This is a genomic window from Jeotgalibacillus sp. R-1-5s-1 (assembly GCF_004405105.1).
GTDB lineage: Bacteria > Bacillota > Bacilli > Bacillales > Jeotgalibacillaceae > Jeotgalibacillus.
Genome location: NZ_SORW01000044.1, coordinates 1 through 57671, shown reverse-complemented (window position 1 = coordinate 57671; position 57671 = coordinate 1). Strand labels below are relative to the sequence as shown.

Annotated in this window: 56 protein-coding genes, 8 tRNA genes, 1 rRNA gene and 1 pseudogene (1 of these 66 running past the window's edge); 28 read left to right on the top strand and 38 right to left on the bottom strand. The window is 39.6% G+C overall.

What is annotated here, in order from left to right:
- The 4 genes from E2491_RS12985 to E2491_RS12970 all read left to right on the top strand — a co-directional run.
- Nucleotides 1-106, top strand: the 3' end of a protein-coding gene (locus E2491_RS12985; RefSeq protein WP_134376049.1) for an RNA polymerase sigma factor. It extends 431 nt beyond the left edge of the window; 106 of the gene's 537 nt are visible here — the last part of the coding sequence; its start codon lies off the left edge, out of view; its stop codon occupies nt 104-106.
- Nucleotides 90-683 (top strand): hypothetical protein, encoded by a 594-nt coding sequence (locus E2491_RS12980; RefSeq protein ID WP_134376048.1) that lies wholly within the window; start codon nt 90-92, stop codon nt 681-683. Before E2491_RS12985 ends, E2491_RS12980 begins: the two co-directional genes overlap by 17 nt.
- A gap of 303 nt (nt 684-986) precedes the next feature.
- On the top strand, nt 987-1385 hold the full coding sequence (locus E2491_RS12975) for an HIT family protein (RefSeq protein WP_134376047.1): 399 nt from the start codon (nt 987-989) through the stop codon (nt 1383-1385).
- A 144-nt stretch (nt 1386-1529) separates the two neighbouring features.
- Complete coding sequence (locus E2491_RS12970) at nt 1530-2489, top strand: DUF4885 family protein (RefSeq protein ID WP_134376046.1); 960 nt, start codon at nt 1530-1532, stop codon at nt 2487-2489.
- A gap of 74 nt (nt 2490-2563) precedes the next feature.
- Here the strand turns inward: E2491_RS12970 and E2491_RS12965 are convergent, their stop codons facing one another.
- The 3 genes from E2491_RS12965 to E2491_RS12955 form a co-directional block, all read right to left on the bottom strand.
- Complete coding sequence (locus E2491_RS12965; protein ID WP_134376045.1) at nt 2564-3130, bottom strand: DUF2812 domain-containing protein; 567 nt, start codon at nt 3128-3130, stop codon at nt 2564-2566.
- A gap of 1 nt (nt 3131) precedes the next feature.
- Entirely contained in the window at nt 3132-3434 is a 303-nt protein-coding gene (locus tag E2491_RS12960) for a PadR family transcriptional regulator (protein ID WP_134376044.1), read from the bottom strand.
- A 137-nt stretch (nt 3435-3571) separates the two neighbouring features.
- Nucleotides 3572-4432: a helix-turn-helix domain-containing protein gene (locus E2491_RS12955; RefSeq protein WP_134376043.1), complete on the bottom strand. Its 861-nt coding sequence runs from the start codon at nt 4430-4432 to the stop codon at nt 3572-3574.
- Nucleotides 4433-4806: 374 nt separating this feature from the next.
- On the opposite strand from E2491_RS12955, the gene E2491_RS17530 reads away from it, so the two are divergent.
- From E2491_RS17530 to E2491_RS12910, 10 genes are all read left to right on the top strand, one after another.
- The gene (locus E2491_RS17530) at nt 4807-5061 is read left to right on the top strand and encodes a hypothetical protein (RefSeq protein WP_166805881.1); all 255 of its coding nucleotides are present in this window, start codon (nt 4807-4809) and stop codon (nt 5059-5061) included.
- Complete coding sequence (locus tag E2491_RS17845) at nt 4958-5362, top strand: DUF1878 family protein (protein ID WP_134376042.1); 405 nt, start codon at nt 4958-4960, stop codon at nt 5360-5362. The genes E2491_RS17530 and E2491_RS17845 overlap by 104 nt, the downstream gene beginning before the upstream one ends.
- Before the next feature lie 950 nt (nt 5363-6312).
- Nucleotides 6313-6897 carry a hypothetical protein gene (locus E2491_RS17620; RefSeq protein WP_208528074.1) on the top strand — a complete coding sequence of 195 codons (585 nt, stop codon included), beginning with the start codon at nt 6313-6315 and terminating at the stop codon, nt 6895-6897.
- A gap of 10 nt (nt 6898-6907) precedes the next feature.
- Nucleotides 6908-7126, top strand: a complete 219-nt coding sequence (locus E2491_RS12940; RefSeq protein WP_134376041.1) for a hypothetical protein — start codon at nt 6908-6910, stop codon at nt 7124-7126.
- 334 nt (nt 7127-7460) lie between these two features.
- Entirely contained in the window at nt 7461-8759 is a 1299-nt protein-coding gene (locus E2491_RS12935; protein ID WP_134376040.1) for a phosphotransferase, read from the top strand.
- Nucleotides 8749-9450 (top strand): class I SAM-dependent methyltransferase, encoded by a 702-nt coding sequence (locus tag E2491_RS12930; protein ID WP_134376039.1) that lies wholly within the window; start codon nt 8749-8751, stop codon nt 9448-9450. Before E2491_RS12935 ends, E2491_RS12930 begins: the two co-directional genes overlap by 11 nt.
- A 39-nt stretch (nt 9451-9489) precedes the next feature.
- Nucleotides 9490-10011: a helicase gene (locus tag E2491_RS12925; protein WP_134376038.1), complete on the top strand. Its 522-nt coding sequence runs from the start codon at nt 9490-9492 to the stop codon at nt 10009-10011.
- Between the two features lie 93 nt (nt 10012-10104).
- Nucleotides 10105-10536 carry a GNAT family N-acetyltransferase gene (locus E2491_RS12920; protein ID WP_244093955.1) on the top strand — a complete coding sequence of 144 codons (432 nt, stop codon included), beginning with the start codon at nt 10105-10107 and terminating at the stop codon, nt 10534-10536.
- A 134-nt stretch (nt 10537-10670) separates the two neighbouring features.
- Entirely contained in the window at nt 10671-11123 is a 453-nt protein-coding gene (locus tag E2491_RS12915; RefSeq protein WP_134376037.1) for an NUDIX hydrolase, read from the top strand.
- Between the two features lie 91 nt (nt 11124-11214).
- A complete protein-coding gene (locus E2491_RS12910; protein WP_244093954.1) occupies nt 11215-11733 on the top strand; it encodes a hypothetical protein in 519 nt (172 codons plus the stop codon).
- 78 nt (nt 11734-11811) lie between these two features.
- Here E2491_RS12910 and E2491_RS12905 read toward each other — a convergent pair whose 3' ends face one another.
- Nucleotides 11812-13020 carry a YibE/F family protein gene (locus tag E2491_RS12905; RefSeq protein ID WP_134376036.1) on the bottom strand — a complete coding sequence of 403 codons (1209 nt, stop codon included), beginning with the start codon at nt 13018-13020 and terminating at the stop codon, nt 11812-11814.
- 292 nt (nt 13021-13312) lie between these two features.
- On the opposite strand from E2491_RS12905, the gene E2491_RS12900 reads away from it, so the two are divergent.
- Together E2491_RS12900 and E2491_RS12895 are read left to right on the top strand one after the other, a co-directional pair.
- Nucleotides 13313-13762, top strand: a complete 450-nt coding sequence (locus E2491_RS12900; RefSeq protein WP_134376035.1) for a hypothetical protein — start codon at nt 13313-13315, stop codon at nt 13760-13762.
- 64 nt (nt 13763-13826) lie between these two features.
- The gene (locus tag E2491_RS12895) at nt 13827-14756 is read left to right on the top strand and encodes an alpha/beta hydrolase (RefSeq protein ID WP_134376034.1); all 930 of its coding nucleotides are present in this window, start codon (nt 13827-13829) and stop codon (nt 14754-14756) included.
- A gap of 978 nt (nt 14757-15734) precedes the next feature.
- On the opposite strand, the gene E2491_RS17840 is transcribed toward E2491_RS12895, so the two are convergent.
- Complete coding sequence (locus tag E2491_RS17840; RefSeq protein WP_371414482.1) at nt 15735-15821, bottom strand: DUF5412 family protein; 87 nt, start codon at nt 15819-15821, stop codon at nt 15735-15737.
- Nucleotides 15817-16110 (bottom strand): DUF5412 family protein, encoded by a 294-nt coding sequence (locus E2491_RS12890; protein WP_134376033.1) that lies wholly within the window; start codon nt 16108-16110, stop codon nt 15817-15819. Before E2491_RS12890 ends, E2491_RS17840 begins: the two co-directional genes overlap by 5 nt.
- Nucleotides 16111-16242: 132 nt before the next feature.
- On the opposite strand from E2491_RS12890, the pseudogene E2491_RS12885 reads away from it, so the two are divergent.
- Together E2491_RS12885 and E2491_RS12880 are read left to right on the top strand one after the other, a co-directional pair.
- Nucleotides 16243-16395 (top strand): annotated as a pseudogene (locus E2491_RS12885) (Lrp/AsnC ligand binding domain-containing protein); the annotation flags it as partial.
- Nucleotides 16396-16508: 113 nt separating this feature from the next.
- On the top strand, nt 16509-17108 hold the full coding sequence (locus E2491_RS12880; RefSeq protein ID WP_134376032.1) for a hypothetical protein: 600 nt from the start codon (nt 16509-16511) through the stop codon (nt 17106-17108).
- A gap of 82 nt (nt 17109-17190) precedes the next feature.
- Here E2491_RS12880 and E2491_RS12875 read toward each other — a convergent pair whose 3' ends face one another.
- The 5 genes from E2491_RS12875 to E2491_RS12855 all read right to left on the bottom strand — a co-directional run bounded on the left by E2491_RS12875 (nt 17191) and on the right by E2491_RS12855 (nt 20590).
- Nucleotides 17191-17475 carry a hypothetical protein gene (locus tag E2491_RS12875; protein WP_134376031.1) on the bottom strand — a complete coding sequence of 95 codons (285 nt, stop codon included), beginning with the start codon at nt 17473-17475 and terminating at the stop codon, nt 17191-17193.
- 100 nt (nt 17476-17575) lie between these two features.
- Nucleotides 17576-17959, bottom strand: coding sequence for a VOC family protein (locus E2491_RS12870; protein WP_134376030.1), 384 nt, complete (start codon nt 17957-17959; stop codon nt 17576-17578).
- A 179-nt stretch (nt 17960-18138) separates the two neighbouring features.
- Nucleotides 18139-18741, bottom strand: a complete 603-nt coding sequence (locus E2491_RS12865) for a class I SAM-dependent methyltransferase (RefSeq protein ID WP_134376029.1) — start codon at nt 18739-18741, stop codon at nt 18139-18141.
- 185 nt (nt 18742-18926) lie between these two features.
- On the bottom strand, nt 18927-19553 hold the full coding sequence (locus E2491_RS12860) for a type 1 glutamine amidotransferase family protein (protein ID WP_134376028.1): 627 nt from the start codon (nt 19551-19553) through the stop codon (nt 18927-18929).
- 74 nt (nt 19554-19627) lie between these two features.
- Complete coding sequence (locus E2491_RS12855; protein WP_134376027.1) at nt 19628-20590, bottom strand: helix-turn-helix transcriptional regulator; 963 nt, start codon at nt 20588-20590, stop codon at nt 19628-19630.
- Nucleotides 20591-20820: 230 nt separating this feature from the next.
- Between E2491_RS12855 and E2491_RS12850 the strand changes: the two genes are divergently transcribed.
- Nucleotides 20821-21759, top strand: a complete 939-nt coding sequence (locus E2491_RS12850) for a sigma-70 family RNA polymerase sigma factor (RefSeq protein ID WP_134376026.1) — start codon at nt 20821-20823, stop codon at nt 21757-21759.
- A gap of 74 nt (nt 21760-21833) precedes the next feature.
- On the opposite strand, the gene E2491_RS12845 is transcribed toward E2491_RS12850, so the two are convergent.
- On the bottom strand, nt 21834-22028 hold the full coding sequence (locus E2491_RS12845; RefSeq protein WP_134376025.1) for a hypothetical protein: 195 nt from the start codon (nt 22026-22028) through the stop codon (nt 21834-21836).
- 115 nt (nt 22029-22143) lie between these two features.
- Nucleotides 22144-23205 (bottom strand): serine hydrolase domain-containing protein, encoded by a 1062-nt coding sequence (locus tag E2491_RS12840; protein ID WP_134376024.1) that lies wholly within the window; start codon nt 23203-23205, stop codon nt 22144-22146.
- A 498-nt stretch (nt 23206-23703) separates the two neighbouring features.
- On the opposite strand from E2491_RS12840, the gene E2491_RS12835 reads away from it, so the two are divergent.
- Nucleotides 23704-24309 (top strand): hypothetical protein, encoded by a 606-nt coding sequence (locus tag E2491_RS12835; protein ID WP_134376023.1) that lies wholly within the window; start codon nt 23704-23706, stop codon nt 24307-24309.
- A 65-nt stretch (nt 24310-24374) separates the two neighbouring features.
- Here E2491_RS12835 and lepB read toward each other — a convergent pair whose 3' ends face one another.
- Entirely contained in the window at nt 24375-25019 is a 645-nt protein-coding gene (gene lepB / locus E2491_RS12830) for a signal peptidase I (RefSeq protein WP_134376022.1), read from the bottom strand.
- A 177-nt stretch (nt 25020-25196) separates the two neighbouring features.
- Nucleotides 25197-26072 carry a phosphotransferase family protein gene (locus tag E2491_RS12825; protein ID WP_134376021.1) on the bottom strand — a complete coding sequence of 292 codons (876 nt, stop codon included), beginning with the start codon at nt 26070-26072 and terminating at the stop codon, nt 25197-25199.
- Between the two features lie 357 nt (nt 26073-26429).
- Here E2491_RS12825 and E2491_RS12820 point away from each other — a divergent pair, with 357 nt between their 5' ends.
- Together E2491_RS12820 and E2491_RS12815 are read left to right on the top strand one after the other, a co-directional pair.
- Nucleotides 26430-29702 carry a RecQ family ATP-dependent DNA helicase gene (locus E2491_RS12820; protein ID WP_134376020.1) on the top strand — a complete coding sequence of 1091 codons (3273 nt, stop codon included), beginning with the start codon at nt 26430-26432 and terminating at the stop codon, nt 29700-29702.
- The gene (locus tag E2491_RS12815) at nt 29690-30292 is read left to right on the top strand and encodes a hypothetical protein (RefSeq protein WP_134376019.1); all 603 of its coding nucleotides are present in this window, start codon (nt 29690-29692) and stop codon (nt 30290-30292) included. The genes E2491_RS12820 and E2491_RS12815 overlap by 13 nt, the downstream gene beginning before the upstream one ends.
- 125 nt (nt 30293-30417) lie before the next feature.
- Here E2491_RS12815 and E2491_RS12810 read toward each other — a convergent pair whose 3' ends face one another.
- Both E2491_RS12810 and E2491_RS12805 read right to left on the bottom strand, forming a co-directional pair.
- Nucleotides 30418-32139, bottom strand: a complete 1722-nt coding sequence (locus E2491_RS12810) for a sensor histidine kinase (protein ID WP_134376018.1) — start codon at nt 32137-32139, stop codon at nt 30418-30420.
- A complete protein-coding gene (locus E2491_RS12805; protein WP_134376017.1) occupies nt 32136-32843 on the bottom strand; it encodes a response regulator transcription factor in 708 nt (235 codons plus the stop codon). The genes E2491_RS12810 and E2491_RS12805 overlap by 4 nt, the downstream gene beginning before the upstream one ends.
- A gap of 169 nt (nt 32844-33012) precedes the next feature.
- On the opposite strand from E2491_RS12805, the gene E2491_RS12800 reads away from it, so the two are divergent.
- Nucleotides 33013-33699: an ABC transporter permease subunit gene (locus tag E2491_RS12800; protein WP_134376016.1), complete on the top strand. Its 687-nt coding sequence runs from the start codon at nt 33013-33015 to the stop codon at nt 33697-33699.
- Entirely contained in the window at nt 33699-34628 is a 930-nt protein-coding gene (locus E2491_RS12795) for an ABC transporter ATP-binding protein (RefSeq protein WP_134376015.1), read from the top strand. Before E2491_RS12800 ends, E2491_RS12795 begins: the two co-directional genes overlap by 1 nt.
- A gap of 289 nt (nt 34629-34917) precedes the next feature.
- On the opposite strand, the gene E2491_RS12790 is transcribed toward E2491_RS12795, so the two are convergent.
- The 4 genes from E2491_RS12790 to E2491_RS12770 form a co-directional block, all read right to left on the bottom strand.
- Complete coding sequence (locus E2491_RS12790) at nt 34918-35169, bottom strand: hypothetical protein (RefSeq protein ID WP_134376014.1); 252 nt, start codon at nt 35167-35169, stop codon at nt 34918-34920.
- Nucleotides 35170-36326: 1157 nt separating this feature from the next.
- Nucleotides 36327-37331, bottom strand: a complete 1005-nt coding sequence (locus tag E2491_RS12780) for a hypothetical protein (protein ID WP_134376013.1) — start codon at nt 37329-37331, stop codon at nt 36327-36329.
- On the bottom strand, nt 37273-37782 hold the full coding sequence (locus E2491_RS12775; protein WP_134376012.1) for a hypothetical protein: 510 nt from the start codon (nt 37780-37782) through the stop codon (nt 37273-37275). The genes E2491_RS12780 and E2491_RS12775 overlap by 59 nt, the downstream gene beginning before the upstream one ends.
- A gap of 6 nt (nt 37783-37788) precedes the next feature.
- Nucleotides 37789-39048 (bottom strand): hypothetical protein, encoded by a 1260-nt coding sequence (locus E2491_RS12770; RefSeq protein ID WP_134376011.1) that lies wholly within the window; start codon nt 39046-39048, stop codon nt 37789-37791.
- A gap of 312 nt (nt 39049-39360) precedes the next feature.
- Here E2491_RS12770 and E2491_RS12765 point away from each other — a divergent pair, with 312 nt between their 5' ends.
- Nucleotides 39361-40962, top strand: a complete 1602-nt coding sequence (locus E2491_RS12765; protein WP_134376010.1) for an ATP-dependent nuclease — start codon at nt 39361-39363, stop codon at nt 40960-40962.
- A complete protein-coding gene (locus E2491_RS12760; protein WP_134376009.1) occupies nt 40952-42037 on the top strand; it encodes a UvrD-helicase domain-containing protein in 1086 nt (361 codons plus the stop codon). The genes E2491_RS12765 and E2491_RS12760 overlap by 11 nt, the downstream gene beginning before the upstream one ends.
- 318 nt (nt 42038-42355) lie before the next feature.
- Here E2491_RS12760 and glmS read toward each other — a convergent pair whose 3' ends face one another.
- Entirely contained in the window at nt 42356-44158 is a 1803-nt protein-coding gene (glmS, locus tag E2491_RS12755) for a glutamine--fructose-6-phosphate transaminase (isomerizing) (protein WP_134376008.1), read from the bottom strand.
- A 749-nt stretch (nt 44159-44907) separates the two neighbouring features.
- Here glmS and E2491_RS12750 point away from each other — a divergent pair.
- Both E2491_RS12750 and E2491_RS12745 read left to right on the top strand, forming a co-directional pair.
- Nucleotides 44908-46002: a hypothetical protein gene (locus E2491_RS12750; RefSeq protein ID WP_134376007.1), complete on the top strand. Its 1095-nt coding sequence runs from the start codon at nt 44908-44910 to the stop codon at nt 46000-46002.
- Nucleotides 46003-46101: 99 nt separating this feature from the next.
- Nucleotides 46102-47967 carry a DUF2207 domain-containing protein gene (locus E2491_RS12745; RefSeq protein WP_134376006.1) on the top strand — a complete coding sequence of 622 codons (1866 nt, stop codon included), beginning with the start codon at nt 46102-46104 and terminating at the stop codon, nt 47965-47967.
- A 579-nt stretch (nt 47968-48546) separates the two neighbouring features.
- Here E2491_RS12745 and glmM read toward each other — a convergent pair.
- From glmM to rrf, 16 genes are all read right to left on the bottom strand, one after another.
- The gene (gene glmM / locus E2491_RS12740; protein ID WP_134376005.1) at nt 48547-49896 is read right to left on the bottom strand and encodes a phosphoglucosamine mutase; all 1350 of its coding nucleotides are present in this window, start codon (nt 49894-49896) and stop codon (nt 48547-48549) included.
- 44 nt (nt 49897-49940) lie between these two features.
- Nucleotides 49941-51281: a CdaR family protein gene (locus E2491_RS12735; protein WP_166805879.1), complete on the bottom strand. Its 1341-nt coding sequence runs from the start codon at nt 51279-51281 to the stop codon at nt 49941-49943.
- The gene (gene cdaA, locus E2491_RS12730) at nt 51274-52113 is read right to left on the bottom strand and encodes a diadenylate cyclase CdaA (protein ID WP_134376003.1); all 840 of its coding nucleotides are present in this window, start codon (nt 52111-52113) and stop codon (nt 51274-51276) included. Before cdaA ends, E2491_RS12735 begins: the two co-directional genes overlap by 8 nt.
- A 166-nt stretch (nt 52114-52279) precedes the next feature.
- Nucleotides 52280-53323 (bottom strand): GGDEF domain-containing protein, encoded by a 1044-nt coding sequence (locus tag E2491_RS12725; RefSeq protein ID WP_166805878.1) that lies wholly within the window; start codon nt 53321-53323, stop codon nt 52280-52282.
- Between the two features lie 164 nt (nt 53324-53487).
- The gene (locus E2491_RS12720) at nt 53488-54120 is read right to left on the bottom strand and encodes an anti-sigma factor family protein (RefSeq protein WP_134376001.1); all 633 of its coding nucleotides are present in this window, start codon (nt 54118-54120) and stop codon (nt 53488-53490) included.
- Between the two features lie 15 nt (nt 54121-54135).
- Nucleotides 54136-54699 (bottom strand): RNA polymerase sigma factor SigW, encoded by a 564-nt coding sequence (gene sigW / locus E2491_RS12715; protein WP_134376000.1) that lies wholly within the window; start codon nt 54697-54699, stop codon nt 54136-54138.
- A 319-nt stretch (nt 54700-55018) separates the two neighbouring features.
- Nucleotides 55019-55921: an arginase gene (gene rocF, locus E2491_RS12710; RefSeq protein WP_134375999.1), complete on the bottom strand. Its 903-nt coding sequence runs from the start codon at nt 55919-55921 to the stop codon at nt 55019-55021.
- A gap of 693 nt (nt 55922-56614) precedes the next feature.
- Nucleotides 56615-56687: transfer RNA gene (locus tag E2491_RS12705), tRNA-Lys, on the bottom strand.
- A 1-nt stretch (nt 56688) separates the two neighbouring features.
- Nucleotides 56689-56763: transfer RNA gene (locus tag E2491_RS12700), tRNA-Gln, on the bottom strand.
- 71 nt (nt 56764-56834) lie between these two features.
- Nucleotides 56835-56918 (bottom strand) — tRNA-Tyr (locus E2491_RS12695).
- A gap of 16 nt (nt 56919-56934) precedes the next feature.
- A tRNA-Thr gene (locus E2491_RS12690) sits at nt 56935-57010 on the bottom strand.
- Nucleotides 57011-57018: 8 nt separating this feature from the next.
- A tRNA-Val gene (locus E2491_RS12685) sits at nt 57019-57094 on the bottom strand.
- Nucleotides 57095-57117: 23 nt separating this feature from the next.
- Nucleotides 57118-57192, bottom strand: a tRNA-Glu gene (locus E2491_RS12680).
- 5 nt (nt 57193-57197) lie between these two features.
- A tRNA-Thr gene (locus tag E2491_RS12675) sits at nt 57198-57273 on the bottom strand.
- Between the two features lie 7 nt (nt 57274-57280).
- Nucleotides 57281-57355 (bottom strand) — tRNA-Asn (locus tag E2491_RS12670).
- A 5-nt stretch (nt 57356-57360) separates the two neighbouring features.
- Nucleotides 57361-57476, bottom strand: a 5S ribosomal RNA gene (gene rrf / locus E2491_RS12665).
- Nucleotides 57477-57671 lie beyond the last annotated feature (195 nt).

Sequence of the window (57671 nt, the reverse complement as noted above, 5' to 3'; positions counted from 1 at the left end):
TGAATGGTCTGAGGACAAAGTGAAATCTATGACATCAAGAGCTCTCATTCAGCTGAGGAAAGAATTCAAAAAGAGGGAGGCAAGCTTTAGTGAATCATTCAGATGAATTTAAAAACTTATTTGAAGAATTGAAGAATGTTGAAAGATCAGATGCAGATAGAATGAGATCTTTAAATGCCCTACTCAATTACACCGACTCAAAAACCAAATTTTTCAGCAGACGATTCCTAGTGATCCCTATAACATCGATCATTAGTTTTTCTATAATATTTTTCTTGTTTTTTTCTGATATTAACGACAATGCCCCCCAGCAGAGTAGTGCAAATGAAAACATCACCATTACGTTGGTTACAGTCAAAGCATCTAAGACAGATGAATTATTTGAACTCAGTTCTACCTCCCCATTGAATGTCATTGAAATCAAAGATGATTCAAAATTCTTTCATGAGTTGAAGAATGTTATCGTCGATGCAGAACCTATTACGAATCTAGAAAGAGGTTCCGCAAATACATTTGATATTGGTGTTACATTAGATCAGAGCAAACAAATAAAGTTGGAATTATGGGGAAATGAAAAAGGGATCTATTTTTATCATTTTGAAGAAGATGCATTCTATTCCTCTGACAGTAATTCGGCTTTAAACTTATATTCAATGCTTTTAAATTTGCCAACCCCTGACTGAAACTACAAAAAATGCGGGGATGTATATTACTTTATTCGTTAGCCGAGTGATTCAAGATATATGTCCCCACTCATCTGTTTCTAATGATGAATCCATATATTTAGGCGTTTTGACACGGTCATAGTCATTATGAATTGATAAAGATAAACTTCCTCCCATACTTTCGATTTTAACATATATTTCTAATAATAAATGTCTGTGTCTAAACGTTTTGATGTAGATATAAAGTTTTCCCATACTTTTTATGGTAAAATCTAACGATAACATCAGGCTGTTTAGAGATTTTTTTAAGGTGGGAGAAATATGGCATACGATCAACATTGCCCTTTGTGCAACCCGGATCAGGACATTGAACAAAATATTGTATTAGAGAATGCAACGTGCTATTTTCTGCAGCACAATAAGCATCAGGGAATTTTAGAAGGCAGCGGCTTGATTGTTCCTAAGAATCACCGCCAGGATCCGTTTGAGCTAACCCCTGAAGAGTGGAAGGATACATATGAAATTTTGCATGAGGCGAAACGAATTCTGGATGAAAAGTATTCTCCGGCTGGCTATACAATGGGATGGAATGTTGGCAAAGTGTCGAACCAGGAAATCCCCCACAGTCATCTCCATGTGATACCGAGATATAACGATGAACCTTTGGCTGGTAGGGGGATCAGGTATTGGTTGAAGCAGGAGAGTAATCGGAGGAAGTGAAGATCAGGGACGTGTCATGTGAATCATTCGCACCTCTAATGATTCACATGACATGTCCCTTTTTAATTAAAAATACTAATTTTAACATTAATGCCGATAAATACAGTAAATATTATTTCATCTAACGTTTAAGGAGGCACTAAATTGTACATTAATCCAACACATAAACCTGCCGTATCAACCAGTCAAATCCAAAAAAATATCGCGAGTGCTCAAGGTAACAATCAAACGGTTATTCAAAGTACGAACGACTTGGAAAGTACTGCTGAGAAGATGATGAAGATTTTGGATGAGAAATATCGGAAAATTAATGAGCAAAATAAGAAGTACAAGGATCCACATGGACATATTTTTGATAAGTATAGAAATCCTCATTCTTCTCACTTTAGAAGCGACCTGACAAAAAAGGAGAGAGATGCTGCTTATAGTATGGAAATAGGCTGGGCAAACAGCGGGCAAGGAGGGCAATATAATTTTAATGATGCTGCTTTTCGTCATGAAGCGGGATACAACCCCGAGCAGGAAGGCATAGAACGAAGAGTATTTAATAGACAGCAAGTGAATGATCAATTACGCGAGTTGTTTTCTATGCACGGGATCACAATTCCTAATGGAACAAATTTAACGTTTACAATCGATCCAAATGATTTTAATTTGATAATTGGCGGTTCGGAAGATGAGACGCTGATTAAGCAATTAGAAAGTATCCTGAATACAGCTAACAATCCAAGAGAATTATTTTTTCATATTATGAAAAGTCGGTCTCATGACTCTAATCAATTTTCAAATGCAAAACTGGAGAAGTTTCATCTGGTCAATCAAATAAAGACAGTTACAGGATACAATCTGAAAGACTTGGAAATTGCCAACGGTAAATTTCTAACGAATGATGGGACTGATATATTTGATATTTATAAAGAAAACCTTAAGCAAAATCCATATACAAAGAATCATGTTGGAGAAGCCCTTGGATATTACGGCCCGCTCCTTCACGAATTAGCTGAACATGGGTTTGATTCTATACCTGATCTAACTCTATCCATCCTATATAAAAGTCATCAACTACAAGATATCGGACAGTCTGTAAACTATAGCGAGATATAAACACACAATTTAATGGGGACGTATACTTCGAATCATTCGCTTACCTAATGATTCAAAATATACGTCCCCAACCATCACTGCCCCTTCAAAACCACATACTTCTGATAAGATTTATAAAAACTCAAACTGAACGCAACAACCATGATGGCTGGCAGCAACTTTATAAGAGCGAATGGGGTTTCAAATACAAGTGCTTTCCAGAATAGTGAGCCTTCCATATTCCACAGTCCTTCGTGGTACAGTCTTGAATCGTTATAGATCATGAAGGAATAGGCAAGGAATAACATGCCTAACCATAAAGAGTACTTCATCAGCCTCCTATAGTAATGAACGGTGGACTCCCGGTCTGAGAAGATTTCGTTCTGACCATCGTCTTCTTTTTGCCAATATCTAATCCCGTTCAGCGCAAAGCCCTTTACATAGCTCCAGCCGAAATCTTCATAAATCCCCTTGTACTCCTCAAGCCTACGTTTAGATAAATCAGCCTGATAATCAAGGCGCATTACGTATTTCTTTTCCGTTTTTTCGAAAGTGTAGATCCCCAGTCCACTAATATTCGTACAGCGGTACCCTTTCTCCAACTGCTCGTTCAGCCACTGCTCTTCTTTCTCTACATCCAAAAAGACTTTAAACCTTTTCATTTCATTCACTTCCTTCATACAAGGATAAAATGTGTTGGAGTCTTTGCTGCTCTGTTTTTAATACTTCTCTGCCTTCATCAGTAATATGATAAATTCTCCTCCGACCTGAGCTTCCTACCGGTTCAATCCAACCGTGTTTATTCAGATTTTCAATCGCACCGTACAACGTTCCTGCTGCTAAAATAACGTCGCCATTACTCATTTTTTCGATCTCCTGCATGACAGCATAGCCATGGCGCGGCTCACGCAGAGCTAATAAAATGTAATGCATGGTCTCAGATAACGGTAATAATTTATGTTTCATACTTTCACCCACTATTCAGTTTGACTATATAGTTCAACTTAATAAATACATTAATACAGTTGAACTGAATAGTCAACCTGATTTTTACATTTCATCAAAAAAGACGCATATGTTAAATCATTCGTTAATCGAATGATTCAAGATATACGTCCCCACGAATCATTTTCTTCTTCTAGTTGATGAGTGAGATGTTCATCTTCCATCACCCTGGCGATTTCGAAAGCTTTTTGTATAAAGACGTCTGACTCCGATTTACTGAGTATTTGACCGATGATTCCTTTCCTGAGATAGCTTACGGCGATCTGTGCGTATGCTTTTTGTTCTTTTAATTCCTCAAGCGTTTCTTCGTTTAAAGAATAAGCTTCATCGAACATTTCTTCCTTCATGAGTAACATCACCAGGTTAAATTTGAAGGGAATAAAGCGTTTTTTGTAATCGGTGTAGTTTTCGTATTTTTCACTTTGTTCAAGTGCAAATTTAGTAATGGAGATCGCAGTACTCACAGGAAAGAGAAATAAAATGACGGCGATCAGTTTGAAATCCGTTAGATACCAAGTATCTGCCTGCTGCAGCCTATCCCAAATTTTACTCGCATAAGACATGGCGGGTTCAAAGCTTCCTTCGTTTTTAATGAGTATGAGCCCTCTGGAAATGTGTAGTATATCTTCAATATATCTATCCTTATGGTTTGTAAGATAGTTTTCTGCTAAAGAAATAATCTGATTAAGTGCAGAAACTTCTATGAATTTCTGATGCTCGAATAGATGGATGATTTTTTCTCTTGTAGGAAATTCGTAGTTGTGATGCACATACATGAATTCATCCAAATTCATCTCCAATGAGTCGAGAATCTTTTTAAATTTTTGATGTGTCAGTTCGATACGGCCGAGTTCAAATTTGGAGTAGCTTGCCTGATGCAAGGCTCCATTACTCACGTCAAATTGACTGTAATTTTTTGAAAGTCTGATATCACGCACAGTTGTACCATCATGTTTCAAGATATCATTCTCCTTTTCAAATAAACTTATACGCTTGGTTCAGGTAATTGGTAAATATTATTATATAGAATAAACACAAATAAATGAAAGGAGGATGTGTATATGGATCTTATACTTACTGCAATTAGATGAATGATCGGTTGTTGTTAACTAACACCAAAGGAGGTTAGAAAATGAAGTTATCAAATAAGTTTATTAGAACTTTTATTGCTAATGCATTAGTATTTATTTTAGGTTGTACTCTTATTGTTCCTAATGTTTCTGCAACTGACAATGTATCAAACCAAAAATAAGTAACGAACAACCTAGAAACATCTCATACATATATCTACATGTCATCAGATGTAAGCATCCTCGATGGCGAATTTGAAACAATGGGTGTCAAAAAAGACTTGTTAATTTTCGCCCTAAAATATGGTGGCCAACTTTTAGAAGAATTTCTTGATTTTTTAGGTAAAAAATCATATGCTGACGCAGTTCAAGAAAATCGACTTGCTATTGCAAAATATTTAGAAAGAGTCGAGGATGGAGTTAAACGAGATATTAAAAATTTTCTCATTGATGATTGTGATATGTCTCCAACAACTGCAGACGTTGTTGCTGAAGCTATATTATTCTTTGCATTTTAATCGAAAATATCTTCCCCCCTTTTACATTATTCTAAAGGAGATGAGCCCTTTGAATCCTCAGAAGGAAATAGAAATACTTAAATACAAAGTTGAGTTATTAAGCAAAATGGTAAATCAAAATGAGTACCCATTTTTTGCTTTTTTGTTTGATTACGATGTTACAGAAACTGAACATATGGCGATCATGGACATCTTGTACGTATTCAACCATCGATTAAAAGATACTACAGATGAAAATAGTAAGGCGTTTTTTACGAAAAGAAAAAAGCTATTCTCACAAAAAAATATGAATTACCAATAGACTTTACAAAGTTATTTATCGATGAAAAACCTACGTATGATGAGTTCAATCATTATATAACTGAATTTTTACCTGATATTAACTCGACAAAAATATTGAAGCGACTTAAAAAACAAGAGATCTACACAACTCTCTGTGATTATTTATTAGAATAAGTAAGCTAACTTTTTATAACTTCAGATAAAGGTCAAGTGTTTCGTATCACGCATTATTTAATTCATTCTCCTTTCATCAGAATGCTTATTCTAAATCTTCAAAGAGTCATCAGCCGTTGCGGAAGTCCTTCTGACTGCCTATTCCTTCTTCTCGCAAACCATGAAAAAATCGGGACATATATGATGAATCATTAGACAGCCTAATGATTCATCATATATGTCCCTTTGTTTTAACATCTTTTTTCTATTAAGCTTATACGCTTGGTTCAGGTAATTGGTAAATATTATTATATAGAATAAACACAAATAAATGAAAGGAGGATGTGTATATGGATCTTATACTTACTGCAATTGGATGGATGATCGGTTGTTGTTAACTTCAGCTAACTCAATCAAACTTGCACGTGTAGACAGCTCGAATAAACTTTTGTATGAGAATTATAAAGACTTTCTGATTAAGCATGCGTCTAAATAAGTTGGTAGTCAACTACACAGAGATCAATACACAGAGATCAATACACAGAACTCTTTTGCCGGCTTTATTCCAGGTATTTTTGATTTGTTGCCCCCTTTATAAATAGATCAATATAAGCATTTTGTAAGCGAACTTAATAAACTCACAATTATCTATTAGTAAATCATTAAGTAATCACCAAACTCAAATCACGATAAATAGGAGGTTTTATGATGTCGAAGATGAAAAAATTCTTTTCGCTATTAATGGTCCTTACCATCTGTATAAGTTTTTCTCCAGCTACAAAACTTCTCGCGCAAGCCAATGATGTTTCTGGTATTGTGCCAGTTACAGGCGATGCAGCCGAAGAAATGGTAGAGGCAACGCTACGTGTTGTTGAAGAAGGTGAAGCTGATGCTGTCGCTTCTGTATCTACTTTTGCATCGGAAGAATCGAGTGTATATACGGTTGGTGGCGGCGTTACAGTCGTAACCGTGCCACTGAACGGAGAATACAGCATTCCTAGTAACATCACAGTGTTCTTCGATCAGGATAATACTGTATTGCAGACAAATGAAATGCTGGTAACAAAGAATGAAGCAGGAAATTTCCAAGTTGAGACCTATTTAGATGGCTATCTTGTTCAATCAGAAGACACTGGGATTTCTTATATGACAGATGAGGAATTGTTAGCAGAAGAGCCTGCTGATGTTCAGCCGATGGGTGTTGGCGCTGTAGCAGCTTGCATCGGAGCAGCGCTTGGTGTTGGCGGTACGGTAGCCTACCTCATCGCAGTAGGTTGCGGCGGTTCTTGTGTAGCGCCAACGCCCGTGACTGCCCCTATCTGTGCTGCATGTATCGGTGCCTATGCAGTTCTTGGTGGTGGCGGGATGGCCGCAGTAGTCGCTTGCTTCAATTACTTGTAAGGTGATGCAGATGAATAAAGTTATCGCATTCTCCATTTTAGGGATGGGTTTAACCGGTGCCGTTCTAATGTTTCTCGTCCCTCTGCATTTCAACACGCCATCAGGAAATGTATTGAACATCGTTACTGCTGGTTCCATAACAGCTTTCGTTGTATTTACAATTTCGGCTCTATTACTTCGTCGGCGATTAGATCAGCAAATAAAAAATGAAGACCATTTAGTAAAGTGAAAAGTTAGTTGAATTTCATAAACCGTGCCGGATCATTCCTTCGCTGTCAACAGACGTTTCGGATTGCTCTGGCACTGTATAATTTCTGAAATAAAAAAAGGACGTATATTGTAAATCATTTTGCTATTAAATGATTTACAATATACGTTCTTTTGGTTTCTAAATGTCAGATTCTTCTTCAACGAATCCTTTTAAACATCTATTTTATGGTAAAATTTAAAGTAATTTAAGTCGCTGATTGGGGAATCGGGGACGTATATGCTGAATCATTCGGTTGTCTAATGATTCAGTGTATACGTCCCTGTGAATCACCAAACGAAAAGGGAGGAAAAAAGTGAACCATTCCATTAAGTTACTCATTTACTCACAGGATCAACATGCGATATTAACCACTAAGGTTTTAAATCATGTAGCGCTTCCTTTCTTCTCTACAACAATTTCACATATCGCCGTAACACAACATATTAACGAACACGTTTCGAATACCTATCAGATAGAAGCAGCAGTCTTAAAGTGTTTAAAAGCTTGCGAAAATGAGAGAGTGTATGTACTTGAACACCTTAGCGGAAGCCTGCCAGGTTCATCGTCTCTCCAATGGCAATCTATACATACGATGACGGCATTAGATCAACAGGATTATGACCTTATTCAGCAGTGGATCCACGACAAAGAGCCATCTGACATCCCATGGTTTCAACCCGGATGGAGAAAGAACATTGAAGAGCTGTTATCAAATCGATTGCCGCAAAGAGTGACAAATATAGAACAAATAAGAAGCTGGGAACGCTCCACTTTGTTGCGTCTATATGCAGAAGATGAAACTTACATTCTAAAAGCAGTCCCTCCTATTTTTCATCACGAGCCAACCATTTGTGCCTACCTTTCCAAGTCATTTCCTGACTCCGTCCCGGAAACGGTTTTTGCAGATCCTTCTCTAAACGTATTTGTTATGAGAGAAGTCAAAGGTCCTTTGCTGGGGCTGACTAATCAATTGGAACACTGGCGACAGGCACTGTTGAAGCTGGGAAAGATCCAAACAGGAATCCTTAACAACATCGATCAATTAACATGTCCGTTCAGGGCAATCGATTATATGATGGTTGATCAACTTGACCACACGATACAAAGACTATTTGAAAATGAAACGATTACGAAAGAAACTCTCGAGATTTTATCAGAAAATGCTACCAAGGTCAGAAAAATAGCCAACAAATTAAAACAGAGTACGATCCCTCTTTCGATCGATCATGGCGATTTCTTTGGAGGAAACATCCTATTACAAGACGAAGAAGCGATCATTTACGATTGGTCAGATTGTTCTCTCACTCATCCCTTTTTAAGTGCCGTCGTTTTCCTGCAGGAGGTTGAGGATCTGTTTTCAAAAGAAGCGGCTGATTCGTTGTTAACAGACTACTTACGCTTATGGAGAGCATATGCTTCTATGGAACAGCTTAAAAATGAGTATCAGTCTATCAAATATATCGCACCAGCATTTGGACTTATGGTGTATGAAAATATCATCTTTCCAACGTTTCGGGATAACTGGGATAGAGAGATCATCATTCAGGGGTATATCGATAGTTGGGTAAAGGAAATCGATACTAGCAAGGAGGCACACCTCCATGACGCATGAAACAAAAAGAACAAAACTAGAGCTCGAAAAGGTTATTTTCATCGGCCGAACATACGAAGAATACATCGATATGTTTGTACTATCTGAAGCAGATCTGAAGGATAAAAAGATTCTCGATTGTCCATCCGGTGCCTGTTCATTTACCGCAACGGGTCACACGAAAGGGCTTAATATTACGGCAGCTGATATTGTCTATGATTTTTCAGCGGACGATCTCTACGCTAAAGGACAGGAGGATCTTCAGCATGCGATGACTCATATGGAGAAGGCAAAGGATAATTATAGATGGCAGTACTTTACTGACATCAGTCATTTACATGAACATCGTGAAAAAGCTTTGCTGACCTGTACGCAGGATATGCAGGAAAATCCTGACCGGTATATTCCCGTTGAGCTACCCGTATTGCCATTTGACGATCAAGCCTTTGATATCCTGGTATCCGCACACTTCCTGTTTACTTATGCTGACAGACTGGATTTCCAGTTTCATTTAGACACGCTAAATGAATTACTAAGGGTGACCAAAGAAGAGATTAGACTCTTTCCTTTGATTGATTTAGAAGGAAAACGATACGAGCATCTGGATCGCCTCATTGACTATTTACAAAACAAAGGCTATCAAGTCACCGAGATGAAGGTGCCTTATGAGTTTCAAAAGGGTGCGAATGCGATATTGAGGATTGTGAAGTGATGGAGGTTGGGGACGAGTATTTTGAAAGGAGTAATCAACATGCAAACATATCCTGATTGCCCGGTTGTTACGAGAAAAATAGAGGTTGGCGGACTGACAAAACAGCAGCTCCTACAAAGGTTGCAGCAGCACGCTATTTTGCTAAATGAATATGGAGAGCGACTGTTTTCTGATAATCGATTTACGACTTCTAACGAAACGTACAACCTTGAGACCGTGGAATTAACCGTTAAAGCCCTTGGCTTCCCTGAAGGGGCAACTTTGCCTGAGATATTTGAACGAGCAATCAAGCTTGGCTTGGATTTGTGCCCACTTGAGACAGGCCCTTACCTGAGAGTGGCGTATCAAAATCAGCCTGAGGGTGATGCAGGAAATTCTTTGAGAAAAGAAGCCCCATCCGGTTCACTTACAATCGCTTCGGAGATCATAAGTGAAGAAGATGATTATCCAAAGGGATTTTACCTGAGAAACATTGAAGGCGTGCTGTGGCTGCGGGGATATGCTGCTGATGATCTGCATGTTTGGAATGCTGGTGATTGTTTTGTTTTTTGTAAAAGATGAGTTAAAGAACAGGTACGTGTAAAACGATGCAAATTCGATATTAAGGATTGTTAAGTCAAGGAAGTTGAGTACGAAGATCTTGGAGATGATAAATTGATAATAGAAATTAATTCAACATTCCCCGATCCTCACGTAAAAAGATTGTTATCCTATGCAACGTCTATCAGCAAAGTCGATATGGTATATGATGGCTACATTCAAGCTCTCAATCAACAATTATTCGGATTTATGAAAGAAGGCAATATAATCGGTTGTATAGGAGTAGAAATAAACCTTAGTCGCTGCGAAATAAAACATATTGCCGTTTGCCCAAAAGAAAGAGGATATGGGATAGGGAGTAAAATGATTAACTTTCTCTTAGAAAGGTACTCCTTTACATCGATCCTAGCTGAAACTGACATAGACGCAGTTGAGTTTTACAGAAATTTCGGTTTTAAAATCACTTCTCTGGGTGAAAAGTATCCTGGAGTTGAAAGATTTCAGTGCGAATATAAAAATTATATAACAAGAATCAGGGACAAATAGTTGCATCATTCAAATCGCTACTGGTGCAACTATTTGTCCTTTTAAAATTGTGAAATTCTTCTTTTTTATACCTTTTATAACATCTATTTTATGGTAATATTTAAATTAATTTAAGTCGTTTTTGGAGGCTGCTTATGGGTTATATCATGGACTTGAGAAAAGTAGTGGGAAGCCGGCCGCTTATCGTAGCAGGCGCCAGTGTCATTGTGAAAGATCAGCACGACCGGATTTTACTGCAACTGCGTCAGGATAATAACTGCTGGGGGTTAGCGGGTGGTTCGATGGAGATGGGTGAGACGCTTGAAGAGGTCGCCAAAAGGGAGTTACAAGAGGAAACGGGCTTAATCGCAAACGAGTTAGAGCTAGTTAACATCTTCTCAGGAGAAGAGCTCTACTATCAATACCCTCACGGTGATGAAGTGTACAATGTGATAGCTGCGTATATATGCACAGATTATACAGGAGAATTAAAGGCGGAACTTAAGGAAGTGAAGGAGCTGCGTTTCTTTGGTGCGGATGAGCTTCCTGCAAATATAAGTCCTCCTGATTTAGTGGTTATTAGGCGTATTTTAATATACCATGAGTGATTTAGATGGCTAATGTTCTTAAATTTACGCCACCATTCCCATAATATTTTTTAATTTATTTAAAGAGCAACAATTACTGGGAGGATTAGATATGATGAGGAAAATGTTTATCAAATTTAATTTGATCGGAATACTGTTCGTTACTCTTTCGGCTTGTTCACAAACACCCGATTTCGAATCCTATGATGGATCGGAATTGAATATCGGTGTGATTGGAGAAGCTCCTGCAGTCAATGAAGAACAAGTTTATTTTGATGAAATATCATTTGATGTTTTAAATGGGGAAATTGACCACGGATATGATGCCATCTTTGTCATGCCAGAAAATCTTAAAAAAGCTTCAGAGATACAATACGCAGATATCTTCTCAACTACAGAAACGCCTGTCTTTTTTATTTCTGCTAAAAGTCATATCCCTTTCACTATCGCAGAAACAACATATAGTGATCAGTGGCAGTGGAGCCCGGGCAATTCATATTCTGTCGGAGTTGTGAAGCAGGAAAACGATTTATTCAGAAGCATTGGCTACGGTTTATATAATGAAAAGGAAACAAAGGAGAACATTAATGAGATGTATTCCAGAATCTTTGAAAAAGTTGAAGATATTTGAATCAAGGGGACGTATATCATAAATCATTCGCATCTCTAATGATTCACAATATACGTCCCCGTGTTTCATTGTTTCACTTTATGCGTCCGGTTCACGGTCTCCGATCACAATTGAGGTGCCTTGTTTTTCATTTATGTCCTGCTTACCTAGAAGTAAAGCGGAGATCAGGGCAGTGATTGGTATTGCAAGAACCAGTCCGATGCTGCCGGCAAGTGTTCTGAGGATTTCTACAGCGAAGAATTCCATCTGAATGAGTTCCTCAAAAGAGTATTCGTAGGCGAAAATAATTAATAGTAGCGGTAGAGTCGCTCCTACATAAGCGAGGATCAGCGTGTTGGCCATCGTCCCCATGATATCTCCACCGACATTCATGCCAGATTTAAAAAGCTCTTTGAATGAGGCTTTTGTGTAATTACGTTTGACTTCCTCGGTTGATGAAGCGATGGATATCGCCACATCCATGACTGCCCCCAAAGCACCAATGATAATACCCGCAAGTAACAGTCCGGAAATGTCGATTGGAAAATCATCAACCATCGTCCCAAGCATCCGTTCTTCTTCACCATGAAAACCGGAAAGATTCATCAGCCCCATAAAAACAGCAGAAATAATGGCTGCTGAACCGAGCCCTCCTACTGTTCCAATAATGGCTGCGAATGTCTTACGGGTAAAGCCACTCACAATGAAGAAGGTCAACGCTGTGACGATCGCTCCTGTGATTAAAACGAGCCAAATGGGATTATAACCTTCTAATAAATATGGAATCATGAATTGAAAAAGAATAAAAATGGTCAGACCTAATGTGATGACTGACTTTACCCCTTTCAGTTTTCCAAAAAGAATTAACACACCAATGAAAAGCGCAACGAGGATATAAGATGGAAAATCTCTGGCATAATCCAGCGGGTAAGCGTGCAGGATTTCTCCGTCCTGAATTTGAAACTGCACAGTAATTCTGTCCCCTTCTTCAAACCAGAAATTACTGTTCCCATAGACGCTTCCCGGATAGTTATTGCCCGTCACTTCCATTTCTTGACCTTTATATTCTCCCGACAGAATTTCTACCCGCAACTGCTGAAACTCAGTTTCTACCTGAGTCATTTCATCCAGCTCGACTCCCTCATCGATCACTTCGAGGACACGTGCCGTCGAGTTTACCGTTTCGGGGATATTCTGCTGCATCATTTCTTCTTCACCCGGATTTACTGCCGGAGGCGTAGCAGCTGCATATCCAGTTACCGGCATAGCCACATAGGCAAACACAACGAGCGTCAATAATCTAAGCATCAGATTGATCTACTCCTTTATCCATTCACAATATTGAATGTTTATTATAACAAGAGAACATCAGCATTTTTCTAGTCATTTTAGGTTATTTTCCGACATTGAAATAACGGGAAGCACTTAGATTAATCCGTTAAAAATAGGCGTTCTGATACTGACATGGATGGGATAAAAAAGTTTTCTTTAAGGACAGTACATATACACTTTATGGTAAAATTTAAATTATTATATGCCGTTTTTGGAAGCTGTCTATAACACATTAAAGACGCTCTCATATTGAAAAGGGAGGAGTATTTTGAAAAAAATAGTGATAAGTTTATTCATTTTTATCGTTGTAATCGCAGGAATGACTTGGTTTCAACTCTCTGGCAATACTACGTTTGGAGAGGTTCTAAACGAGAATATCAGCGGAACGGATGATATCACTCATATCATTTTAGAATCCCGTATTAACGGTGAAACCTTATGGGCACGTATCAATGATCGCGACATGATAAATCAATTAATTGCCGACCAGTCAACTGTATCACTTAACAAGCAATTCGGGAGAAATAACGAGCTGTTGGACTATACAATGACCATCCATACAGGCTTTAACAGCTACTTTTTTGACTTTGATGATGGGTCTTTTATTGGCGGCAACAATGATTACAAGGTGATGGAAGGCAGCTTCGTAGAACCGATTATTCAATTGGGTGATGATGTAGAGTGGGTAACTGGCGAGGAGTTTTTGAGTGTTGATTAAACAGTCATTACTAAAATGAAAACATCAACGTATATTTCTGAAGAATATTAAGGAGCGTGAAATCGTGAAGGAAACAAAGTTTGTTGAACTTCAAAAAGAACTTTTTAGCTTATTTGAATTAGAAAAGTACGATGACATTCATTTGTTGATTGATCAAGCACAAGGTGGTTTCCCTGATAGATTAGATAAAACAACATTTTGGAGAGCTTGCGCTTATGCTGCTCAAGAAAACGAGAAAAACGCCATTGCAGCGCTTGAGGACGGGCTAAATCAAGGAGTATGGTGGAACCCTCTTGTGCTGACTTATGACCGGCACTTAAAAACCCTCAAAGACATTGCAGCGTTCAAAGTGATTTTAGAGGAGTGCCAAAAGATTTTAGAAAATCATATACATATCTCTAAACCCGAACTATTTACATATGGTCATGATCAGTCAGATACAGGCCTATTTTCTTTGCACATGCGGGGTTCTAACGTGGAAACTTTTGCGCCTTATTGGTTTGACGACCGTTTATTAGATGACCTTCTCTTGGCATTTCCACAATCCTCTCAGGTATTCGGATATAACGCTTACTGCTGGGACAATCCAAGTATTGCGGTCAATGAAATTACCGAATCATACAAGGATTTTAAAGAAAACTTTAATACAAAACAGGATATAATTGCGGGTGCATCTCAGGGTGGGAAATTAGCGATTGAACTCAGTTTGAAGGGAAATACGCTTGGCACAAAAGGGTTTATAGCGGTCATTCCAGCCATTCAGGATGTGGCTGCTTTGGAAGGTTTGCTAAAGGGAAATACGCATGACCTTAAAGGCTGCATTATCACAGGAGATCAGGATCCTTTTTACAATAAAACGATTGAATTCGTAAAGTTCTTAGAAGACAACCAATTTCCGTGCAAATTGATCGTCAAAGAAGGATTGGGCCACTTCTTTCCTGATGATTTTACTGAATTGTTAAGAGAGGCTGTTGAGTTTGTTCGTATTTCTTGAGGAGAAAATCGGGGATCGTATGTCTGACCTAAAGGAGAATTAAATGAGGAATATTTTCGTTGCTTTTTCTCTGATTTTTATCTTAATCGGAGCTGTATTATTAGGATCTATGATGAATGAGCGAGTCATCGCGAGTATGTTAACGTTTGGTTCCACCGGCCCTATGGCGTTCTTGTTTTTAATTCTCTATAGTGCAGCCGCTTTGATATTAGCTTTTCTTGCTAAGGGAACAAAGTATAGACCCCTGGTACTCACTGTGAGTATGACGTTACTTGTTGTGAGCCTGTTCATTACTTTTGTGGGTGCGTTTGCTTTTCAGAATCCGTGAAATTTAGACTACTCGTTATATATGAGGCCCCAATGACTCATACTATAAAATTCAATAAAATACTTCGTCTGCTTAATACTATATTAGACACTAATAATTTTAATATAGTACGAACATTAACAAAAAAACATTTACAGAAATAATCCACACAATGCTTGTTAAGATAATAAATTTAATTTGTTTAATGTTTTCAGAGTACTTTTTTATAAAAATCTCGACTACCCAATAAATGAGTGCTACCACAAAAGAACTTATAAAAAATAATGGAATCGGAAACATCATTAGAATAAGAAAACTAGGAATTATGTAACATAAACCCCTGAAGACAGTACTGGCTTTAAATTTATTTAATAATAAAGTAATAGGCAGAGCAAATGCCAACATCCCACTAGTTACAAAAATAGTGTAAATATAAAATAACTCAAGAGAATCTGATAAAGGAAAAAACAGTATTAAAATAGGAACACTTATTGCTATTGTTAAGATTATGGAGTTTAATATGTTTCTCATAACTTCACCTTTCATATGAACTAACATCCAATAAAGACTTTGCTATTAAAATAAAGAGTAACGCTGAGGCACGGGGACGTATATCGTAAATCATTCGTATCTCTAATCATTTACGACACACTCTTAATAGATCGCTTAAATCAAGGATTTCTATAGTCATACTGCTCATTTGGCACATCTAACATTACCCCATTAATGTTGACCGTATCGCTGTCTCCCCACTTAATTAAGCCTTCTTGTATTCGATACTGTCAATATATTTTTATCCTTCTTATTTTTGTCATTGTATTCTAATACACCTAAAACCGCATAATCGACAGTTGAGTGGGCTCTGTTTAAATACGTTTTGACCGTGTATTCCCCTGTTGGTGAAGCTTCTTCCATGATCAATTCCCCGGGTTCAATACCTCCGATGAAATAGAATGGCCATAGTATGATAAAAGCGCCGATTGTTGCAACAGAAATAATCAAAACTATTGAAGTTTTAACTGGGTTTTTCTTTATTTTCTTAAACATACCTTAACCTTTTTTTACCTATTTTTCTATACCATTTTATCAACTGGCTATTAACGGAACAAGGAACTTAAGTAAAGGAGACGTATGTTGTGAATCATTCGAAAGGCTAATGATTCACAACATACGTCCCCCTGCCATCGATTAACTGGTGAGTATAGTTATTTAGTTAAGGTCATTACAGAAACGAACGAGTTACTGGAAGAGTTCATTGATCTAACTATGGAGTATGGGGAACCCTACACGATGATGAACCTTTCTTCACCAGTTTCAAATAAGATGATTTGATATGCGCCCACATATCTAGCTCTTTTTCAAAAAACTTATGATTGCATTCCACCTCGCATTTCGTTACACTTAAGTAATTTGTAAATTTATAACTATTACATAGAGGTGTTAAGATGAATGAACTCATATCAAGAGCAACACAGAGACAACGGAAAGCGCGCGAGGTATTACATGCATTAAACCTGGAAGCGTTGTGGGGAGAAATAGGCGAGGTTCATTTAGTTGGTGCCAATGCGTACAACTTAATGGTAGATCACGATATTGATATGGAAGTTTTTTGCGAAGCACCCTGCCCTGAGTCCGTCTTTAAAGTCCTCACTTCCTTGTCTTCGATTGAAGGGGTAAAGCAAATCAAGTTTAGTAATCACTTAGACTTAGCATTTAACGGTTTGTATTCACGATTAACATACTCAAATCCAAAAGATGGTGATACTTCATGGAATGTAGATATGTGGTTATTCCCTAATGATCATGTCGGCCCGTTATCCAGGGATCTGGTAGAACCTATGAACAACATTTTAACGAGTGCTAGCAGACAAACCATCTTAGATTTAAAAGAGTCGCTATTGGAACAGGGATTGTCTTACCCATCTATCTTTATTTATAAAGCTGTCTTATCAGAGGAAATTAAGAATGTTGAGCAGTTTTTAAGATGGATTGAGGATCAGGATGTGAGTAAGACTTTTAAGTTGGAAGACCTATTGGTTAAGTGACTTAAAAAATCAGCAACGTATATCGTGAACCATCAACGTCTTTCATGATCCACTATATACGTCCCCCTGCCTCACCCAGATCTCACTTCCTCCTTCTCTGCTCTAAAAACACAGGCGCTATATTCAGCAAAATCGAAACAACAGTCAAAAACCATAACGCCCTTTCCATGCCAGGTACGACATCCGCTAAAGCTCCCCAATCTTCTGCTTTTACCCAATTCGATATCATACTGTACTCTGCGCACAGTGTTAATGCTGTCAATGACAATCCCATGGCCATCGCCAGCTTATAATCTTTTCCTGCTGCGTACATCAGTAGATTGATTACTGTTGCTACTATTGCCATTATCCCTAATATAATCCACATCTTAATTCTCCTAAATCCTTTTTATAAGACCTGCGAACGTATGGCTTGAACTTTATATATCTAATAATTCAAAACACACGTCCTCGCGAATCAGACAGTCTTATTTTTTTGATTCCATAACAGCAAAGTAGTTTTGTTCATTGTCAGCAAAGTTAAATACTCTTCCGGCGGGCATATCTACAATTTCTCCAACCGTTACATTTTGTTGTGATAAATCCTCATGTAATTTCTCTAATTGGTCAGTGAAAAACATTAAAGATGGGGTACCCAGATTCATTTCAGGGTCTAATTCAGCTACTATCTTCTTGTTGTGTAAAACAAGGCAGGTTTCCGAATCTTTAGTTGGAGCAATTTCCATCCACTTCATCCCCTGGTCATTCTCTTCAGAGGAAATTAAGCTAAACCCTACTTTATCGGTCCAAAATCGAACGGCTTCCTCCTGGTTATCTACATACAACATAATCTGGCCCACTTTATTAATCATAAATTTCTCCTCCTGATTTCTTAATATGAAAGTGCAAGGATCTTGTATTGTTTGATGCGTATTCTTAATACCAATTATTTCAAATTGTTAACTGTAAGACAAGCTTTAAAATGAAATAAGAGGACGTATATTTTGAATCATTCGTGTATCAAATGATTCAAGATATACGTCCCCATGCGTCACTTTTTTGCGTCCAAAATAAACATCGATGCATCTTGTCCCATGAATATTTTATCTCCATGATAAAAAGTTTTGAATTGAATGTCCTTATACCCAATCTTAGTCATAATATCGATTAACTCTTTTGGGTCAAATCCGTTATGAACAAGATCTGACACTACTTTTTCATTTAGATTAAAATCCACTATTAATAGATGTCCTCCTTCATTCAGAACATCAAATAGTTTTGATAACACGAATTCAACATCAGGAATATGAAGTAGAACCTGAGCCATAAAAATATAGTCGGCATGTAAATCTGACGGTTCTTCTTTTTCAATATCAAAGTAAAGTGTATCTGCATTCTTAATATTATGATCAGTTATTTTTTGCTTTATTTGATTAATCATGTTCTGTGATGTATCCAGGAAAAGTATAGATTGAAACTCGTCTAACAAATTCATTCCGACAAGACCCGTTCCACACCCAAAATCAATTGCATTCTTACTTTTAGCGTCAACTAAATAATGACGGATGGCACCTGATGAGACCTTTGCTATTTCTATTCTTTCAGGCGTGTCATACTTATCAGCGATCATTTCAAATTTCTCAGTGTTTCCCATTATGTCCCTCCTCGTATTGGGGACGTATATCCTGAGTCATTCGTTTATCTAATGATTCAAAATATACGTCCCGGCGCGTCACAAGGGGGAAGGAGCGGCTGCGCCATTTGCTAAGCTCTGTCCCTCTGTTTTTTGATCAGGGGGACAGACCTGGAGAAAAAGAACGGCCGCTCCGTCCCCCAGTGTCACTTACCGTTCATCAACTCATAAAAGTATTCAGGTTCATTCGTCTTATTCAGGTTATACCATGAATGTAATGCGTCTGGTGTAAATACTTCTATTTTTTTCAGTACTTCCATGGCAAATTCCAGCGGGGCGATTCCTGATGCGGTGACTAAGTTTGTATCAGCGACAGCAGCTCCCGATTCATAAAACGTTTCGCCTTTATAGTGAGGGCTTACCATTTTGGTATAGTCTATGTTATTGCTTGTGTGCTTTCTGGTATCTAAGTATCTTCTATTCGCGAGGGCATCAACAGCGCCACAAATTGCCGCAACAATGGTGCCAATTTCTAAAGCCTGGCCGATTCTTTCCAGGACAGGCTGGTGAATATCTTCACTCCACGTAGTCCCTCCCGGTAAAATGACAAGATCTTTATTTTCAAACGTACATTCATCAAGGGACATATCCGGTTTTATGCAAAGCCCTCCCATCGTCGTTATCATGTCTTTATTCGCTCCTACTGTGATCACTTTTAAAGGTGCTAGATCCTTTTTAAAATACCTTCCTGAGTTGAGTTCCGCGATTAAATAGCCATATTCCCAGTCTGACATTGTATCAAATACATATAAATAAGCTTTTGTCGTTTGCATCTCATAACACTCCAATCACATTCGATAATGCCAGTATAATAAAACTTCCCTGACAGTTAGCGTCAGGGAAGTGATCATACTTCATGAAATTTTATTAATTCCGTCAGAACTTCAATCATTCTTTTCTTAAGGCTGACCGGCTCCATCACTTTAATCGATTGATTGTACGGCAAAAGCAAATAAGGCACATAAGTATGGAGCACATCTTCTTCAAGAAGGAAAACAGCTTGATTGGAAGTGCGCTCTTTTACATAATGCCCCAAAAACCAATGCTCGCATATATCATCCAATACACGCCGATCCCCACTGATCACAAAAGAAATAACCCTATCCTTATCATCTGTAGCTGGAAGAAGATTTCTTGTAAAAAAGTCACGTGCTGAAAAATGTTTGGGTCGGCTAAATGTATTTTCGGTTGGCGTGAGACTTTCAATTCGATCTACTCTAAAACTACGAATATCATTTCTGAGATGACAAAATCCAATCACATACCACTTATGATTCCAATAGATCATTCTGTACGGATCGACCAGTCTATCATCCAACTGCTTTGATCCGTTTTTATGGTAAACCATGTTTACTGAGTAACCGTCAGCAACCGCCTGCTCCAGCTCCTTCAAAAAAGGTTCTACAGAAAGTGAGCGTGAGCGACTGATGACTTCAAGACTCGTGACATGCTGGTTTACCTTTGTTTCCTGTTCATGATTTGAGTAGTGACTCAGTTTTGAAATCGCCCTATTCAGTGCCTCACCACCATAATACCCGGCTTCTTCTGCAAAAACAGCAGCGTGAAACAGTGACGTCTGCTCCTCAGCATCAAAAAATAAAGGCGCATCAACAAAATGATCCAATAAACTGTATCCACCATTATGTCCCGATTCTGACACGATCGGTACACCACTCGTTGAAATCGTATCAATATAACGATACACCGTCCTGATATTCATCTCTAACCTCTCTGAAATCTGTTGCGCCGTCACCTTTTCACCTGAACGGAGCATCCATAAAATCGCTAACATGTTGTCAATTTTGGGCATATGATTCCGCCTCTATTTGAATTATTTTATTAAAATTAAGGAACGTTATAGTTGAATATATAAGAGCTATCATACCCTGTTAAAATCGCTTAAGCTGTCTAATAAATGACATGAACCACTCCTAGTGTAATACAACATATTGAAGTTTCTATAATTATTTTGAATTTAACCGTATAATTTTTCTATATGGAAACGTCTTTATAGTGTAAACATTTTAGGAGGGAATCCATATGGAGCAAACAAGCAGCATTAACAAGGATTTTATAGATGAAGCTCGAAAATTAAGAAATGACTTTTCAGAGATCGTGTCAGTTTATTCCACAGATCTTTGGAATTATTGTAAATACGTCACTGGTTCGCCTTGGGATGGAGAAGATCTTTATCAAGAAACGATGATAAAATCTTTTGGATTACTTCCTCAAAGGTGGAGTGATATCACAGACAAGAAGTACTACCTGTTCAGAATTGCCACAAATACGTGGCTAGATCAGTGCAGAAAATTAAAGCGTGAAGTAGGGTCTTTAGATGAAGTACCTGAACAAAGTGTTGATTTTTCAGATCGTCTATTTCTGGAAGAAATCCTAACATCGTTGGAATCGAATTTGACGCCTAAACAAACAACTGCATTCCTGCTATTAGATATTTTCCAATTTAGCGCAGAAGAAGTAGCCGGCATTGTTCAAAGTACGCCAGGAGGTGTCTATTCAGCTGTGCAACGTGCGAGAAGAAAAATAGCTTCTTTAGACTTTTCGAAAACTGAATCTGGTGTAACGTCACAAGGTCAAAACGAAACGGTTCAAGCATACTTAGAAGCCTTTAATAATGGAGATTTAAATAGCATGTTAAGTTTGTTTAGTGAAAACGCACAAAATGAAGCATTCTTTGGCTTCCAGGAATTTTCTAAAAAAGAAATGCTGAAAGGGTCTCTAAAATTCGGATTGCCTGGCCATACCGCTCAAGAATTTATCCTTTGGGGTAAACCCGTTATCATTGTTTTAGCTGATGGTGATCATGGGCACGAAATACATGACATACAAATGCAGGAAATAGAAAATGGAAAAATAGTAAGCCATAAAAGTTACTTTTTCAGAAAAGAATTTATCTTAGCTGCGGCCGAAGAGCTCGGCATGAAAGCACAGTTAATAAAACCACCAGTGAACTGGAACTAAAACCGGGAAGTGCGGGGACGTATAATGTGAATCATTTGGAAGTCTAATGATTGGCAATATACGTCCCCGACAAATCAATCCACAGATTTCTTGTTCGTGTATAAAACATACGCAGCATTTAAAATGAACAATACGATTGCAGCTGTTAAAAAGCCGAGTATTCCAGGTATATTAGGACCCGTTATTAAGTAGATAATAGTCGCAATAACAAACGCAGTGAAGCCAGCCAGACTAAGTTTCCATCGTGAATTGTCTAATCTCCCCATCATAGTACTCCCCTTTCTCATGTATAAAGTAGTTATTACTAAAATCACAAGTTCTGAACTTTCTAGTTAAATCAATATTAGAAAATGCAGCTAAAAAATGATTCGAAAGTCTAATGATTCACCATATACGTCCCGGTGTTCCACCCGTGTTTACATCAGCAAAAAGTCCATCTACATCCGACACGATAGGATATACACTTTGTTCAATATTGGACAAGATATGAGTTTGAATGTTTGTCTTTACATTGTATGAAGAGTGCATTCTAACTCCTGGATCAAAGCCTAAAATAAAATACTTAAGTATTTCCCCTTTTTGTTTTAGGATCCAAACGCCATAACCGTAAGCAGTTTCTTCTCCACTTTTAACGTGAGGGAAGAATAACTGATCAAGATACTCTTTGTTAAGTAGCTTCAAATTCAATAAACCATCCCAGAATTTTACCAGATCTGTTACAGTCGTAAATGCTCCCCCATCTTGCCCTCCCATAATAGGTAATGAATAGATGTTTGTTTTCCACGTATCCATCTCCAGGTTATCTATGTAACCTAAAGCAGTCTGCTCCGGGAGCTGGTCCATTCGATAGTAACCGGAATCAGTCATCTCACAAGCATCAAATATATGTTCCTGGACATACTCAGGGAATACTTGGCCAGATACCTCTTCAACCACTAAACCAAGTAATATAAATCCTGAATTGTTGTAAGCAAATTTACTACCAGGAGAAAACTTCATCTTTTCATTTTGAAACATGGGTAAAAAATCTTTCGGAGTTTTAATTGAATACATAGGTACCTGTTTCCAAAGATCTTCAAAATCATCCATTACTTCTTCATCAAAGTAATCAGGTATGCCTGATGTATGTGTTAATAGCTGATGTATGGTGATGTCAGGATGAAAATGAGGAAACGGTACATTTACAACATCTTTTAAACGGGTATCAAAACTCAATTTTCCCGCTTGAACTAACTGACAAATGGACACTGAAGTGAATATCTTACACCCTGATGCCATCCCAAATTTTGTAGAAGGTGTAATCTTTAGTTTCTCACTTCTGTTGGCGTAACCAAATCCTTCTTTAAAATGAATCGTTTGATCTTGCTGCACTAACACAGAACCTGAAAATGGAATTTTTTCTGCACAATTTAAAACGGAATTTTTAATTTTCTCCGATATATTCAATAGTGACACCCTTTCTGAAACATGGGGACGGAGCGGGTGCGCCATTGGCTGAGCTCTGTCCCTCTGTCTTTTAGTCCCGGGGACAGAGCTCAAGAAAAAGAACGGCCGCTCCGTCCCCGTGTTTCCCGAAAATTAATATAAATATAAGGTTACGAATAGGTAATTCAATACTTATGGCACAAATCGGTTAGATATGCACTAATTTTCATCATAACTAAATAACCATTTTTTACAATATTAATAGAAATAACTAGGGTTAGTATTAGAATATGTTAGTATAATCATGATTTACAATATATACAAGTTAAGGAGATGAGTATATGGTGATTAGGTACATTTTTATATTTGTTGTAGGATTTATCCTCACATATTTTTTGCCTTTCAGCTTATTTGATCATGAGAGCTTAGCAGTTGAGATTCTTATACGTGTTATGTTTGCTGGTTTCTTCACTCTATTAGCATGGTTACTTAATAAACCAATTAAAAGGAGTACTAAAAATGAGAAATATACTGTTTAAAATGACTTCAATCTTAATGGTGATTTTTTTACTTACCGGTGCACTTTCATCAACAGCAAGCGCTCAGATGTCTGAGCCAGACTATACATACAGCGAAGAAGAAGTTGAACTTTTAGCCAAATCATTAGAATTGATGTTTGATACTGGACAAGTAACTGAAAATGGACAACTTTTGGGGTACAATCGAGATGCTTTCGTTGAAGGGCTTTCTGGATTAGAAGGGGCAGAAGAAATAATTCAAACTTTTGATCAAAATAATTTATTCAAAGATGCCAATTTACAGCCTTCATTTTCAACTCAGGCAGTCGGCTGTGCATTATATGGAATGAAAGAAAAGTCTGCTTACATCAATGCTGAAAATGCTTGCATCAATAAAGGGATTAAAGAAGCATATGGCATAATTGCTATAGGGAGTACCATTGCTAACTTAATTGGTGATAAAGAATTTACACTGGCAGCCAAAAAATTAATTGCCTTAGGTGTAAGAAGCAATATTTTAGGTGTTATTTTCACGTTAAGTGCAGTTTTACTTAATTGCGGAAAAGAAATGGACAAACAATTTCCAGGCAAATCAAATTGCTATTAAAACACGGGGACGTATATTGTGAATCATTCGGAAATCTAATGATTCACAATATGCGTCCCCACAAATCATTTGCTATACCCTAATATTTCCCCAATGATCTGGTCTTTTTCGATTGGACCAAAATCTATACTGTCTGTACCTCTCCACCAGTGATCAACGAGTAAGTATACTTCATTTTCCCCCACCTTCGTTTTTTTGGTATTCATTGAGAAATATTCTTCAAAGAATTCTCTATTGACCAGATTTTCATCTGATATTGAATCGAAATATTCGTCCTCATTTGAACCACGAACTAAAGCTTCTGAATAAAAAGCTTCAAGTTTTGCGCCATTTATATAAACATTACCTTCTTTTATTTCAATTTCTTCACCAGGTAAACCCACTATTCGGGCAACGTTTTGTTCTGGGAGATTAGGATTAGCCTCTATAGCAATCTCTGGAGTATGATAGTAAACAACTTTTCCTCGCTCAATTTCGACTCCTTCCTTCACTACTAATTCATTTTCTTTATAATAATCATGATCTCCTCGATCCATTGAATCAGATCCGAAAGTTATCACAAAGTCACCTTCGTTTGGCTCAACGCTCGCGACCTCATCAGGGGTTTTTTCGTCAATTATAGTATTGCTACTTGATGAAACTGCATCTGAAGAGCACGCAATTAATAAAAGTATGGGCATGAATAGCACTAAATGACATATGTTTTTCATAATATTCCGCCTCCTTTTTCTTATAATTAATTATATCTCTTCACAAGCATAATAAGTGATTATTTTTATGTATAAATTATAAACTAATCCATATAAAACCATTTCTAAATAAAGGGACGTATATTGAGAATCATTCGAAAGTCTAATGATTCACAGTATACGTCCCGGTGTTTCATTCTATCTATAATTTTTAATTCCATTTTCAAAAGCCTGTTTGTCATCATTCTCCACTCCATGCAATGCTTCCTGTAGAGCGAATGTACTTTTATAAAATCTAACTCGTTCTGATATTTCTTCACCGTTGGGATATAGATTCATACACATATTAAAAAAGTCTTCACCATAGCTGGAGAGTATTCCGGCGAAATCATACGCAGGGTCTCCTATGCCAGAACCACCAAAATCAATGACCCCTGATATCCTGTTTGTTTCCGGATTCCATAAGATATTGGCAGCTCCGAAATCTCCGTGTATAAGGGTATTATCTAAATTTGAAAAAGCTTTCCCATTTAGGGCCGTTTCAAAAGAGTGTGAGATTTCTTCTTGAGCGCTTTTTCTGATATAAGGAAATAGTTTACTTTGAATCTTATTATGCAAGCTATGCATTTGTTCTCGTGGATGGCGAGCCTTTAAATTCAAACCTTTACTTGCTTTGTCCTCTGTTATAGAGTGAAGTTCCTTAAGAAATGAAACAAGTTGAGCTGCTATTACACTAACTAATTCAACACTCTTAATGCCATCCAAACTTTCTCTCCATAAAGGGACTCCATCTATAAGATGATATCCGGTAAAAACCTTACCTGGCTCTAAATCTGCAAAAGACTGATAAATAGGAATTGGAACAGGAGTAGAGACGGTATCTTTAATATAGTTTAAAATTCTTGTTTCTCTTTTTAATTGAGTGATTCCATTTTTATATTTCGGAAATCTAAAAACCAATGAATTGTTTACAATCAAGACATCGTTATTCTGTCCAATTTCATTAACATAATAGTCTTCAATGGGAAGATCAGAATAAACTAATTGAATGCTTTTTAGTAGGCTATTTTTCATATAGTAATTCTCCATTTAAATTATTTATTCTTATTGTTTGAAACACTGGTGAAACACGAGGACGTATATGATGAATCATTCGTGGCTCTAATGATTCGAAATATACGTCCAGGCGAATCCTTCTTCGCTACCTCTACTGTAGATTAACAAAGCGGTTTATATCCCTTTAACTATTTTACATTTTTCCCCATTAACATTTTTTCGTTTGAATCAACATAATCGTTTACTCCTCAATTACTCTCCATCCCCCAAAATCACCATAATAATTTCACTCATTTCATACATTTTAGTCTTTTTGAATCAAAAAATTAGTATAATGTATAACAAATACATTATTTTACGGAACAGGGTGCTACTATGAAATATTATAGCTCAGGTTATACACGTACTAATAATCATTTCGTGATTAAAAATTTACCCGATCAAAGGCATGTAGAAAATGCGGATTCATCTTTGAAAATCATTATATCTATCATACAAAACCTGATATCCCGAGGTAATCCAACAGTTGCTTCACCTTTTCTTCGTGAGAAATTGAATTTAAACTGGTCTTACCTTAAGAATCAGGACGAGGTTCGCATCATGGGTGCGAATATGAATGACTGGAGTCAGCGGATAAAAGGAGACAGTGAGAATCAATTATACCCTGCACTGACCTTTTTCGAGGATTTGCAAGAGATCTTCAAGCAAAAAAAGTTCTTAGCTAAGCTATTTATTGCTGAATGTCCCATCAATCAGATTATTAAAAATGACCACTTCGATAAGCAGGAAGTGGATTTCTATAGTCCTCTATTCAAATTAGTAATCGAAGTAGATGGTCATTCTCACAAGGATTCGGAGCAAAAAAAGCTAGATCGTGTAAGAGATAATTTTTTCAAAAAACACGGAATTGACGTTTTTAGAGTTTCTACAGCTCAAATTAAATCAAAGGATTATGCTCAATTACTTAATACTCTGCGAAAAAAATATCGTGATTATGAACATGAAATCAAATTATATGAAGAATTTCTTAAAGATTCCTCTTCCTATGCTTTACATACTCAACTAACAGAAATCTATCGTTATCAGCAAGCAGTTATAGAATTAATAAATAGAAACCACCTGGACTTCGAGTGCCCAATCTGGCAATTTTCAGTGCTAAATCCAGACCAGATTCAGTCATTAAAGCTGGCTTTAAGTGATTTGAACACGTGGTTAAACGTTATAGGCGGTTTATTTAATAGAGAAATAGAAATACCTAACATACAGATAGAAACTGATCCCCGTGAAGATTTTATATGTATTGATAATGTGGTAGGAGAATACTGGGATGATTCCATAACCGATGAGAACTGTATTTATATCAGAGAGGATTATTTTGGAGAGAAGAATTATCGATTCATTAAATCAACAGAGATCGTAAAATATAACATCGACCTGAATACTCACCAGCCGATTCTTGAATATATTTTAAATACTCTTTACGGATTTTCTTCTTTTAACGAGGGACAACTAGAGATCATCTCTAATACACTTAACGGTAATGACACCGTTGGTCTGTTGCCGACTGGAGGTGGAAAATCATTAACATATCAAATTTGCACCTTCCTCCAGCCATCTATCAGTTTCGTTGTAGCACCAATAAAATCATTAATGGTAGATCAGGTACTAAATTTAAAAGAAAAATATTTTGTTGATTGTATTGAATACATTAATTCTGACTTGGGATCTCAAGATCAATCAGATATTTTAAATGCTTATACTGAAGGACAGTATTTATTTTTAGTTATTTCACCTGAACGCTTTCAACAAGAAGAGTTCAGAAACCGGCTTCAGATGATTCAGGCAAAAAAACAAATTGCTTATGCAGTTATTGACGAAGCTCATTGTTTATCAGAGTGGGGGCATGATTTTAGAACATCTTATTTAGCACTATCTAAAACAATCAAGCGTTTTTGCCCAACCTCAACATTCTTAGCACTCACTGCAACAGCCTCTTCAAAGGTTTTACAAGATATCAGGAATGAATTAAACATTGATAGCAAAAATGTTAAGACAATCACCAATTTCACAAGAAAAGAACTTAAGTTTCATGTGATCGAAACAAATAGGTTCGAACGGCCGAATACGTTGGCTGAATTAATTAAACCTGCAGAGGATGATATCAAATCTTTTCCAACTCTTATATTCACCTTAAATGTCAATGGTCCACATGGATGCTACAAATTGAGCAATCAATTAGCTAATCAGGTAGGAGTAAAAACGGCTTTTTACAGCGGAAAGAAACCTAAAGACTTTGGTATTGACTATTCTGTTTATAAAGAACAAACTCAATCCGCATTTATGAAAAACGAAATAGACGTATTGGTCGCTACAAAAGCATTTGGAATGGGAATTGATAAACCCGATATCAGAAAGGTGATTCATTATGGTATTCCTTCATCTTTGGAGTCGTATTACCAGGAGGCAGGACGTGCCGGCAGAGACCGCACTGAATCTGATTGTTATGTTTTATTTACCCGAGACCAGCTGACTGACGATCAAAAAAACATATTGTTTGGTCTTGATACAAATGTAGATCATATTGAAAAAACGATTGGTGAAATTAAAGGTGATTTAAATAGTATTTTTTATTTAATGAAACAGGGCTTAATGAATGTGGAAGTAGAGTCCAAAATCATTGAGGGATTTTATAATCAATATCTTTCAGGAAGAAAAATACAAGAAGTTACTTTAAATGAAAAGAATGAGAAAATCATTTACAAACTTTCATTGCTTGGCCTGGTGGAAGATTGGACAATCAACTGGAAAACAAAAAAAATTATTGTTGAAATGAACGATTACGATGAGGACCAGATCAAGGAGCTTTTATTCAAACATATTCACAAATATGATTCTACATTTTCACAAGCTAATCTATTCCAACAACCAGAATTAAAGCCTTATAAAGATGTATATGAAAGTGATATTTATTCCCCACTCTACAAACTGATTTTCATTTTATTGAGGTGGTATAACGATAATGTTATCTACACAAGAAAGCAGTCTTTAAAAAATATGTTTAATTATATTTCTGAATTCACCGATTCGGATGATTTCCAATCTAAACTGGAAACGTATTTCAAACGGAATGATGATGTATATTTACTAGAAAAAACAGTAGCTATCCCCCAAAACATAAATAATTGGTGGAAAATTTATTATGTTGAAACGAACGACAAAACGGTTCCAAAGTCAAAAGCAGAATTGAAAAATGTATCAATCATCACTAGCCGATTTCTTGAAAGTTATAAAAACGATCCTGCTCTGAATCTTATTGAAGGCATAAGAGCTTTGATCAGTGATGAAAAAATAATTCAGGAATCAAGCGACCGCTTAATCCAATCTATTCAGTACATTTCAAAATTAGAAGAGAACCTGCGTCGAGAAATTCTTTTATCAATTCTAGATGTGGCTAATGATTTTCTTACTTCAGATAGCAAAGCAATATTGAGTCAATTTTTAATTGGTAATGGATTTCCCTCTAAGAATGATAAAAAGTTGATTTACCAGTCATTTAAAGACAAGTTTTCATATGGAGAAATGGTTAAGGATACTTATATGAAGATGAAAGAATTAAGAATAAGGGAGGTATACCCATGGGAGAGTTAGAAAGTATTGATGCACTTGATAACTATGTTCAAGAGCTGGGAAATGAAATAAAAAACGTTAAAAAAGCTTCGAATTACCTCAAGGATATTGAAAATCAACAAATTCTATTGAAGCAGCAATTAGAAGGAGTAAAAGAAACTACAATTACACTAGAAAAAATCCAATCGAATTTTGAAGAAAAAACAATAGAGCTGGAACAACAGCTTATAAAGAATAACGACCGATTTAAAGAACTCAACTCTACTGTAGCTACGTCATTTCAAGGTACTGCGGATTATTTAAAAATAGAACTGGAGTCATTAAAATCTAATAACGCTACAGTAAATAATGAAGTAAAAGAGCTGCAATCAAGAAGCAGTCTCCTTGAACAACAGATCGTCTCTATGTCGGCCGCAGTATCTACGGCAAACAATTCTATTGTTGATTTACAAAGAAAGATTGATCATCTCGATACCTCTAGCCAATCTTTAAAATCGTCACTACAAAGTAACCATGAATTGCAGATGCAGCAGCTAAAACTGAACCGCAACCTAAGTATTTTAATGCCTGTGATTGTTGTGGCTGTTTTGGTTATTGTTCAGTTTTTGTAAGAATTTATATGCTCCAAAAATCAGGAGGCTTATATCGTGAATCCTTAGATGTACGAATGATTCACGATATACGTTCCAATGACTCCGTCGCATCCCTAATGATTCAAAACATACGTCCCCACGAATCACTCCACCGGCAGCAGTATCCGAAACACCGTCCCTTCACCAGGCATACTTTTCACATTAATTGATCCTTTGTGCAGCTGGATCAGTTGTTTGGTGATGGCCATTCCGAGGCCGGTGCCGCTTCCGGAGTCGCTTGTGTTGGTGCCGCGGAAGTAGCGGTTGAAGAGTTGGCTGGTGGTTGTTTGGTCCATGCCGATTCCGTTGTCAGCGACTGTAATTTGGATCAGGTGCTGTTCGATGGTCGATAGTGTGATCGTAATCGTTGTGCCGTCAGGGTTATATTTGTGTGCATTTTCAATCAGGTTGTTCATGATTCTCTGAAACCACTTAGGGTCGACTTTTGCCTTAACATGCATGTTCTCCGGGTGATACTGAAGATGTTTGCTGCTGTAGTCCGGGTTGTTCATAAAGCTGATGACGGTTCTTTTTAAAAATTCATTGATATCGGTTTGTTCAGGGGTGATTGGTAGTGCGCCATTTTTTATCCGGTAGGTGAGGGTCAGATCCTCTAGCAAATGCTCCATGTATGTGGCTTTATTGCTGATCGTACCTGCAAATTCTCTTGTCTCTTCTCCAGTCCAGGCGTATTCCGGTGCCTCCATCATTTTTGCGTAACCTGTTATGGAAGCTAGTGGTGTTTTCAGGTCGTGTGAGATGCCGCTGATCCACTCTTCGCGGGTGGATTTGATTTTCTCCCGCTGCGCCTCATTGTCTTTTAATGCTTTAGCTAAATGGGACAGATTGATAATCAGATCCTTATATAATCTGTACTTTTTCTTCAGTTTCCCGTCTTTTTTATAAAGAATGGGCTCCTGAATATGGTTGACCGGTTCAGCATAGTGACCATTGCTTAGTTGGTTAATCCATTTCATCATTTGCAGTAATGGGCTGCCGAATTTGTGTGCGTACCAGAACGTGCTGCCTAGCAAGATGAGAAATAAGAGAATAAAGATCAAGACGATGCTGTTTTCAATGGGACTTACGGATTGCTCTGCAAGTGTGGCAGGTTGCTTATTTTCAACGCTGACTAATAGGGTCTGGTTCGTCGCCTCGTCGAAGTACGTTCGGGTTGGTCCCATCTCAGCTTGATTGATGGCTAGAATTTGGTTGATTGCATAGGTTGCCGGTTCATTATCTGCGTGATGCTGATCAATCACATTACCTGATTGATCAATGAGCTGGACCCATCCCCCATTCTCCTCTGCTAAACGGATGGTTTCGTTCCTTAAGTCTAGTCGACCGGACACCCAATCCGTTTCCTGCCTCACTCTTTCCAGAAGGATGGATTCGGTCTTCTCTCTGCCAAACACAACAAGCGGTGAGTCTGACGCTGTCTCATTGAGTGGCCAATACGTATAATCCAGTTTCTCGTCCTGTAAAAGTGAACCGGAGAACTTGTGGCTGTTAATATCAGCCATGATGCTTTCCGGCGCCAGATAATCTCCAAGCACTTCCCCATCCACCGACACCACCATGAGCCAGCCCTGCTGATGGTCAACGAGCTCTCTCAGACTTTCATCAAAAATCACCGTGTCGCCATCCATCGAAATATTTTCTGAAATAAAGTACCCTTCCGCACTGGCTAAGTCGCTTTTGAGCTCCTCGTCCCCGATCATAAAGCCAAGAATGGCGAAGGAAAACACGATCAGTGCAGTAATCAGGGAAAAAATCAGCAGCACCTGAAGAAACATTTGTATAACAAATCGTTTATGTATGTTCATCTCACTGATTCCTTCGGGACAAATTTATAGCCAAGCCCGCGCACTGTCACAATGAATTCCGGCTTACTTGGGTGCTCTTCGATTTTTTCACGGAGCTTTCTAATATGAACCATCACGGTGTTGTCCTCACCCAGGAATGCCTCTCCCCACACCTGCTCATACAATTGATTTTTACTGAATAACTGGTTCGGATGCTGGCAGAAAAAGATCAATAGCTGATAAACCTGTGCAGGTAAATCAACTGGTTTCCCCTTTACCTTTACAGCGCCTGCTAACGTATTGACTGAGAGCGGACCAAACTCGTAAAAGGTGGATGGCTGCTCTGACGAAAAGCCGCTTTTCCTTTTTAAATGCGCTTTTACACGGGCTACGACTTCAAGAGGATTAAACGGCTTGGTAATGTAATCGTCTGCCCCTAACGCAAAACCTGATAGCTTGTCTAAATCAGTGGATCTCGCGGTCAGGAAGAAAATCGGTGCATCGGTTGTTTCCCTGATAAGCGGACAAATCTCAAACCCGGTCCGATCCGGCAGCATGACATCGAGTAAAATCAGGTCATACTTTTTACTCCGGCAACGTGCCAATGCTTCGGCAGCTGTTGAAGCTGTATCAATATAAGTAAATTGTTCTTTCTTTAAAATCGTGACAAGCATCTGGCTGATGGACACTTCATCATCAACAATCAAAATCTTGGCGTCCTGCATGGTTGAATCTCCTGTTCTGGTATGATGTATAGCATCATCATACCAATTATTAACTTGGAAAAATAGGAATTAAGGTAGAATTAAGGTACAGATTGTAAGGCGTTAAGGAAGCCCCTGTAAAGTGAAGTTGTCAGTAAAAATCATATGCAATACGGGAGGAAAATGACCAATGTTCGCCATTAGTAAAAGAGAGTTTCTACGATTAGTTAAAGGGGTTAAATCGATTATCATCATTGCCATCATGCTGATCACAGCGTATTATTCCGCAAAATTTTCAAATCTTCTTCTATCACTTGAAGAATTCACCGCGAGTGAAACCGAGAGAATTCATTACGCAGGGCTGCTAATGTTGTTACTGGTTTTCGGACAGCTGTTTGTCATGGGGCTATCACATGATGTGATCAACCGGGAAACACATGACCGGACGATGCGATTTCTAGTGACCAGAACGTCCAGGTTATCCATCGTCTTAGGAAAATTTTTCGGCGTATTTCTATTCTGGCTCTTATGTGTCACCGTATCTTTTTCCATTGTCTTTGCTTTTTCTCAACAGCTGGACTGGCTGAGCTTTCTGCAAGTCATGAGCTTATTATTTTATCAAATCGCTTTAACCGTTATGCTATCCGTTCTCATCCCAAAGCCGGGCTTTACGATGTTTCTCGGCATCATCGTCGGCCTAGCGTTCCCTGTTGTAGGATTCTGGGTAACCTTTTCAAATAACCCGTGGGTGAGCTGGTTAAAGTTTGTTAATCCGCTTTATTACCTGGAGAGTGATGTTACATTTCCAATCATCCTGCTTCTTTCCGCTGTATGGTTAGCTTTAGCTTATGTTGTATTCAAAAGGAGAGAATGTTAATGACTGCGATTGAGACAAGACAACTATTTAAAAAGTACGGCAGTGTGCCGGTTGTAAAGGGGATCAATCTGACTGTTGAAAAAGGAGAGATCTTCGGATTTCTTGGCCACAATGGTGCAGGTAAATCAACGTTAATCAATATGCTGACAGGCATTATCCGTCCAAGTGCCGGCTCCTTTTCACTGCTTGGTATCAACGGTCCGGATGACAAAATCAAATCCCGGATTGGCGTTATGCCGGACTACAGCAGCTTTGACGGATCCATGACCGCCATGGGCTACTTAAGATTCTTATCCGAACTGTCAGGAAACAAAGCATCAAAAGAAACATGCCTATCCATCCTGAAAAAAGTCGGCCTTGAAAAAGATGCCCATAAGAAAACCGGTAAATTCTCATTCGGTATGAAAAAGAAGCTCGGCATCGCACAAGCCATCATCCATAACCCTGAGCTCATCTTTCTCGACGAACCAACATCAGGACTGGATGCTGAATCCGTCATTCACATCCAGCACCTCATACGTGAGCTGCATCATGAAGGCAAAACCATCTTCATGACCTCCCACAACCTGGACGAAGTCGAAAAACTATGCACGAGAATCGCCATCATGAAAGACGGCCAAATCATCAAAACCGGATCCATGGACGAACTCAGATCCTATTACCAATCAACCATTCTCGTCAAAATCAAACACGGAAACATCCCAATATCAGACATGACCCAGCTCACACAATGGCTCACCAACGTCGGCGACAACCTCGAAATAAAGGAGCAGCACATCATCATCACCGTTAACCAGGAGAAAAAAATCGCAGACATCATCCGCGCCTTTAACCAGTGCAAGATCGATATCTATCGTGTGGAAGTTGATGAGCCTTCTTTGGAGGAGATATTTCTGGATGGACAGGTTGGGGTTAGGCGGGTGGTTTAGAAGCACCTAAAATATAAAAATCGGGGACGTGTGTTGTGAATCAACTGTTTGATTATTCACAACACACGTCCCCGTATCTAACGGTTTAATCTTATGGCTTTAGTCAGCAATCTTTCGAGAATCGGGTGAAACAAGGTCTACGTGCCGGTGTTCCATAAAATGAAGGGGTATGTAAGATGAATTCAAGTGAAAATATATTGAAAAGTGGATTTCAAGTTGATTTTAAAGTGTTTAAAAATGCTATTAAATTGCTCTCCAAAAGGAATCACTATTGGAGAGCCTGAGGCAATTAAATATTCTTACGCTTCCACGGTAAACGACGGTGGTCAATTCTCGAAAGAAAATTCACAATATCTGTTTTACCATAATACTGAGGAACTCCACGAGAATTTTGAGCCATTAGAATAATGTGAGCACCTGGGAAATATGGCTGATAACTCATTTTCAAGTCATCTCTGCTGTGAACATTATTTAAGGCGTGGCTCTTAACAACAACGACTGCAAAAGTTACTCCTTGCTCTTTTACTAAAGCATAATCCATTTATATCACCTCCCACACTAACTTTACATTATTAGGTATTATATGAAAAATAAAGATTTATTTATATGATTTTCTATTTTATATAAGATTAAGAAAACCAATCTCATGACTACGTCAATATAGTATTTTTTGAATTGTTAAATAATATTAAGGGGATGAATGAAATCGGTATATAGAAAGCACATCAGTGCCCCCGATCACTCCTCCTGCTACAGGGACCATCTTTCCGAGATTGATAACTCCTTTCTCTCCGAACTTTGTTAGCATCCGGAATCCTACTGCCTGATTGATTTTTTTAATCACTTCAAATAGAATCTTCTTAATTCCAATAATCGCAAGATTTTTTTTTATTTAAATACCTGTGCTTTTAAGAATATCTTTTGCGCCGGTTCCCGCTAAACACACGTATACAAACGACTTAACTTGATCATCTTTCAGATCATATCCACCTACATGTGCGATAGCAACAACCAGTAGCACTTTTAGTATTCTGCCAACGGATTAGACTCTTTACCTTTTCATAAAGTGTGTCCTTTTTCTTCAAGTAACTATCAGCTAACTCTGTTGCTGTATCCATACCTAGTATTCCTCCATTAATTGCCCTATCATAAGACCAATCTAGAGCTATCATTATTACTTCATGCGTCAATTCTTTTGGTTTATTTTTAGACACCAGCACACGATCCAGGTTTATTTCCAAAATCCACATTTTTAGTTCTCAAATAAAACTAAGCGACTCAAAGAATTAAAATCACTCCTTAAAGGATTTGAGACCTCTAGCTGCTTATACGATATACTCTGGAACATAAAAAAAATCCAATGAAACCTACGAACTCCAGTTTTTTTATCAAAGAGGTCAAGAATTGGAACTCTCGAAAGAAAAAGATCTTTTCGGACTATAATATTTAAAAAGTGTTGGCATATCTTAATGACCAGATAAGTCACATAAAAAAATCCTGATGAGCCTATTCTTTAGCCCATCAGGATTTTTTGTTATTCAAAATGTCCAAATGTTGATGATGTTGTTAGATCATAGGGCAACACTAGATCAGTCTTGTGACTGCAATTATTCAGCAATTTTTCAAATTTTAAATGAAACAAAATCTACCTCCCAGTGTTTCATAAATCTATTGTAATTTAAATACTGTATCCAACATTTAAAATGATTTATTAATATCTAAAATATGAATATTATTTTCAAAATCTTTTTTGATTACCGTAGGTATGTCGAATTTTTTTCTTGTTTCAAGGAGACTTGTAGTAATTAGATTTTCTTTTATAGCAATTTGCCCTTTAAAATAATAGTAGGTATCTTCTATCAATAAAACTTGAGAGACGTTCATTTGATTTATTTCAGATTCGTTAAAAAATCTCTGTAAATTTATTCTTTTTTGCTCTTCTAGATTTATTTGCAACTCACTTGTTAACGTTTCGTTTGTTGGTGGAGAAATAGGAACACTTATATAAACCTCATGACCAATGGATTTAATCACCAAGAGGATAGAACAGTTATAAATACCGTACGCGCTTTCGATTTTTACTTTTGCATATGGGGCGTCTCCTGAAATTAAAAAACTCCAAGTAGTATTATTTAGAATCAGTAATTTTGGGAGATCAAAATTCTTCGCCACTAAATTTTTCGCATTAAATAGTTCCTTTACAGTTAAAATTTCGATTCCTTCTTCTGTGTCACTAAGACTACTTAAAATTATTGCCAATCTCATCGAAAAGAAAATGAATAAACTTGTAACGACGATAGTTAAAATTAAAGAAAAATAATGTATTGGACCTTCTTTTTCTAAAATAAAAAATAATGTAGAAAATCCCGAGATAGTCCATATGGGTATTAATACCCATAAAACGATAAAGCTTGTTTGCACAGCCTTCTTCAACACTTTTGGTGTTTTGCTAAAATACTCAAAGTCCACTACATTCTGTTCAAACTCAATTGGATCATTTTTTTTGATATTGTTTCTCATTTTCCAAATCAGTTTTTTAAGTTCGGATGTATGGTTCTGATATTGGTGAGACAAAAAAATAGTAAATACACCCAAAACAGAAAAAATACTAGCCGTGAGCCAGCTAGTATATTCTACGGTTTCATTAGCTAAAATGAGTTGATCTCTCAGGATAACAAAAATTTCTTTCAAAGATTCTTTCATTAAAATCACCAACTATTAGTTTTTCAATCAAATTAATTCTTTCCGTATCAGTTCGCATCAGGGAGGTAGTCACTTTATTCGTACTAGTCTGCTTATATATACTTGTGAGGACACCTTTTCCATCTTGCAAAACAAATGAGTGAATTCCAACATTCAAGGGTTTGCAATGAATACCGAGTTCTGTCATCATGTATAAAATCATGTAATCCAGCAGCTTTTCATTGCGAGTAAAGACTATTAAAATGTTTTTATCTTTATCTATCCAAATTGCTGCTTCATCAAAGTCTAAGGAATACTGCTCCGTCTCGTAATAAGAAAAGGAATAGCAGTCAAACCCACCAGCTCTTTTACTAAATATAGATCGAAAAGTGATGTTCTTCATTTGCACATCAATATTGGAGCAATAGCAATATTCCGTACGGAATAAATAACAACCATCACTATACTTCACAGTGTATCACCCCTCTATTAAGTAACTATTGATCACATCCAATACTTTTGTCTTTTCTGTTTTAGAAAGAGTCATCTGATTGATATCATCTTTTACTTTCCCTAAGACACTTATTAAAAATGCGGAATCACGCACTTTAGCTCTGGCAATTATTTCTTTAATATTTGCATCAACTTGTTGCTCGCTATAAGTTTTATTCAAAGAGTTGTTTAAAGTTTTAATAAGATGTCTATTTATATCGCAAATATTTAAAGTATTGTTTAGATTAGAGTATTGAAACTTAATCGTAGCTTGAAAATCGATCGTTACATTTACCATTTCAATCGTGTTTTCGCCAGTCTTAAATCTCAATTGAAAGCGTACTGACTTAATTAAGTCCCCAAGCCTAACACGATCTCCGACCTCATAACTATCCAAAAGATTGTTACCGCTTAATCGAACTGAACGTACTTTTTTTTGTTGATTTTTATTCGCGAAAGCAACACTTAAATAGTCGTTAATTTCGTGCCCTTCTTGATTAATACTATTTTCAATATAGTCCAGTAGAATTATTGTTTGCTTATCGAGTTGGTATTCACCTTCAACCTGAGTCTTTTTCTTTTTTGAACTAAAAGAAAAAGAAGAAAAAATCTTAAATGTTCTAATAATATTCTGTAAAAAAACTTTATGTGTTGCATGTGATTGATTACGCTCCCCACATTGTATGTAACAAAGATTAGTAACAGAATCAAAAACAACATCAAAGGTAGTTTTACTTTCTAACTCCCCACGTGCTTTTGTACCACTAAATTCCATTTCTTCTTTGTATTTTTCATAGATGACAGGAACTTTCAATAGGGTATTATCAATAACAACAACTTCCCCTGCACGCTTAACATAGACAAACGAATCATTATATGACTTTTCCTCTTCAAAAGGCAGACAGGTTTCAATATTATCTTTAAGATTTGTCAAAGTTATGCCATTATTCAATTCATATTCATATACAAAGTTTGGATAGCCTCTTGAAAACGTTTGTTCTAAAACGTCAAAAATTCCAATAAGAAGATCTGTCTCTACACTGTTTGTACGAAGATAGCTGGCTAAATCCTCTACACTTCCTATCGAAGCGGAAACGTCATGATGCATCAAAAGATACAAGCGAACCACTTGAAGCTTTTTGTCCGTTTCTTTGTCTAACAGATCTTTAATACGTTCAATATGTTTTTCGATACTTACAATTTCCGTTGTGGTTTCTGTTATTTTTTCTGGTATTAATGTATCCATTTTATGGCCCCCTGACAAAAAATGTGTACTCTAATCTTAACATATTGTAACTTCATAATTATAAATTTTTGTTAAAAATATGAGTATAGAGAAGCTTTTTTAATCTCAATAGAATAAAATGTATATGAAATATTCTATTTTTAGAATTATAAGACAAGTATAAATCTATTAAGTATTATATGTATAACAGTTTAAAACCGACTTAATACAAAAGATTATTATTTTCAAAACTATATTGCTTAACCAATGAACTTTAACTTTAACGATAAGATTAAATATCTATATTTTTCACAAAAAAGGAGATCGTTCAAAATGATTGAAAAAGTAATTATTAAAAATTTCAAATCGATAGAATCTCTATCTTTAAACGTAGACAAAGATATAAATATTCTTGTTGGAGATAATGAACAAGGAAAATCTACAATACTCGAAGCAATAAATTTAGCTCTCACCGCAATCTTGAATAAAAGAAGCATTCATAATGAATTATCACCTTATATTTTTAACAGAAAAACTGTAAGTACTTACCTTTCTCTTCTCCGGGACAAAAAGAATATTGAACCTCCAAAAATTTTAATAGAAGTTTATTTTCAAGAACATGACGTGGTAGCTAATTTAAAAGGGACAAACAATTCATTAAGAGAAGATACTTGGGGAATTAGTCTATCTATAGAGTTAGATGAAGAGTTTAAAGAAGAATATATTGAATACATCAAAAATCCAGATGAAATTACCAACATTCCTATCGAATATTATACTGTTAAATGGTATTCATTTGCTTTTTCCCCATTGACGTTGCGAAGTAATCCAGTAAATTGCGTACTGATAGATGCTACTGAAGGAAAAGCTTGGAATGGAACAGAAAGATATATCTCCAATATTATTGGTAATACACTGAATTTAAAACAAAAAGTAGCACTGAATGTAAACTATAGAGATTTAAAAGAGAGTTTCTCTAGTATAAATGCCATCCAAGATATCAATACCAGCTTATCAAGTAAAACAGGAGAGATATCAGATAAAGGTTTGAGTATATCCTTAGATGTGTCTCAAAAGAGTGGCTGGGAGAGTCATCTAACAGCATATTTAGACGAAATACCTTTTAATTTGATTGGAAAAGGTGAACAAAATTCCATTAAATTAAAGCTCTCTTTAGAAACTAACTTGGAAGATATGCATGTTATATTAATTGAAGAACCTGAAACACATTTATCATATACTAGTATGAGCAGGTTGGTTAAACAAATTTCCGATAAATGTCAAGGAAGGCAATTACTCATTACTACTCACAGCACTTATGTTTTGAATAAATTGGGCTTAGATCATGTCATTTTTCTGAACGATGGAAACACAATGACTTTGAAAGACCTTGAGAAAGATACTTATAACTACTTTAAAAAACTTCCTGGTTACGATACTCTTCGACTAATATTAAGCGAAAAAGCTATTTTAGTTGAAGGACCGTCGGACGAATTGATTGTTCAAAAAGCATACATACAAAAATATGGACGACTGCCCATCGAAGATGGAATTGATGTAATTACGATAAGAGGACTTTCTTTTAAACGATATCTAGAAATCGCAGATAAATTGTTGAAAGTTGTTATTGTCATTACAGATAATGATGGAAATATTGAAAAGAATATAACTAATAAATATGGGGATAAATACTTAAATCACCCTAGTATCAATATTAATTTCGATGATGATGAAAATTACCAAACATTAGAGCCACAGCTCGTTAAAGTAAATGGAGTAGAGTTTTTAAATAAAATACTAGGAGTTGACTTCTCTACCGAAGAAGAATTAATAAAGTATATGACTAGTCCAAGTAAAAAAAACGAATGCGCAATGCAATTATTCGATAGTGAAGAAATTCTTCAAATACCGGAGTATATAGCAAATGCAATATAATAATGAAGTAGTTATTGCTGCTGCCGGATCCGGAAAAACAAGTGAGCTAGTTGCTGAGGCGAAAAAAATATCAGATAAGAGAATTTTGATTACTACATTTACTATCGAAAATTCTGAAGAAATAAAAAAGAAGTTTTTTCTAGAATTAGGATGTACACCTCCCAACGTGAAAATTCAAACCTGGTTTTCATTTCTTCTAAGTGAAGCTGTAAGACCTTATCAAAATTTTTTATATAATAAGAATAGAATTGAGAATATAGAATTTGTTACTGGTCAATCCACAAGGTACATTAAAAAAAGCAATGTTGAAAAATATTATTTTAGAGATGGGAAATACATTTATACAGATAAAATGTGCGATTTTATTATGGCAGTCAATAGACTTTCTCGTGGTGCCATTATTACAAGGTTAGAATGCTTGTACGATGTAATTATGATTGATGAAGTACAAGATTTAGCTGGCTATGATTTAGATTTTCTATTGGAATTATTTAAGTCGAAAATTGAAATTGTAGTTGTGGGTGATAATCGACAAGCGGTGTTTTTCACTAGCCAAGCAATCAGAAATAAGAGCAAAAAAGGCGAGCATATCTTCAGTTTATTTAAAGAATGGGAAGAAGAAGGTCTTTGTAGAATAAGTTACAAAACAGAATGCTATAGAAGCAATCAAAAAATTTGTAATTTAGCAGACTTGCTTTATCCTGAAATGCCTAGAACAGTATCTTTAAATCAAGAAATAACTGGTCATGACGGGTTGTTCCATATTACTAATGAAAGTATTGAAAGCTACATCTTAAAATATAATCCGCAAGTATTAAGGTATAATAAGAGAACCAAGTTTGAAGGGGATAGTCTACCATTGAATTTTAGAAAGTCGAAAGGTCTTACGTTTGATCGAGTGTTGATATTATGTAATGGACCATTAAATAAATTTTTAAAATCAGGGGAACTGGACTCACTTTTTAAATCAAGATCACCATATTACGTTGCTTTAACTAGAGCTCGGTACAGTGTGTGCTTTGTAAGCCATGAGAAGAAAATAAATAATGAGTATATTGAAAATTACAAATTTTAATAGAATAATCAAAAAATTCTTTTATTATTTCTATCTATAAAGAAAATACTTAAACAATTTCGTTTAAACGTAGGTGTACCTGAAAAACAAGTCCTTCCCTGACCCTTTTTTTAAACCTTTATCTTTACTGAATTTCCATATATTCCAGGTGAATTACTTGTCCTCTAATTCGCTTTTTCACCCAACAAAAAACACGAGGAAAATCGGATGGTGATTCCGATTTTCCTCGTGTTAGGGAACGTCTTATTTGACCAAGAATACAGTTTATTTTGCTAAGGAAGAACTATATTTTGCTGGTACAACAGTTGATTTTCCCGATTATTCTACAGTAACACTCTTCGCCAGGTTACGTGGCTTATCTACGTCGCAGTCTCTGTGAAGGGCTGCGTAGTAGGCGATCAGTTGTGTTGGCACGACTGATACGAGTGGTGCCAGGAGTTCGTGTACGTGTGGGATGACGTAGCTGTCTCCTTCTTCTTCAAGGCCTTTCATGGCGATGACGCATGGGTTGGCGCCGCGGGCTGCTACTTCTTTGACGTTGCCGCGGATGCTCAGGTTGACGTTTTCCTGTGTTGCTAAGGCAATGACAGGTGTGCCGTCTTCGATTAGAGCGATTGTTCCGTGCTTGAGTTCGCCGCCTGCGAAGCCTTCTGCCTGGATGTAAGAGATTTCTTTCAGTTTTAGCGCTGCTTCTTGAACGACATGGTAATCCATTGAGCGTCCGATGAAGAAGGCGTTGCGTGTTGTGCTTAGGAAGTCGCGTGCGATTTGCTCGAATGCTTCCTTGTCGTCTGTCAGGGTCTGGATCGCGTTTGCGACGATGCCAAGCTCCTGGATCAGGTCGAATTTCAGGTCGAAGCCTTTTGCTTTTCCTGCTACTTCAGCCAGGATCGCTAGGACAGCGATTTGGGCTGTGTAGGCTTTTGTTGAGGCTACCGCGATTTCAGGACCTGCGTGCAGCAGTAACGTGTGGTTGGCTTCACGTGAAAGTGTTGATCCTGCTACGTTAGTCAGTGTCAGTGCCGGGTGGCCAAGCTCTTTGATGTGTACGAGTACGGCACGGCTGTCTGCTGTTTCTCCACTTTGAGAAATAAAGATGAATAATGGCTTTTCAGAAAGCAGTGGTGTGTTATAGACGAACTCACTTGCCACGTGTACTTCTGTTGGGATCTTCGCTGTTTTCTCAAGGTATTCTTTTCCGACAAGACCTGCGTGGTAGCTTGTTCCGCAGGCAATGATGTAGATGCGGTCAGCTGCGTTGACAGCGTCAAGTGTTGACTGTTCGATTGTCAGCTCACCATTGTCGTTCTGGTAGGCCTGGATGATTTTACGCATGACAGCTGGCTGCTCGTCGATTTCTTTTAGCATGTAGTGAGGGTACGTGCCTTTTTCGATGTCGCTTGCATCGATTTCAGCTGTGTACGCGTCACGCTCAACGACTTCGCCTTCAAGCGTTTTGATTGTTGTGCTGTCTTTTGTCACGATGACCATTTCTTTGTCCATAAGCTCAACGTACTGGTCTGTTACCTGTAGCATTGCCATTGCATCAGATGCAACAACGTTGAAGTCTTCTCCAAGTCCAACAAGTAATGGGCTCTTGTTTTTCGCTACAAAGATTGTGTCTTCGTTCTGGTTATCTAAAAGCGCGATCGCATAAGAACCTTTCAGCTCTTTTAATGCTTTACGGAATGCGTCTTCTGTTTCAAGACCTTCGTTTACAAATGTTTCGATCATCTGAACGATGACTTCTGTGTCTGTTTCAGACTGAAGTTCAACTGCTGACAGGTGCTCACGCTTAAGACCTGAGTAGTTCTCGATTACGCCGTTGTGTACAAGCGTAAAGCGGCCTGATGCACTCTGGTGAGGGTGCGCGTTGACCTGGCTTGGTTCACCGTGTGTTGCCCAGCGCGTATGCCCGATTCCGATATTCGCTGTTACGCTGTTATCTACGATTGCGCGAAGATCTGCGATACGTCCTTTTTCCTTGAAAACAGATACGCCGTCTTCGTTTTTCACTGCGATACCGGCAGAGTCATAACCGCGGTATTCAAGCTTCTCAAGACCTTTAAGTAAAATTTCTTTAGAGTCTGTTAATCCAATATATCCAACAATTCCACACATAATAATTTTCCTCCAATATGGATCCGGAGGGCATGACCGAATAGAGGACGGTCGGGCCCTCCTTTTCTCTTTTATAAGTTTTTTTGGTGCTGCAGCCCCGCTTCTTTGTCCATAAAGTCGCCTTTATGATTTCAGATCACAGGTTGTCGGCTGTGCAGTCATCAGCCGGAAGGCATCCGCCGAATCGTCGATGCTCCTTCTCCTCGTCAACTGCCGCTCCACTGGGCAGTCCTGGCGCTTTGTCTTACTCTGTTTGCCTACCTCACGATCCACCTTTCTCTTTTTAAAATGAATCCAACTCGGGTTGTATACCCCATTTACATAAAGTTTACACGTTTTTTGTCACATTTAGTAGAAAAATTTTACTTGCACCCTTTAGTTTGAAGCATACGAGAAGGATTATAGCACGCCGGAAGCATTCGTGGGTTACGAAATCTTTACAGTTTAGTGTATGTCAGGCGTACATTGGATGAGACGGTTTACGGTTGAAATAGGTTACAGATGTTTTGAAGTTTTTTTGCGGGGGCGGTCGGATTGTACGGTTATAGGGTGTTTTTCACTCGTTTGAGCATTTTTTTGTTTCGTTTCAGTCGCGGATTCAATCGTTCCAACATTTTATTGTATCATCCGCCTGTAAAGTACCATTTTTTGTTATGATAGAAATGGGAATTGTACTGTTCCGGTACTGGATTTGTATTGTTCCAGCAGGCTTTTGTCCTGTTCCCGCATCAACACCACTGGAGGAAAAAATGACATCATTGATACATGTAATGACCCTTTTAACAACAGGGCACTTCCGGGCGGCACCTGAAGCCGTCCTTTATGCGGGCATGCCTGATCAGCTGGCTGGTTTACTCGTTATACTGAATGGGTGCTTCGCAGGCTTACTGCTTATAGCTATGGTCTGGCTGATTGCCCGACGACTTCGTATTAGGGGATCAGCAGCCAAACTATTGGACGTCGATCCACTCTCTGTTCATCTCGCTATTCATCGGGGCAAGGCCGCAGGGATCGCCTTATTTGGCGGTCTGCTGACGCTCGTTGAAAAAAGGGTGGTGAATATGGCGGTCCAGGAAGAAACGCTGCTCGGCTTTCAGCGCAGAGGAAAAAACATGGACCGCACGACTGAGCAGGAAGCAGCGCTTGTAAAAGGCATGTTTGCCGCTTCAAAAAACGTGCTGTTTGGCGTTGGAGCTGAGCCGCCGATCCAATCAGACAAGCAGCATGCGGCACTTGAGAAATGGCTGAGCAGGACACACCTGAGCTATAGCCGACGCTTTCCACCTGTGAGATGGCCGAGACTCGTTCAAAACAGCCTGCTCGCCGTGATGACGGCCATCATGATTTTTGTGTACGGAACGGCCGCAGCTGCCCTTATCCTTACCGCGATCGCAAGTGTTCTTTTGTTCAGAGCCATAAGGCAGCCGCATCATAAGCGCTGGCCGATGCTGTTGACTGTCGTTCTGTGGGTCGCAGGCTTAAACAGCGGGTTTCCGGCATTTACAGAGACCTCTTACGTGTTTTCCATCTTCATGGCCTTATTTGTGTTAATGACACCAGCTCTCAGTGAAAATAAAGAGCTGCTTGAAACACGCGCTGCCATCCGGACATTTAAAAGATCGCTTCGTGCAGGAGAAGCGCAAGTAGCATTCAGGGATGATGCTGATGCGTGGACAGCCCGCGCAATCATGCTGAAGCAGGAAAAGCTTGTCGCTGCACGGATGAGTGAAGGTGGATGGGATGCTGACAAACATCCGCTCACTTATGTAACAGTCCATCAGGCATTCTCTGTGCGTTACTTGAATGCATCGATGGTCAGACGTGTATTGAGGTGGATTCGGTAGCTGGTGAGGAAGGGACGGAATTTGTATCGTTCCAATCATTTTATGTACTGATCACCAACACCTACTTTACATAAAAACACCCCTTTTCCGGAGGTTAAAATGAAGATCAAACTTAGTATAACAACGTTTCTAATCTGGATGGCGATTGTCTTACCGGCTGGTGCATTTACGATTGATGAGGTAAATGTGCGTGCGTGGATTTATCCGAATGGTGATGTTGAAGTCAATGAGGTGTTCCATTACACGTTCGAGGATCCGCAGGAAGATATTTTGCGCACGATTCATGATAGAGGTCACGAGGGGGTGGAGCAATTTGAGGCTCACCGCGTGATTGGCGAGGAGGATCGCCCGGGTTTTTTGACGCCTGAAGATGTGAGTGCGGTCGATTTTGTCAGAGGCGACAATGAGATGCGGATGAATATTAATGCTGAACCTGGCGAATATAAGATTTTTTATTCGTATATCCTCGTGGGTGCTGTGGATCGTTACTACGAATATAGCGAGCTGTATTTCCCCATTTTCGGCGACGGCAGTGAACATGACGAGGACTTGAATAACGTCACGATTGATGTCGTGTTTCCCGATACAGTTACACCGGGCAGCTACCGTGCGTTTTTTGATGATCGCAATGGGAGAATTGTTCGCCAGGGCGAAACGAACGTGACCTTTCAAACGCCTGAGTCACCGATGTTCACAACGACTGAGGTGAAGCTGTTGTTCCCGTCTGAACTCGTGCCACAGGCGTCGGCTACTGCTGCTCCCGTTTCGTATGAAGAGGCGGTTGCGCGTGAGGAAGCCGCGCTTGCGAGAGCAGAGCGCTTCCGCAGTATTCAGGACATCACAAGCCCTGTGATTACTGGAATCACCGTCATTTTGCTTGGCCTATTCCTCGTATTAGGTGTGCTCTTTTTCATCCGTAAACGGAGACAGCGCGGAGAGGCCATCGATATCATGACCGTTGATCCACTGATGCTGTATTTCATCCAGTTTAAATCTGTCTCGATTCAGCACAGACTGATCGCTGGATTATATTCACTCGTTGAGCAGGGTGTGTTGAGAACGTCCGTCGTATCTGTCGGGAAAAAAGGATTGCCTGAGGAAACGGTCGCATTTGGAAAGGTCGGCAATAAATCGGATTACACGGATGCTGAGACGTACTTACTCGACTGGCTGTTTCCAACCGGCGGCACCTTCAAACTGGATGAAGCGCTTGGTGAGGACGTTCACAGTAAAACGCGTTTCAGCTACCGAGAAAATAAATGGAGCAACCTTGCGAAAAAAGAATTCCAAAAGAAGCTTGGCACCGTGCGCTGGCCGATTATTGTGCGGAATAGTCTTCTTGGATTGCTGTTCGTGCTCGTCATCAGCTTTCGGGTACTCGACCGCTCCGGCACTTGGGAAATGGTGCTTTTTACATTGGTTGCAGGCTTTTTATTCGTACAGTCTATCCGCCAGCCTATGCGTAAACGCTGGTCCGTCCTGTTTGTCCTACTATGCTTCATAGTAGGCATCACGATTGAAAGTGATAGCGCATCCGAATCCATTGCTGAATTTGCGATCGTTCTGTTTTTTTATGTCCTGTTGATTCCAAGCTTTACAGAAAACCTGGAGTTAAAGCGGATCAAATCCAGCATTCAGGCTTTCCGCAAGGTGCTCGATTCAAAGGAAACGTTCACGATTACAGACCAGGCGCTTGATCCATGGATGCTGCGCGCTGCGATGATTAAGCGCCGAAATGCCAACCTGAAGCAATACGCGCCACAGGATGCCGGCAGTCTGCGCGAGCATCCGTTCACGTATGGCGTCGTAAATGGTAAAGACCCGTATAAATTTATGGGCCACATGCTGAAAAGAAACCGGAATTCATCTGACGGCATACTGATTTTTGATGACGGGCCCTCGAACCATCACGACCACAGCTCCTTTGACGGAGGCGGTGACGGTGGTGGTGGCGGTGGCGACTGATTTATCGTATGAGGAACCTCCGTAAATGCGGAGGTTTTTTGGTTGTTGAGAGCTGCTTGCGCAAATGCGGGCTTTATCGTTAGAATGCCTCGTCTGCGGAGCAGCATCTTGTAGATGCACTTGGGTAACCGTCTCTCATTTCAGCCGTGATAATGTCTGAATGACAATATGGCTTTTTAGGGGATCCAGCCTTATTGAGTACTGAAGAGCTGCTTGCGCAATGTAGGTTTGTTGATCAGTCTGTCCGGTTCTGCGGTATTGGTCCTGCTGAATGCACTTGGGTAACCTGAAGAGCGGGATTTCTGCCGGCGTGCGGGATTCCTTCACTGTGGGCACTTATTCGATTGTTTGAGATTTTATTTCGTGCTTTTCAGATTTTTATCCCTTCTTTCTGGAATTTAATTCCTTCACTAAGCTTATCCAGCCCCATTTTTCCTTCATTGCCGGACATAATTCCATCACTCCGATCACCTGATTCCTTCACTCCACAACTTTATTCCCTCACTTCCCGCCAGCCCACACCACCTCCCCAAACAAAAAGAAACAGGCACCCAAAGGATACCTGCTTCATTTACGCAATTATGCTTTTACACCCATCTCTTCTTCCACGACTTCAGCGATGCGGCTGACGTATTGGTCGCAAAGCTCCTGTGTTGGGGCTTCTGCCATGACGCGGACGAGTGGTTCTGTGCCGGATGGGCGCACGAGGATACGGCCGTTTCCGTTCATTTCTTTTTCTACTTCTTCGATTACGGCTTTAACGCGCGCGTTGTCGGTTACGCCGTGCTTGTCGCTGACGCGGATGTTGACGAGCTTTTGCGGGAAGATTTCCATTTCAGCCGCAAGCTCGGACAGCTTTTTGCCAGTCAGCTTCATGATGTTCACGAGCTGAAGTCCGGATAGGAGGCCGTCTCCTGTTGTATTGTAATCAAGGAAGATGATGTGGCCGGATTGTTCTCCGCCAAGTGTGTAGCTTCCTTTTTTCATTTCTTCTACTACGTAACGGTCACCAACAGCGGTCTGGATGCTTTGGATGCCTGCTTCCTCAAGCCCTTTATGGAAGCCAAGGTTACTCATTACCGTTGATACGACTGTGTTCTGCTTCAGACGTGCTTCTGATTTCAGATGCTTCGCGCAGATGAACATGATCTGGTCGCCGTCTACTACCTGACCGTTTTCATCGATCGCGATCATGCGGTCACCGTCTCCGTCAAAGGATAGACCAACATCTGCACCGCGCTCTTTTACAAAGGCAGCAAGTGCTTCAGGGTGTGTTGAGCCGACACCTTCATTGATGTTCAGGCCGTTTGGTGATGCGCCCATTGTTGAAAGGTCTGCATCAAGGTCCGCAAACAGGTGCGTCGCAAGTGCAGAAGTTGCACCGTGCGCACAGTCTAATGCAATATGAATGCCATTGAAGTCTTCATCAGCAGTCTGCTTCAGATACTGAAGGTACTTCTGTCCGCCTTCAAAGTAGTCTGTCACAATACCGAGGTCGCCTCCTGTTGGGCGTGGTGCCTGATCCGTTTCTGCATCGATCAGTGCTTCGATTTCATTTTCCTGGTCATCCGTCAGCTTAAAGCCGTCCGGGCCGAAGAACTTAATACCGTTATCTGCTACCGGGTTGTGTGAAGCTGAGATCATGACGCCTGCCTGTGCGCCCATTGCTTTTGTCAGGAATGCTACTCCTGGTGTAGAAATGACACCAAGACGCATGACTTCTGCTCCGATTGATAGAAGACCTGCGACAAGCGCGCCTTCAAGCATATGTCCTGAGATTCGTGTGTCACGTCCGATTAATACCTTTGGACGGTTCGTTTCTTTTGTTAATACGTAACCGCCAAAACGTCCTAATTTATAAGCCATTTCCGGTGTCAGTTCTGTATTTGCTACTCCACGTACACCGTCTGTCCCAAAATATTTACCCATTCTAATCATCGCTCCTTAATTAATCGCTCCTGTTTCCTGCAGGACTACGCTTGCGCAAGTGAAATGGTGACACTTGGCCGCGACAGGATATATGTGACGTTTGAAGGTCCCTCCACCTGGACCTCAACGTTGTGTTCACCTTCATCTAAACCTTCAGCATCAATATACAGTGAAAAATCATCTTCTGATAAGCCTTCAAGCGTCTCGGCATCACCCGTTACACGCAGATTCAGCTCCCCGCCGGCCGGCTGTAAAAAGGTTGCCTGCAGATCATCGCCAATATTTCTCGTTTCAACAGGAAGAGCCGACAAAGTCAGCTCTTCCGTTGTATTATTATTATTTTCATTTTGATTATCATTAGAGGCCGTTTCATCCTGATCAGTGTCAGGTGGCGGATCCTCTGTATCGGCAGTTTCACCGGTATTATCTGTACTGCCTTCCCCGCCTGTCAGCGTGACAACAGCGGAAGCCGTTTCAGAGGAAAGTTCAGATACACCTTCAGGCACAGGGATCGGCACTTCTATTCTCGAACCGCTTCTTGTTACGCCTGATATGTCAAACGGTACTTCAATCTGGTCAATCTCGTCAATGGTTCTGGTTGGACCAAAAATCGTCACGGTCTCATTTACGAGTGAAATGTCTTCGATTTCAAGACCATCTCCAGGTTCGCCCTGCTGAACCGGAACCAGGGTGACTTCCTTGCTTGGCTGTGACATGTTCACAGTCAGATCCACGTTTTGCGGTTCAATAGAAACCGGCAGCTTGTCCAGATTACCATCAAGCACCTGGACGGCGGATTCAAAGGTGTCTCCATCCTCCACTTCTCCGTCCGTGCTTAAGGATGCTCTTACATAACGAATGGATTCAAGCACACTTCGCGCTCCGGTAATCTGAACGGTTTCCGGCTCCACGTCAATCGAATCAAGCTGGAACCCTTCCGGCACAATCGACTGGTTGAACTCAGCGTCCACTCTGAATTCCTGCGTCAAGCGCTCATCAATGGTGACGGTTGCTACAGATGGATTCAACGTGACACGAAGCTCAGGGGAAAAGTTTTCATACTGGATATTGACTTCATGTGTCCCGATATCCAGATCAGACATATTAATAAACACGCGGAAATCACGTGCAGAATTCGTTCTCGCAACAAACGCAGCCGGGCCTTCCACCGTTACGTCAATCGTACTCGGTACCCCGCTGACGACAAATTCTTCTTCGTTGTACATCGTATCAACCGGCACATTTTCAATCGTCTCGATATCATTCTGAGAGCTGGTTGAGCTGTTGGACCCTTCCTCTACATTGTTTGCAGAAAAAAACATAAAAAGGGCAATCATGAGAGCAAACCCTCGTAAAAACCAGCGGCTTTCAAGGAATTTATCCATTAGACTTTTTCCCCCTCCAGTTCCATCGTGACGATCCGGATGCGCCTTCTTTTTCGTTAAACCATTCGCGGCGGAGGATCTTACTGAACTCATCCAGCTCCAGGTTACGCTTCAGCTCACCGTTTGTCGTGATGGAGATGGCTCCCGTCTCCTCTGATACAACAATCGTAATACTATCTGTTACCTCACTGACACCAAGTGCAGCTCGGTGTCGCGTTCCAAGCTCCTTTGAAATGAACGGACTTTCTGACAGCGGCAGATAACACGCAGCAGCTGAAATCCGGTTCTTCTGAATGATCACCGCTCCATCGTGAAGTGGCGTATTCGGAATGAACAGGTTAATCAACAGCTCGCTCGTCAGCCTTGAATCCATCGGAATACCGGTTTCGATATAATCACCCATTCCCGTCTCACGCTCAAACGAGATCAGGGCACCGATCCGGCGTTTTGCCATATAACTGACGGCCTTTGTGACCGCTTCAACAAGACGCGTCCGCTCTTCATCCTCCTGCAAATTACCTCTTGTGAAAATTCTTCCTCGCCCCAGCTGCTCCAGTGCACGGCGAAGCTCCGGCTGGAAGATAATAATGACCCCGAGAACCCCCCAGTACATGACTTCCTGCATGATGCTCGCAAGCGTATTGAAGCCAAGGAGTTCACTTAGTATCCGAACGATAACGATGACAAAGATTCCTTTTAGCAGCTGGACTGCCTTCGTCCCTTTAATCAGGGTAATCAGCTTATACAGCAAATACCATACAAGGAGTATGTCTAAAAGGTGCACTGCAATGTCTAACACCGTTAAATCTGAAAATTGTTCAAAAAACGGCATGGGACTTCCTCCATTTATCTATTTAAAAGGGCTGTTCACTTATCTCTCTATAATAGGCAGCAAGCTAAGCTGCCATAAATGCTGAAATCACTTAAACTCCACCATTATAACACAATGCCCCTGTTTCGTGTGTGTGAAACGGAATGTCATCAAACTGAAACAGCTGTTACTGTGCTTTTAAATAGTGAAATACCTGCTCATCTTCAAGGACGGCACATGCCCGCCCGTTCCGCTTCGCGTGATACAGGCGCTGATCGGCTTCCGCCACGACCTGTTCAGCCGAACGGTTGCGCTTAAAGATCGTGTAGCCTACACTCATGCTCAGTTTCCACTCAGGCTGCTGCAGATCCAGCTCTTCCACCTCTGAGCAGAGATCACCGAGAAACCGTTCGACATTAAATTCTTTCCCGGGAAATAAAAAGACAAATTCCTCGCCACCATAGCGAAATGCCTTGCCAAGATGCTCGCCGCTCACCTTTTTCAGCATCGGGCCAACTCTTTCAAGAACATAATCTCCATATAGATGACCATAGTGATCATTCGCCACCTTAAAGTGATCAACATCCCCGATCAATAAGTGGAAAGGTTCATTGCGCTTCACAAGCTGCTCAAGCTCCTCGTCAAAATGGCGCACATTGTAAAGGCCCGTTAAATAATCCTGGCGAAGTTCATTTCCAAGATGTGCGGCTTTATCTAAATGCCTGCGCTCCTGTAAAACGAGGATCGCACTGAATACGGCCATGACAATCAAAATAAATGTCTGCAGCGCTCCGGAAATCAGAACCTCAGGCGTGTAGCCATTTAAAAAGTACGGCATGGACCAGATGGCCATCATTAAAGCCATCGTCATTAAAACAGCACCGCGTTCCTTCCAGTAAATCATCGCATGCATCAGAATAATGTACATAACCGGCAGAAATTCACTTTCAATTCCACCTGTGATCGCAACGAGCCAGACAAAGGCACCGTAATCGATCCAAACCCCGCTCTGAAGTAATTGAGGAAATAAAAGCTGCTGCTTTGTTGCTTTATATAATTGAAACTGCGCAAATACAGTAAACATGAAAAAGGTCAAAACCAATATTGGAAACGACTGTCCGGTAAAGCCGATTTGTTCACGTAAATAAGGGATCAGATAGATCGCGAAGATTGCAATAAGAAAAACCCAGCGTAACAGGGAAAATAATTGTTCTGTTTTGATATCCTTCATCTTCCATCCCCCTCTCTTCATCACTTTAACACAATGAACGCGAATCGTCTTATAATTCTTTATACCCATTTTTCAACCAAAAACCACTTATTACATTATAAATTATTCGTCAGGCAGAACGCAGGACTTACAGACGAAAAAAAGAACCACCAAATTGGCAGTTCTTATGATTCTGTATCTGAAGAGCGACTAAAATCGCCCAGTTCTTTCACAGCTGATTTAATCGAGTACCAGAGCCATTCGAAGGCCTGGTCAATTTCTTCAATTTCACCTGTAACCGTTCCTGCACCTGCCGTATATTGTTCACCGTTAATGACGGTCACATTGCCAGTGACTTCCCCTTCTACACGCAGATCGCCGTTGCGGACCGTAAAGTCTCCCTCAACCGTTTCTCCTTCAGGAATCACAACCGTACTGCCCTCTACCACTACTTTTTCACTTGGCGTAAAGGCAAACTCATTGTCCCCACCCCATGTGGCGAAGAGGCTTCCGCTCATTAATACGAAAAACACAGCCGCGGCCACAAATAACGGATGTCGCTGGAACCATCGATTCATACCGGCTTTTTTCTTTTCCTTTGGCAGCCTGTTCATGACATTTGCGGTAAAGTCAGACGGCGCCTGGATATGCGATGTGCTCTGCACGAGCGCAATCGTCTTCTTTAATTCATGAAAATGAGTTTTGCACGCTTCACATTGCTGAAGGTGCGTCTTTAACTCCTTTTCCTGTTCTTGTGAAATCTCTTCATCTAAATACTCATGCATTAAATGCACGATGTGTTCAGGACAAGTGTTCACGAGACTCACCCTCTCCTAAATTGATCTTAATTGCTTTCGGAGCGCTTCCCGTCCACGATGAATTCTGGTCTTGACTGTGCCAAGCGGTAAATCCAGAATCTCACTGATTTCCTTCAGCGATAGCTCCTCTATATACTTTAATACGATCACAGAACGATATTTGTCGGGTAATAATGAAATTTCTTTCTGAATTGATTCCTGTAATTCCATTGATTCTACTTTATCCTCAGGCAACGGTTCATCCGACTCCACCTGAGAATACATCGTCAACCCCTCTGTCCCAGCAACTTCTGCATCCAGGTAATAGTCCGGTTTCTTTTTACGGATCCGGTCAATACAAAGATTCGTGGCGATACGAAAAATCCACGTGGAAAATTTGCGGTCGATATCAAATGTATGAATGTTGGTATAAGCTCTGATAAATGCTTCTTGCGCAATATCTTCCGCCTCATGACGATTGCCTAACATCCTGAAACATACATGATACACTCTATCCTTATAGAGTTCCACAATCTCGCCGAACGCATTCTGATCACCCTTCAGCACCTGCTGTATTCTCTTTTTCACGATGAGTTCCATTCTTCCTTTACCTCCGCTTCATGCGGCTCTAACCTGTTTACGGATCGAAGGCGCAAAAGGTTTCACGCTTTTTATTTTTATTTCGAGATTTTTTATGTACGTTCATTTTCGACCTCTGTGTCGAATTGCATCCCTTCTATTATACTATGTTTCGACAAAAGGGTCATCCAGTTAAAGTAAATAAATATGAAGTTTTTGGGAATAGGTGGGGAGGGTATAGAGTTGCCTCATTTGCTGACATGAAACAGACCGGAACAAGCTTTGAAAAGTTGTTCCGGTCTGCTTACCTTACTATTAAATGAAGAATTGCGTTATCTTATTACAGAAGCTTTTCGCCAAACAAAGATCCAATCAGCGCAACTGCAACCGTTGCAGTCTTGTTCTTTTCATCAAGAATCGGATTTACTTCCACGAATTCAGCTGACGTCAGGATATCCGCCTCAGCGAGCATTTCCATCGCCAGGTGACTTTCGCGGTAAGAGATTCCTCCAAGTACCGGAGTTCCGACACCCGGCGCATCACTTGGATCCAGTCCGTCCAGATCAAGTGACAGGTGCACACCATCTGTGCGGCCTTTCAGATACTCGATCGACTCTTCCATCACACGCGTCATACCCATACGGTCAACCTCGTGCATCGTATACACGCGGATGCCCTTTTCCTTAATCAGCTCACGTTCGCCTTCATCTAAAGAACGCGCTCCGATAATCACAATGTTCTCAGGCTTCACTTTAGGCGTATAGCCGTGAATGTTCACAAGGTCCTCGTGTCCCAGACCGAGACTTACCGCAAGCGGCATACCATGAATATTCCCTGAAGGTGACGTCTCACCTGTATTTAAATCACCGTGTGCATCGTACCAGATGACACCAAGGTTCTCATGCTTGCTGCTGATACCAGCCAGTGAGCCGATCGCAATACTGTGATCTCCACCTAGAATCAGCGGAAAATCGCCTGCATCCTTCACAGCCTTTACCTGATCTGCAAGCTCTGTATTGCCCTTTACCACAGCCTCAAGATTACGAAGGTTCGTCTCAGCCGTATGTACGCGCTCAGCCTGGTCAATCCGGATATCACCAAGGTCCGTCACCGTATGACCAATATTCTCTAAACGTTCAAGTAATCCGGCATAACGAATCGCACTCGGTCCCATATCCACGCCGCGGCGCATCTGACCGAGATCCATCGGTACTCCGATTACAGAGATGTTTTTCTTTTGCATGATTGCTCCCCCTTCTATGTACTGCCTTCCTATTGTAACGCTTTCATTTGAAGTGACTCAACTGGGCAGAATTATGTATATATATACAGGTGTCTATGGGTGGAGAACAGTTGGGAGGAGTATTATGATGACTAGCGTGGTTATTTTATGTTGTTGCTTCTTTATTGTGCTTACTTTTGGTTTTATTCGATAGACTTTTTCGGTTATTCTACTTACTTCACTCCTCATTCTACATACCTCGAGAAACATCCCGGCGAAGCCCGGGGGCTCTTCGTGCAGTTGGGTAACTGCAGCGATACGCTTTTATCTAAACTATGTCATTTATTCGATACACTTTCTTCTTCATTCTTCACACTTTTGGTCTAATTCGATAGACTTTCCCCGTTATTCTACACACTTCACTCCTCATTCTGCATACCTTCAGAAACATCCCGGCGAAGCCCGGGGGCTCTTCATGCAGTTGGGTAACTCAAAAGATCAAACTCACGCCTAAACTGGACCCTATCCTTACCCAAGCCCAATGGCATTTAACGCAGCCTCAGCCCAATTAGATAGACTTTCCTCATTATTATGAGGACCTCCACCATTATTGTGCGTTCCTGACCTCTTATTGTGCCGACCTCACCTCACCATCTCTCTAAAAAAGACAAAAAAACGCCCCATCGATGATAAAATCGATGAGACGCTTTGTAATGAGCCATGAAGGACTCGAACCTTCGACCCTCTGATTAAAAGTCAGATGCTCTACCAACTGAGCTAATGGCTCTTGGCTGGGCTAGCTGGATTCGAACCAACGCATGACGGAGTCAAAGTCCGTTGCCTTACCGCTTGGCTATAGCCCAATGTTATTTAAGAACAGTATGCCCTAAAAAAACAGAAAGGACATCTCTGAATATGTCCGTTTTTAAAAAAATGGTGGAGGGGGGCAGATTCGAACTGCCGAACCCGAAGGAGCGGATTTACAGTCCGCCGCGTTTAGCCACTTCGCTACCCCTCCGTATTTAAATGAAAACTGGTGCCGGCAAGAGGACTTGAACCCCCAACCTACTGATTACAAGTCAGTTGCTCTACCAGTTGAGCTACACCGGCAAAAAAAATGGTGGAGAATGACGGGCTCGAACCGCCGACCCTCTGCTTGTAAGGCAGATGCTCTCCCAGCTGAGCTAATTCTCCATGGGATAATTTCATTTTAAAAGTGGTGACCCGTACGGGATTCGAACCCGTGTTACCGCCGTGAAAGGGCGGTGTCTTAACCACTTGACCAACGGGCCATGAGTGGAGCTTCCAACAGGATTTGAACCTGCGACCTCTTCCTTACCATGGAAGTGCTCTACCTGCTGAGCTATGGAAGCAGAAAAATGGCTCCACAGGTAGGACTCGAACCTACGACCGATCGGTTAACAGCCGATTGCTCTACCACTGAGCTACTGTGGAATATTGCCTAGCGACGTCCTACTCTCACAGGGGGAAACCCCCAACTACCATCGGCGCTGAAGAGCTTAACTTCCGTGTTCGGCATGGGAACGGGTGTGACCTCTTCGCTGTCATCACTAGACTATTCTGCTTGCTTGGAACAAAAACTATTATACCAAGTTTCCATTGCTGATTTCAACAACAGGTTTAAAAGAAAGAACAAAAAATTTCATTCCCTCAAAACTGGACACAACATCAAACAACCGCAAGGTTTTTCGAGAATCACCTAATTTGGTTAAGTCCTCGATCGATTAGTATTCGTCAGCTACACATGTCG

Bases quoted from the DNA above. Each gene is read 5' to 3' on its own strand.
- E2491_RS12975 (WP_134376047.1), top strand. From the start codon at position 987: ATGGCATACGATCAACATTGCCCTTTGTGCAACCCGGATCAGGACATT.
- E2491_RS12965 (WP_134376045.1), bottom strand. From the start codon at position 3,130: ATGAAAAGGTTTAAAGTCTTTTTGGATGTAGAGAAAGAAGAGCAGTGG.
- E2491_RS12960 (WP_134376044.1), bottom strand. From the start codon at position 3,434: ATGAAACATAAATTATTACCGTTATCTGAGACCATGCATTACATTTTA.
- E2491_RS17530 (WP_166805881.1), top strand. From the start codon at position 4,807: ATGGGTGTCAAAAAAGACTTGTTAATTTTCGCCCTAAAATATGGTGGC.
- E2491_RS17845 (WP_134376042.1), top strand. From the start codon at position 4,958: ATGGAGTTAAACGAGATATTAAAAATTTTCTCATTGATGATTGTGATA.
- E2491_RS12940 (WP_134376041.1), top strand. From the start codon at position 6,908: ATGAATAAAGTTATCGCATTCTCCATTTTAGGGATGGGTTTAACCGGT.
- E2491_RS12930 (WP_134376039.1), top strand. From the start codon at position 8,749: ATGACGCATGAAACAAAAAGAACAAAACTAGAGCTCGAAAAGGTTATT.
- E2491_RS12925 (WP_134376038.1), top strand. From the start codon at position 9,490: ATGCAAACATATCCTGATTGCCCGGTTGTTACGAGAAAAATAGAGGTT.
- E2491_RS12915 (WP_134376037.1), top strand. From the start codon at position 10,671: ATGGGTTATATCATGGACTTGAGAAAAGTAGTGGGAAGCCGGCCGCTT.
- E2491_RS12910 (WP_244093954.1), top strand. From the start codon at position 11,215: ATGATGAGGAAAATGTTTATCAAATTTAATTTGATCGGAATACTGTTC.
- E2491_RS12905 (WP_134376036.1), bottom strand. From the start codon at position 13,020: ATGCTTAGATTATTGACGCTCGTTGTGTTTGCCTATGTGGCTATGCCG.
- E2491_RS12890 (WP_134376033.1), bottom strand. From the start codon at position 16,110: ATGTTTAAGAAAATAAAGAAAAACCCAGTTAAAACTTCAATAGTTTTG.
- E2491_RS12880 (WP_134376032.1), top strand. From the start codon at position 16,509: ATGAATGAACTCATATCAAGAGCAACACAGAGACAACGGAAAGCGCGC.
- E2491_RS12875 (WP_134376031.1), bottom strand. From the start codon at position 17,475: ATGTGGATTATATTAGGGATAATGGCAATAGTAGCAACAGTAATCAAT.
- E2491_RS12870 (WP_134376030.1), bottom strand. From the start codon at position 17,959: ATGATTAATAAAGTGGGCCAGATTATGTTGTATGTAGATAACCAGGAG.
- E2491_RS12865 (WP_134376029.1), bottom strand. From the start codon at position 18,741: ATGGGAAACACTGAGAAATTTGAAATGATCGCTGATAAGTATGACACG.
- E2491_RS12860 (WP_134376028.1), bottom strand. From the start codon at position 19,553: ATGCAAACGACAAAAGCTTATTTATATGTATTTGATACAATGTCAGAC.
- E2491_RS12855 (WP_134376027.1), bottom strand. From the start codon at position 20,590: ATGCCCAAAATTGACAACATGTTAGCGATTTTATGGATGCTCCGTTCA.
- E2491_RS12850 (WP_134376026.1), top strand. From the start codon at position 20,821: ATGGAGCAAACAAGCAGCATTAACAAGGATTTTATAGATGAAGCTCGA.
- E2491_RS12845 (WP_134376025.1), bottom strand. From the start codon at position 22,028: ATGATGGGGAGATTAGACAATTCACGATGGAAACTTAGTCTGGCTGGC.
- E2491_RS12835 (WP_134376023.1), top strand. From the start codon at position 23,704: ATGAGAAATATACTGTTTAAAATGACTTCAATCTTAATGGTGATTTTT.
- lepB (WP_134376022.1), bottom strand. From the start codon at position 25,019: ATGAAAAACATATGTCATTTAGTGCTATTCATGCCCATACTTTTATTA.
- E2491_RS12825 (WP_134376021.1), bottom strand. From the start codon at position 26,072: ATGAAAAATAGCCTACTAAAAAGCATTCAATTAGTTTATTCTGATCTT.
- E2491_RS12820 (WP_134376020.1), top strand. From the start codon at position 26,430: ATGAAATATTATAGCTCAGGTTATACACGTACTAATAATCATTTCGTG.
- E2491_RS12815 (WP_134376019.1), top strand. From the start codon at position 29,690: ATGGGAGAGTTAGAAAGTATTGATGCACTTGATAACTATGTTCAAGAG.
- E2491_RS12810 (WP_134376018.1), bottom strand. From the start codon at position 32,139: ATGAACATACATAAACGATTTGTTATACAAATGTTTCTTCAGGTGCTG.
- E2491_RS12805 (WP_134376017.1), bottom strand. From the start codon at position 32,843: ATGCAGGACGCCAAGATTTTGATTGTTGATGATGAAGTGTCCATCAGC.
- E2491_RS12800 (WP_134376016.1), top strand. From the start codon at position 33,013: ATGTTCGCCATTAGTAAAAGAGAGTTTCTACGATTAGTTAAAGGGGTT.
- E2491_RS12795 (WP_134376015.1), top strand. From the start codon at position 33,699: ATGACTGCGATTGAGACAAGACAACTATTTAAAAAGTACGGCAGTGTG.
- E2491_RS12790 (WP_134376014.1), bottom strand. From the start codon at position 35,169: ATGGATTATGCTTTAGTAAAAGAGCAAGGAGTAACTTTTGCAGTCGTT.
- E2491_RS12780 (WP_134376013.1), bottom strand. From the start codon at position 37,331: ATGAAAGAATCTTTGAAAGAAATTTTTGTTATCCTGAGAGATCAACTC.
- E2491_RS12770 (WP_134376011.1), bottom strand. From the start codon at position 39,048: ATGGATACATTAATACCAGAAAAAATAACAGAAACCACAACGGAAATT.
- E2491_RS12765 (WP_134376010.1), top strand. From the start codon at position 39,361: ATGATTGAAAAAGTAATTATTAAAAATTTCAAATCGATAGAATCTCTA.
- E2491_RS12760 (WP_134376009.1), top strand. From the start codon at position 40,952: ATGCAATATAATAATGAAGTAGTTATTGCTGCTGCCGGATCCGGAAAA.
- glmS (WP_134376008.1), bottom strand. From the start codon at position 44,158: ATGTGTGGAATTGTTGGATATATTGGATTAACAGACTCTAAAGAAATT.
- E2491_RS12750 (WP_134376007.1), top strand. From the start codon at position 44,908: ATGACATCATTGATACATGTAATGACCCTTTTAACAACAGGGCACTTC.
- E2491_RS12745 (WP_134376006.1), top strand. From the start codon at position 46,102: ATGAAGATCAAACTTAGTATAACAACGTTTCTAATCTGGATGGCGATT.
- glmM (WP_134376005.1), bottom strand. From the start codon at position 49,896: ATGGGTAAATATTTTGGGACAGACGGTGTACGTGGAGTAGCAAATACA.
- E2491_RS12735 (WP_166805879.1), bottom strand. From the start codon at position 51,281: ATGGATAAATTCCTTGAAAGCCGCTGGTTTTTACGAGGGTTTGCTCTC.
- cdaA (WP_134376003.1), bottom strand. From the start codon at position 52,113: ATGCCGTTTTTTGAACAATTTTCAGATTTAACGGTGTTAGACATTGCA.
- E2491_RS12725 (WP_166805878.1), bottom strand. From the start codon at position 53,323: ATGAAGGATATCAAAACAGAACAATTATTTTCCCTGTTACGCTGGGTT.
- sigW (WP_134376000.1), bottom strand. From the start codon at position 54,699: ATGGAACTCATCGTGAAAAAGAGAATACAGCAGGTGCTGAAGGGTGAT.
- rocF (WP_134375999.1), bottom strand. From the start codon at position 55,921: ATGCAAAAGAAAAACATCTCTGTAATCGGAGTACCGATGGATCTCGGT.